This window comes from Pseudarthrobacter sp. GQ63 (assembly GCF_059758765.1).
In genome coordinates this window covers 339540-384720 of record NZ_JCAXEF010000003.1, presented here as the reverse complement: position 1 = coordinate 384720, position 45181 = coordinate 339540, and the positions used below count along the sequence as shown (strand labels likewise).

The following is a 45181-nucleotide window of genomic DNA, read 5'->3' as shown; positions in this document are numbered from 1 at the left end:
CGTGTTGAACACCGGGTGCTGCAGGTAGGTGGAGGTGCGCAGCACCGATTCGGGCAGCTCAAAGCCCTGGCCGGACACCACCGGACCGGCGCCGAAGGCGACGGCCACCGCGGAGAGGACCTCCGGCGTCGTGGTTTCATCGACGGACACGCCAACCGTGTCCGCGTCGATGAGGCGCAGGTTGATGCCGCGGGCTTCGGCGGCGGTGATCACCTTGGCGGCCTTGCCGGGCACGCGGACGGTGATCGTGTCAAAGAAGGTCTCGGACGCCAGCTCGCGGCCCGCATGCTTCAGCGTGGCGGCCAGGGCGCGGACGTTGTTGTGGACGGTTTCGGCGATCGCCTTCAGCCCGTCGGGGCCGTGGTACACGGCGTAGAAGGATGAGACGATGGCCAGCAGTGCCTGCGCGGTGCAGATGTTGGACGTGGCCTTCTCGCGGCGGATGTGCTGCTCGCGGGTCTGCAGGGCAAGGCGGTAGGCGGGGACGCCGGCGTTGTCCTTGGAGACGCCAACGATGCGGCCGGGGAGGGTGCGTTCCATGCCGTCGCGGACGGCCATGTAGGCGGCGTGCGGTCCCCCAAAGAACAACGGCACGCCAAAGCGCTGGGTGGAGCCGACGGCGATGTCCGCACCCTGCTCGCCGGGAGGGGTGATGAGGGTGAGGGCCAGCAGGTCGGCGGCGACCGTGACCAGCGCACCGCGTTCCTTGGCCTCGGCGATGACGGCGGACTGGTCCCAGACCCGGCCGGAGACGCCGGGCTGCTGAAGGACCACGCCGTTGATGTCGCCGTCCGGCAGGCCGCTGGTGAGGTCGGCGACCTCCACCTCGAAGCCGAGGGCCTCGGCGCGGCCCAGCACGATGGCGATGGTCTGCGGGAGGAGGTCGGCGTCCAGGACAGTCTTGCCGTCCTTCACGGTCTTGTTCTTATTGGCGCGGCGCATCAGCAGCACGGCCTCGGCCACGGCCGTGGCTTCATCGAGGAGGGAGGCGTTGGCCACCGGGAGCGCGGTGAGGTCCTGGACCATGGTCTGGAAGTTGAGCAGCGCCTCAAGCCGGCCCTGGGAAATCTCGGGCTGGTACGGGGTGTAGGCGGTGTACCAGGCGGGCGCTTCAAGGATGTTGCGGCGGATCACCGGCGGGGTCACGGTGTCGTAGTAGCCCTGGCCGATCATCTGCACGGCCATCTTGTTCTTGCCGGCCAGCTTGCGGAGCTCGGCGAGGACCTGGACTTCGCTCAGGGCGCCCTCAAGGGTGAGCGGCTTGTCCTGTCGGATCGAGTCCGGGACCGCGCTGTCCACCAGGCCATCGAGGCTGTCGTAACCGACGGCCTTGAGCATGGTGTCAATGTCCGACTGGCGGCGAGCGCCGATATGGCGGTCTGCGAAGGTGGTTGGGGACGAGTGAACCGTCATGAGGGGAACTCCATAATTCAGGTGGCGCCTTAGCACCACGTTGATTCGGGTTCCTCCCCGCTCTGTATTGGACCTGAGAGTTTTGCGTTGCCCTGCTGTTCAGCGGGACGCCACTTGCACCGTCGGTGAGCCCGGTTGCCCGGACTGCTTTCCAGAGTTGCCTTGCCGCGGCGGTACGTGGGCCTGAGAGATTCCTGGGGAGGATTTGCTCCTACGGCGCCTGCTGAACGTACCGGCAGGACTCTCCCGCCGCAGATCATAAGCATGTGCCACTGGTGGGTGACACGACTCACAGGATACCAAGATGCGCGCCGGGATCCAAACTTCGGGACCCGCAGAGGCGGGACGACGACGGCGGGAGGCGCCGCCGTCGTCCGCTTGGGCTTAGAACTGGCCAGGAGTTTTTGGTGCAGCTTTCCTGCCGGTTCGGTAGCCCGCCCAAAAGGCGAGCAGCAGCAGGCCAACGACGGCGATTGCCAGGCCCGCCTGCGTCCCAGGGCTGAGGAACGCCATCCCGGTGCCTGAGAAAGGCTGGTTGCTCAGCGGCGCGTAGGCGAACCAGCCGATATAGGTGTTCCTGTTGAGCCAGGCCACCACGCACCCCACCAGCAGGACCACGAGCCCTGCGATCGGCAGGACCACACCCGGCAGCCGGGCCGATTTCCGCGATTCGTGTTCATCAGGTGCGCCTTCGCGCTCGTCAGGTGTGCTGTTGTCCCCCATGCAGGCGAGTCTAGCCGGGCGGCCGGCCAGCAGGCCCTCACTTCAGGTGGGCGCCGCCTGAAGCAGGCGAACGACGGCGGAACCTCCCGCCGTCGTCCGCTTCCGTTTTATCCTCAGCGCCCCAACAGCTTGGCGATCCATCCAAACCCGGCGCCCGACTGGGTGGCCGATGGCCGAGCCGGCGCGGTGGAACAGGTACAGCGGCGGGACTCCGGGACGTTCTTCATAACCTGGTCCACGTGGTTGCCGCAGCCTGCCCACGTGGCCTTGGAACATTTTTGGCAGGTGGCCACACGGCACATAACAGGTCCTTCGTTGCAGGTTCGTTGACTGACGCCCCGATGCGTCATGAGTCCACTATACAATACCCCTAGGGGTATGGGAGGCCGTCCCGGCCACCGGGGTACCGGCACCGGGCGCCCGGGGGTAACGTGGCGATCAGGCTGACACCCGTTCAAGGAGGAACCCGGCATGGAAGTCATCACGATCGAAACGCCGCAGCTGGGCGACCGAACCTACCTGGTGCACGACGGCGCGGTGGGCGTGGTCATCGATCCCCAGCGGGACACAGACCGGGTGGAAAAGGCGGTCTCGGACGCCGGCGTAAGGATCACGCACGTGGCCGAGACACACATCCACAACGACTACGTCACCGGCGGGCTGCAGCTCGCCCAGGACCACAACGCGGCCTACCTGGTCAACGCAGCGGACGACGTCCCGTACAGCCGCCAGCCGATCTCGGACGGGGACACGGTGCAGGTGGGACGGATGGTCCTCAAGGCCGTGGCCACGCCGGGGCACACCCATCACCACCTCTCCTACATCGTGACGGACGGTGACCGCCAGGCGGTGTTCTCCGGTGGGAGCCTGCTCTACGGCTCCGTGGGCCGCACCGACCTGGTCAGCCCGGAAGATACCGTGCCGCTCACCCACCACCAGTACAGGTCGGTCCGGCGGCTGGTGGATGAAGCGGGTAAGGACGCCGGGCTCTACCCCACCCACGGCTTCGGCTCCTTCTGCTCGTCGGGCCCGGCCAGCGGGGCGGAATCCTCCACCATCGGCGAGCAGCTGAGCGGGAACCATGCCCTGACGGACCCGGACGAGGACCACTTTGTCCGCGAGCTGATCCACAACCTCACGGCCTATCCGTCCTACTACGCCCACATGGCCCCCATCAACATGGCGGGCCCCACCGCGCCGGATCTGGACCTGCCCGACTCGCTGGACCAGGATGAGCTGGTGTCCCGGCTGGGGCGGGGCGAGTGGGTGGTGGACCTGCGGAACCGGGTGGCCTTCGCCAACACCCACCTGAGCGGCAGCGTCAGCTTCGAGTACGGCGACGGCACGCAGTTCACCGCCTTCCTGGGGTGGGTCCTGCCCTGGGACGAACAGCTGACGCTCGTGGGCGCGCGCCAGGACGTGGAGAACGCCATCCGTGACCTGTCCCGCATCGGCATCGACAAACCGGATGCGGCCATCGGCGCCGGACCTGCGGACCTTGCGCCCGGGGCGGCAACCTCCTCCTACGACAGTGTCGGCTGGCAGGAGGTGCTGCAGAGGCCCAAGGACGATCCCATCCTCGATGTCCGCCGCACCGACGAGTTCGCAAAATCCCATATCCGGGACGCAGTGAACATCCCGCTCCATGAGCTGCTCCGGCGCCTGGACGAGGTCCCCGCCGGACGGCTGTGGGTGCACTGCGGCTCCGGCTACCGCTCCGCCGTGGCTGCGAGCCTCCTTCAGCGCGCCGGCCGCGACGTGGTCCACATCGAGGCCAGCTTCCGCGACGTGAAGAAAGCCGGCCTAACGCTGGCGTGATCCGGCGAGGGTGGGCGGACGACGGCGGCACGTCCCGCCGTCGTCCGCTTGCCTTATGCCCCGCCTACAGGCTTGCGGCCTACAGGGTTGCGGCTTCCTCCTCCGCCAGCCTGATCATGCGGAGTTCATCCTCCACCGCGCGGGACGGCCAGTAGTCCTTGGCCAGCTCGCTGGCCCGGACCCGGTCCGCCTCCGGGAAGAGCTTGCCGAGCAGCCCGGCCGCCTGCATCAGGGCGATCAGCGCTATGGTCCTGGCCTCGGGCGCCGTGGTTCCGGGCCTCGTGGTTCCGGGCTTCGCGGCCCCCGGCCTTGCGGCGTCCGGCCCTGTGCCCTCCGCCGCTCCGCCAACAGCGGCGGCTTCCGGTCCTGTGCCCGCAGCCGCCGCGTCCTCGGCCGCGCCGGTGTCCGGCGGCTGGAGGCCGGACGGCGCAGCCCTGAGTGCCGCCCGGATCTTTTCAAGCAGCGCGGCCTCGGGGGCATGGTCTTTTTCCGGATACCGCGCGGCCCGGAACCGGCCCAGGTGCTTCTCGCCGACGTGTTCCACGATGCCCGCTGACGCCATCTGCTCGTAGATGCGCTGCGTCTGGGCACGGCCTTCCAGCATGGAGACCCAGCGCCTGGCGCTGTGCGGCCGTGACTTGCCGCGGATGAGCTCCAGCTCGTGCTGGAGCTCCGTGTCAGGTGTGGCGCCGGTAGCCCGGACGTGCTTGCCCTGCAGCTCGATGGCGCCGACGAGGTCCAGCTCGGCCAGGATTGCCCCTGCCACTGTGGTTCTGAGTGCGAACACCGGAACTTCGGGTTTGCCGTCTTTGTCATCGGTGGCCAGGAGGAGGAAGGCCTGGGGAAGGCTCAGTTCAACCGTTTGGGGTGTTTCCGCGTTCATGGCACCATGGTGCGCCCGCACAGCGGCACCCGCTACGGCCGAAATACCTGTTTTCTCGCGGATCTGCGGGCTTAAGCTGGTACCGCAACGTCCCTTCCAGCGCCGCGGAGGCCGCCGTGGACACCGAAACCGCCGGGGTGGTTGGCCATGACGTCACCACCATCACCTGCGTCTGCGGGAACACCGTCAGCACGGACGGTCTTATTCAGGCCAACGCGCAGGGCATCCCCGTCCACTCGGGAGATGCCCCTGCCCCGCCGGAGCTGGCGGAGTGGCCCGCGGACGAGGACCTTTACACCCTGTGTCCCTCCTGCGGCCGCGTCTACCGTGACGCCGTCATCGAGGAAACAGGCACCGCGCCCGTCGCTTTCCGGGTCGACGTGAAGGAGGCACCCATTGCGGAGGCCATCCGGGTCCACTGGAACCTCAGCGCTTAAGTGGAGCGAACAAGATAGCCAAGGGGGAAGCGGACGACGGCGGAACCTCCCGCCGTCGTCCGCTTGCGTGTCGCACCCGGAGGGGGTGCCCGCGCCCCGCGATGCTGGCACACTAAGCCAATGAACGAGGCACTCTCCCCCTCCCGCCGTCCCGGCATCCGGGCTGCGATGTTTGTTGATTTCGACAATGTGTTCACAGGCCTGCAGGCCCTGGATCCGCTGGCAGCCAAGCGGTTTGCCGAGGACCCCAAGCATTGGGCGGACGCCTTGTCAGCCGGAGGAGCCGGGGAGGGCACCCGCCGGTTCCTGATCCGCAACTGCTACCTGAACCCGATGGTGTACTCGAAGTACCGGACCTACTGGACCCGGGCCGGTTTCCGCGTGATCGACTGCCCGTCGCTGACCCAGCGGGGCAAGAGCAGCACGGACATCAACCTGGTGCTGGACGCGATGGACGCACTGTCCGGCAGCGGCGGGATCGAGGAGTTCTTCATCGCCTCGGCCGATGCCGACTTCACGTCCCTGATCCAGCGGTTCCGGGCCGCCGACCGGATGACCACCGTGATCGCTGCCGGCGCCGTGGCCTTCGCCTACCGGGAGATGGCGGACCATGTGGTGGAGTCGCACGACTTCGTGGCCATCCTCAACGGCACCACCGTTGAACCCATCCACGCCGTGGCGTCCCCGAAGCAGCCGCAGGCCCCAGCCGCTGCCAAGGCGAAAACCAGGGCCAGCTCCCCTGGCATCCGCGAGGTGCTGGACTTCGTCCGGTCCGCGCCGGGACCGGTGGTGGGCGCGATGGTGGCCCACCGGGCGCTCACGGCCGACCCCTCGCTCAAGACGGACTGGGGCGGCTTCGGGAAGTTCGGGACGTGGGTCTCGCAGATCGGCAAGGACGTGGAGTATTCGGCAGCGCAGGGCGGCTGGGTGTGGGACGCGAAGCGGTTCTCCAGCGAGGACCTTCCCGTGCCGGCGGACCTCCAGCCGGGCGTCGAGGAGCAGGTCACCCGGGTGACGGACGTCCCGGCGCTTTCCGCCGCGCAGTTCCGGCAGATCTTCACGGCCATGGCAGCCCGGCTCCGGGACCAGCCGGCGCTCAACCGCACCGAACTCTCCCGGCAGGTGCGGGACGATTGCGTCAGCGCCGGCCAGCCGGTTTCCCGCAACGCGGTCAGTTTTGTCCTGCAGGGCCTCGCCTACGCCAATTTCCAGCTCAGTGACAAGGCGACGGCGGCGGAACTGGCGGCAGCGTGGACGGCCAACGTGGAGGAACTCTGCCGGGTGGCGCTGCTGGAGTTCGACGCCGGCGAAAAGGCTGCGGTGCGGCGCTGGGCGAGCGGCGGGCTGCTGGAGAACGGACAGGCTTAAGCGGACGACGGCGGGGTTTCGGCTTCTGGTGGGCTGGGCACCGCGCGTGTTGGGTACCGCGCGTGTTGGGTACCGCGTATGTTCAGCACAGGGACGTTCGGCTCTGGGGCAGTCCCCAGCATGTTGAAAGACTGGCGTGCATGAAGTTCCTCCACAACCCGCCGCGCTTCCTGTTCTTTACCGGCAAAGGCGGGGTGGGCAAGACCTCCGTGGCGTGCGCGTCCGCGCTCTCGCTTGCCCGGGCCGGCCGGAAGGTGCTGCTGGTCAGCACTGACCCCGCGTCCAACATCGGGCAGGTCTTCGGCCTGGCCGTTGGAAACACCGTCACCGCAATTCCGGAGGTGCCGGGCCTCTCTGCCCTGGAAATCGACCCGGAGCAGGCAGCGGAGGCTTACCGGGAGCGGATCCTCGCCCCCGTCCGGGGAGTCCTGCCGGAGACCGAACTGGCCGGCGTGGCGGAGAGCCTCTCGGGTTCCTGCACCACGGAGGTGGCCTCCTTCGACGAGTTCACCAGCTTGCTCGGGGACGATGCGTCCTATGCGGAGTACGCCCACATCATCTTTGATACGGCCCCGACGGGCCACACCATCCGCCTGCTGCAGCTGCCCGGCTCGTGGACGGATTTCCTTGCCACGGGTGCAGGGGAACCGTCCTGCCTGGGCCCGCTGTCCGGGCTGGACAAGCACAAGGAGGTGTATGCCAGGGCGGTCCAGGCCCTCGCTGACCCCCAGCGCACCCGCCTTGTCCTGGTCACCCGGGCGCAGCCGTCGTCGCTGAAGGAGGTGGAGCGGACCTACCTTGAGCTCAACCAGATCGGCATCCGCGGCGGGTACCTCGTGGTGAACGGCGTCCTGCCCAAGGCCGCCGGCGACGAGGAGCTGGCGAAAGCCCTGCGTGCCCGGGAGGCCGCGGCGATGGCGGCCATTCCCGGCGTGGTCGCGGGGCTCCCCCGCGATGTCCTCGAGCTCAAGCCCGGCAACATGGTGGGGATTACGGCGCTCGAATCCCTGGTGGATCCCGCGTCCGGCCCGGATGCCGAGGAGGGCCCGTCGTCGGCCATTGACATCGAGGACGCACCGCTCGCTGCGCTGGTGGACGGCATTGAGGCCGACGGACACGGGCTGGTGATGTGCATGGGCAAGGGCGGCGTGGGAAAGACGACGGTGGCTGCGGCCATCGCGGTTGCCTTGGCCAGGAGGGGGCACGCGGTCCACCTCACCACCACCGATCCGGCGGCGCACCTGTCCGAAACGCTGCACGGTTCTGTCGCGGGGCTGGCCGTCTCCCGCATCGACCCGGCGGCGGCCATCCAGGAATACCGGGCCCACGTGATGGACACCAAGGGCCGGAGCCTGGACGATGAGGGCCGGGCAGCCCTGGCGGAGGACCTGATGTCGCCCTGCACGGATGAGGTTGCCGTGTTCCGGCAGTTCTCCCGGGTGGTCCAGGAGTCCCGGCGGCATTTCGTGGTGATGGACACCGCACCCACCGGGCACACGCTGCTGCTCCTGGATGCCACGGGTTCGTACCACCGGGAGATTTCCCGGCAGGTGGGGAACTCCCTGGGGTTCGTGACGCCGCTGATGCGGCTGCAGGATCCGGTGGGAACGAAGGTCATCCTCGTGACGCTGGCCGAGACCACGCCCGTGCTGGAGGCGGAGGAACTCAAGGCCGATCTGGAACGGGCCGGCATCCATCCGTGGGCCTGGGTCATCAACAACTCCATCGCCGCCGCCCACCCGCGCTCGCCCTTCCTCCGGGCGCGCGCTGCCCACGAGGCGGACCAGATCACTAAGGTGCGGGCCATGGCGGAGCGGGTTGCCCTGATTCCCCTGCTGCCCGAAGAGCCCATCGGAGAGGCGAAACTGACGGCGCTGACGGCTTTCACCACCCAGCGCGTATAGCAAGAGGTGGGAGAGGACGACGGCGGGTCCTCCCGCCGTCGCGCCTTCCCTCCTGCAACGCTTACGCAGCCAGCGGCATGTCGAACAGTTGCTCAGCGAGGCTGATGAGGTGGTGGGGCGCGTCCGTCTCTTCGCCCGGGTCCACGTAGCCCAGGAAGAGCGCCGTTCCGTGGATGGTGTCATCCGGCTCGACGCCGGCTTCGCGGATGAGGACTTCCGCCCGCAGGTTGGGAAAGGACCGGCTTCCGTCATTGTTCAGGTAGGCACGCCAACCGCGGCCGGCGATGTACCCGATGTCTCCGGCAGCCACTCGCTGAAGTGCTGTGGCGTCCAGGTCCAGGGTTCTGATGTGCACTGGGTGGGTGAGGCGGGCCGGAACCACCAGGGCGTTGCAGGAGAAGTTCATGGCGTGTCCTTGGAACTGAGCACGGGGGTTTGCAGACGGGGTGGAGCGCGGGCAGCCGGGCGGGCTAGGAGTTCCGGTCCCGGCTGCCCGCGGGCTTGTTAGCGCTGGTTCTTGCGCGGCTTTGCGAAATTCAGTTCGCTGTTCTCGTTTTTGGCCCTTTTATCGGCACGCTTTTCGAGAATTGTCTTGCCGGCCTTTTTTACTGCGCCGCTTTTGGGGGATTTTCCGGACATCGGAATCACGCCTTTCTATGCTTTGCGATACCCAGTACCATACCTACTTATATTTTTTAAGCCAGTCGGCGAGAATCCCGCGATTCCGGGGGCAGCAGGCCCGTAGGCACACCTCAAGACCTTGACCCAAACAGTTACTGCACTTTCCACCCTTTCGAACCAAACCCCTTTTCCAGTAATTTCTTGTCATCGCAGCCCAAAGAAAACAAATAGGCATCAGCTTTCCGCTCTTCAGCGCTTCCGCATCTCTGAACGAGCCCCGCAAAAGAGGGTCCCGGCTCATTCCATGGCGGGGGTTGGAACCAGCCGTTATGCTAAGCGAACCTATCTCAGGGGATGGGTTTGGGGGCACAAGGGGGCAGCCGGTGGTACCGGATTTCGGCAAGAAGGACTTCTCAGGCACGCCTGTCGGCGGCCGCGATATCCCGGGCGTCCGGCGTTCGCCGAGCGGGCGTATCCCGCAGTGGGCGATCGATGAAGCCCTCGGCAAGCTGCAGGATCCCGAGCCCTGGCGTACAGTCCATGGACCAAAGGCGGGGAAGAGACGCGGCTACCGCAGGATCAAACAAGCAAGGCCCCGTAAATGGAGGGCGCGGTCAGCCACAGTCCTGGGCCTCGCGCTTGTCCTCGGACTTTACTTCACTCCCACACTCTTCGAGAGGTTCGTCCTGTCCGCCGCGCTGCCGCACCTGCCCGGATCCGAGGTGCCGCCCCCTGGTTTTGAAGCCGCTTCGTCTCCGCTCGGCGTCCCTCCTGCCACCACCGGGTCCACCGCGTTCGTTCTGCAGGAGTCCCCCGACCCTGGCCAGCCATTTGTGGCCTACGACCCGTGCCGCCCGGTCCATTACGTGGTCCGCCCGGATTTGGCGCCACCGGGCACGGAGCAGCTCATCCGGGAGTCCATAGCCGCGGTTTCCACTGCTACCGGACTTCAGTTCGTCTATGACGGGCCCACCTCCGAGGCGCCGTCAATAGACCGCGAGGCTTACCAGCCCGACCGGTACGGCAAGAAGTGGGCGCCGATCCTGATTGCGTGGTCCACGCCGGGGGAAGCGCCGGAACTGGAAGGGAGGGTTGCAGGGACCGGCGGCAGTTCGTCGATCCAGGTGCCAGGCGAGCCCTATGTCTATGTCAGCGGCCAGGTCCTCCTCGACGCACCGGGCCTCACTGAAACGCTGGCCTATCCCGACGGGCCGGCGTTGGTTCGAGCCGTCATCATGCATGAGCTGGCGCATGTCGTCGGGCTGGACCACGTCAACGATCCCACCCAGCTGATGTACGAGGAGAACAGCGGGCAGTTGGACTTCGCGGCCGGCGACCGCGCTGGCCTGGCAATGTTGGGGACCGGCGAGTGCGTCCCGCGGATCTGACAGCGGGCTGATGCGCCGGTCCCCCAACAACCTTCAGCGGGTGGTTGGTTCCGGCTTCTCGCTAACCGCTGCTTGGCCCACCAGATGGTGCAGCTGTTCGGCGTGGCCGCGCGGGGCATGCGCCTTGTCTTCACCATTTTCATAGGCGTTCTCGGCGTGGAGACTGATGTCGAGTCCCTTCGCCTCCACCGGCCCCGCAACCCGGATGCCCATGGTCAGGTCAAGGACCTTTGCAATCACCCACGTGACCGTGAAGGTGTAGGCGAAGACTGCCAGGATGGCCAGAGCCTGGCGGCCGAGGAGCTCGAAGCCACCTCCGTAGAGCAGCCCTGTTGCGCCGCTGGGCGCCTCCGGAGTGGAGAGGATGCCGATCAGGAGGCCGCCCACCACACCGCCAATGAAGTGCAGCGCTGTGACGTCGAGGGCATCGTCGAAGCCGAGCTTGTACTTGAGTGCGACGGCGAAGTAGCAGACCGCGCCGGCAGCTCCGCCAATGGCCAGGGCCGCGAGCGGAGTGACGGCACCGCACGACGGCGTGATGGCCACGAGGGCGGCGATGGCGCCTGAGGAGGCACCAAGGGTGGTGGGGTGGCCGTCCCGAATCTTCTCTACAAGGAGCCAGACGACGACGCCTGCACAGGTGGCGGCGACGGTGTTGAAGACTGCGACGGCGGCATTGTTGTCCGCAGCGCCCAGCCCGCTGCCGTCGAATCCGATCCATCCAGCGAAGAGGAGCCCGACGCCCAGGAGGGTCAGCGGCAGGCTGTGGGCCTTGGGCTGCACGGGCCACGTGCGGCGCTTGCCGAGCACAAGAGCCAGGGCCAGCGCGGCCACACCTGAGTTGACGTGGATGGCTGTGCTGCCGGCGTAGTCAATGGCGCCCAAAGTGTTGGCGATCCAGCCGCCCCGGACCGAGCCGTCCGCCGAGTCGAACGCGAACACCCAGTGCGCAACCGGGAAATAGACCAGGCTCGCCCAGATCCCGGCGAAGGCCAGCCAGGCGCCAAACTTCATCCGGTCTGCCGCAGCACCTGCCACGATGCCGGCCGTCAGCCCCGCGAACATCAGGTGCAGTGCCGCCAGCGCGAGAGGCGGCAGGGCGGCGTCGCCAGGGGCGGTCAAAAGCTGGCCCAGCCCGGCAAACTCCAGCGGGTTGCCCAGCAGGCCCAGCCCGCCGAGGGTATTGCCGAAGACGGCGGAGTAGCCGAAAACGATCCAGAGAACGCCCACGACGCAGAAGGAGCCGAACACCATGAGCATCATGTTCATGGCAGTTTTGCGGCTGACCATTCCGCCGTAGAAGAGCGCTAGGCCGGGCAACATCAACGCGACTGCAATGACGGCGGTGAGCACCCACGCCGTATTGCCCGCGATAGTGGCAGTGTCCATACGAATCTCCAAGGGCTAGGTGAGGGCACGCCGCCCGAGGAGCGGGGAGCCAGCGTTTCGATACGCTATCTAAATTCTTGGAGACGACGTTTTCGATGCCATATCGAATTCGTTTCGGGTGAGTTAACTTTCGGCGGCCGCGTTCCACCCGGCAGTAATATCCGCAGCCTCCGCCCGGACAGCGGCCAAATTGCCAGGGGCCGCCAGCAGCCGGGCGAGGGTGGTGTCTGCGCTGAGCTGGGAGACCTGTTCTGCGGAATACGGCCGCAGTCCAGGCAACGGCTGGCGATAATGCCGCTGGAGGCCCTCGTTCAGACCCAGCGCAGCCGTGGCGGCATCTTCGGAGTCAACAGCCTGGAACTCGCCCGTCTCGATACCCTGCCGGACAGTTGATGCCGTCAGCCTGTGCAGCGCGGCATAGTCGTCAAAGAAGGCCCCGAAATTCTGGGGCTGGGACCGCGCCACCCGCTCGAACTCGTAAAAGTCCAGGGGCGCCGAGCATAACTGCATGGCATCGGCGTGCAGGACGGCGTACAGCCTGGGCGAAGCCGGACCGGACTGGACCTCCAGCGCCGCGGCCAGGGCCAGGGAGCTGCGGTTTTCCTCGAGCAGGGCCTGGAGGATGTGCTCCTTGCGGGCAAACCAGTAGTAGAGCGAGGACTGCCGCAGCCCGGCACTGCGGGCGATTTCACTCATGGTGGTTTCCGCGTACCCCTTTGCGACGAACAGCGCGGTGGCCTCGCGGATAATGTCCTGCCGCGGGGAACCCGTGGGGGCACCGCTCAGCCGCGGCCGGCCCGCAGCCGATGGTGCAGAATCCTTTGTCATCTCATACCCCTGCTTCCGCTTTTCCTGAACCTACCCCAGAGCCTATCCGCGAATGATTTACGGGCCTGAAACAATTTCGACACCCTATCGAAATTGCCGCTGGACAGACTTTCAATAACTTATCGAAAAGGCGTCGTCCCGATGCCGGAACGAACCCGAACAAGGAGACACCATGAGTGTTGAAACAGCACAGGCCGCGGTTGAGACAGTGCAGCAGAAGCTCCGCGAAGCTGGGGTCAAATACGCAATGTCGAGCTTCGTCGACCTGCACGGCAACATCAAGACGAAATTCGTTCCGCTGTCCCACCTGCCGCAGATGGCCGCCGGCTCCGAACTGTTCACCGGCGCCGCGCTGGATGGCCTCCCCCAGGACATCAGCGACGAGGAGCTCTCAGCCCGCCCCGACCTGGACAGCGCCGTGCAGCTGCCCTGGCGCAAGGAGGTGGCCTACTTCGCCAGCGACCTCTACACCGCCGGCAAACCCTTCGAGGCGGCCTCGCGGAATATCCTGAAGCGGCAGCTTGAAGCCGCCAAGGAGCTGGGGTTCACCTTCAACCTGGGCATCGAGACGGAATTCTTCGTCCTCAAGGACACCCCTGACGGTCCTGCGGAGGTCAGCGACCGGGACAACCTCAGCAAGCCCTGCTACACCGCACCGGCAGCCCTGGACAACTTCGACTGGCTCACGGAAATGGTCGAGGCCATGAACGACATGGGCTGGGGCGTCTACTCCTTCGACCATGAGGACGCCCAGGGCCAGTTCGAGATCGACTTCAAGTACTCGGACGCCCTCACCATGGCGGACCGCGCAGTATTCTTCCGGCTCATGGCCAACGAGATGGTCCGCAAGCACGGCTACTTCGCCACGTTCATGCCGAAGCCCTTCGCCGACCGGAGCGGCTCGGGCGCCCACTTCAACATGTCCCTCGCCGACGCCGAAACCGGCGTCAACCTTTTCGAGACTGACGACGACCCCCGCGGCTGCGGCATCTCGGAACTGGGCTACAAGTTCATCGCAGGCGTCCTGAAGCACGCACCCGCCATCTGCGCCGTCATCGCCCCCACCGTCAACAGCTACAAGCGACTGGTCCGTAAGGGCAGCATGTCAGGCTCCACGTGGGCGCCCGTGTTCGTCAGCTATGGCAACAACAACCGCACCAACATGATCCGTGTGCCGCTGGCGGGCGGCCGGGTGGAGTGCCGCGCAGCGGACATCAGCTGCAACCCCTACCTGGGGGCGGCCATCATCCTGGCGGCAGGGCTGGAAGGCATCCGCGAGAACCTCGATCCCGGAGCGCCGCACACCGAGAACATGTACAACTACACGGAAGCCGAGATCCTGAAAAACGGCCTGGGCCTGCTCCCACGCAGCCTGGGCGAGGCCGTCGAGGAGTTCGCCGCGGACAGCCTGTCCCGCGATGTGTTCGGCGAGGCGATGTACAACGCCTACATCGATTACAAGGGGCAGGAATGGGATGAATACCAGGCCCACGTCTCCGAATGGGAGACCAAGCGGTACCTGAAGTTCTTCTAGGCAGTCCCGTGCACCAGGAATTCGCACTCGGCAGGTTCGGGCTGGTTTCCGGCCTGGACCTGCCGGACGCCACGCTCGCCTACCGGACCTACGGCAAACTCAACGAGGCAGGGGACAACTGCGTGCTCCTGCCGTCCTACTACACCGGCACGCACGCAAGCTACGAACCCTGGATCGGCCCGGGCAGGATGCTGGACCCGGAGCGCTGGTTCGTTGTCGCCGTCAACATGTTCGGCAACGGACTCTCCACTTCCCCTTCCAACGCCTCCCCCGGGATCAGGGGTGCGGATTTTCCGGATGTCGACATCGCGGACAACGTCATCGCACAACATCGCCTGCTCACTGCTCTTGGGGTCCGCCACATCCGCATGGTCGCGGGCTGGTCCATGGGTGCCCTGCAGGCGTACGAATGGGCTGTCCGGTACCCAGGGATGGTCTACGGCATCCTTCCTATTGCCGGGGCAGCCCGGTGCTCACCGCACAACTTCGTGTTCCTGGAGGGTGTGAAAGCGGCACTGGCCGCTGACCAGGCGTACGACGGCGGCCGGTACAGTTCCCCGCCTGTCCGCGGCCTGCGGGCATTTGGGACGGTGTATGCCGGCTGGGCGTACTCCCAGGAGTTCTTCCGGGACGGAATTTACCGGGAACTCGGCTACCGCGACGTTGACCATGTGCTGGACGACTGGGCGGACGACCACGAACACATGGATGCCAATAACCTGCTGACGGTACTGGGCACGTGGCAGCGGGCCGACGTCGGGTCGCCGGCACGCGGCGGGTTCGAGACGGCACTGGGGAGGATCCGGGCGCGCTGCATCGTTATGCCGGGCACCTCCGACCTCTACTTTCCTGCGGCGGACAGCAGGGTCGAAGCCGATTTGATCCCCGGCGCCGACTTCCGCCCGCTCCAATCCAACCTTGGGCACGTCGCCGGACGGCCCGGAATCCGCGCGGCGGAATCGGAACAGATCGCGGACGCGATGCGCGCTTTACTCGGCGGCTGACCAAAGAGCCAGAACTAGCTCTCATCGGCGAGGAAGTCCGAAAGCTGGGATATCAGCCCACCAGGGGCCCGATCCAGGGCGCCGTGATCTGCTCCAGCAACAGCTGTGCACCGGCCGTGAAGCAGCTGGGCGGAGAGGGCCTTGGCTATCACCGAATAAAACTCGTCGCTGCCGGAGCCGTAGAGCACAAGGACGGGAACGGAAATTCCGGCGTAGCGCTCTGCGGGAGGCCGGTGGCCGTCAAGGAATGCCAGTTCATGGACGGCACTGTGCACTGTGCCTTTCCACGCGCGGCCCTTGCGTGTGGCAATCGCCAAGGCACGGACCACCGCTTGGAAGGCAGGGTCCGGAAGCGGGCTCTTGCTGAGTTTGGCGGAGATGCCCTTGCCCAGGATCGACACCGCACTGTGCACGTCACCTCGCTGCACCGCCGATTCAAACTCGGGCAGAAAGTGGGTTGGCACTGCGCCGCCAATATTGGGAACGGCGTCGTAGACAGCGATCCGCCGGACAGGCAGCTGGAGGCCGGCTTCGAGGGCAACCGCCCCTCCAAAGCTGTGGCCAAAAACCATGCTGCTGTCCGTGGCATCCAGGACGCGCGCAAGATCGGCGACCTCGGTATGCATGGAGTAGCCGTGCGGCTGGGGGCTGGAGCCGGGCCGGCCCCGCCGGTCGTAGACGTGGACGGGCAGGTTCTTGCTGAGCCGCCTCGCGGTTCTGAAGTAGGTTGGCGCAACGGTATTTGTCCCGCACACCAGCACCACACCCGGCCCGTCCCCAAAGCTGAAAACGCCAAGGTGGCCGCCGTCGGCTGTTTCCACTGTGTGCTGTCGCATGGCTGGCTGCGACGGCGGGAGGCACCCGCCGTCGTCCGCTTTCTGTTTCTTAGAGCTGCCCGGTGGGGCCGCTGTCCTTGACTTCACCTCGCCAGGCGCCGGTTTCGGTGCCGCGCGATTCGATGAATTCCTTGAACTTCCGCAGGTCGGCCTTAACCTGCATCTCGTCGATCTGCAATGCGGCGCCGGCTTTTTCAGTGGCGGTTTCCGGCGCCCATTCGAAGTGGACTTTGACCTTCGTATGGTTGGCATCCAGCGGCGTGAACCTGATGATGCCGGCATGGGACTTGCCGTCGGTGCTGCGCCAGGCGATCCGGTCGTCAGGCTCCTGGTCAACTATTTCGGTATCAAACTCCCGCTGTATGCCACTAACCTTGGTGACCCAGTGGTTGGTGGCGTCAGTCAGCTGGGTCACGGATTCCACCCCGGACATGAACTGCGGAAAGGATTCGAACTGGGTCCACTGGTTGTATGCGGTCCGCACCGGTACTGCTACTTCAACGGTCGCTTCTACGTGTTCCATCTGCTGCCTCCTCATGACGGACGGCCGCAACAGCGGACCGGCAGAACTTGCCCTCCTGCCAGCCAGGCAGCCGCCACTCCTGCACGATAAGTCCGGCGGCCACCGGTGTCCAGACCCTCGCAATTCCCCGGCGGACGACGGCGGGAGGCGCCCGCCGTCGTCTGCTTACGTTTGGTGCCTACGAGCTGAAGGGGACCTTCTCCCAGCCCAGGACGTCCGCGTCGGCGGCGCTGTTGCCGGCGACCGTGAACCGGACGTAGTTCGTGGCGTTGGCGGAGCCGTCCACGGTGATGCGCTGCAGGTTGTCCGCAGCGGGCTGCCCGTAGATTTCCAGCCAGGGTGAGCCGGCGGCGAGCGGCTGGTTCTCGGCGAAGACGTGGCTGTCGCCGTTGATCAGGTACACCGGCGCATCGAAGCTGTTGGTCTCCTCGATGATGGCCGCCACGATCTCGCGGAACCCGGACATGATCTCCGAGTTCACGGTGGCCGCGGCGAGCAGCGAGGGGTCGAACATGTCGGCCTGCGTCATGAGCACCACGGCGCGGTCGTTGCGGCGCCCGGCATCCGCGAACGTGCTGCGTATCTGGTCCAGTGCGGCGTCCGTCCGGGCCTCCACTTCGGCGAGTTGCTCCGGCGTGGCCGTGGTTTCGCCGAGGCCCGTCCATGGCTGCAGGGAGTTATTGCTGCCCTGGATGTTCAACACGGAGAAGGCCACCCGGTTCTGGGTGAAGCGGACGTTTTCGGGCAACCCACGCTCCTCCTGGGTCTTGACCGGCATGGTGGCGCCAAGGGTCTTGCCGGGTTCGTTGAAGAAGACCTCCCGGAGCTTGTCCAGCCGTTCCAGCGGGTTGTAGGCGCCGTTGTTGGTGCGGTGGCAGTCCACCCATTCGTTGTCGCCCGGGGTGAAGACCAGCGGGTGCTCGAACGTGTCGAACTGGGTGCGGATGTTGGCGAAGTACTCGTCCGAGCAGACCGAGGAGCCGTTCTTGATGTCGCCAACGTGCGTGACGAACTTCAGGTTCTCGTCAGCGTTGATGTCCTGGATGCGGGCAGGGAACTTGGCGATTTCAGCGTCGCCGTAGGGGATGTCGCCGATGACGCCGAAGGTGAACGCCTCGCCGTTGGAGGAGTTGCTGACCGCGTGGGCGGGCTGGGACGCAAGGAGGCCGAACGCCAGGACGGCTGCCGCCGTCGTCGTTTTCAATGTCTTTGGAGGCATGGGTGTGTTCCTGATTCTGTTGGAAAGGGCCTAGGCGGCGCGGGCGGTGAGGAACTGCTGCAGCGCGGCGAGGTGGTCGGTGTTGATGTGGTCCACGCCGGCCTCGGCGAGTTCGGTCCAGACGGCGTCGCGTGCGGCGCCGGGCTGGTCCGGGGTGGCCCAGAAGCGGACGCGGTAGCCGTTGGCGTGGGCCTCGGCCACGTAGGCCGTCAGCTTGGTGCGCTCGGCTTCCGGCATGGGGCCGACGCCCTGCCAGGTGAAGAGTTTGGTCCAGTTGTCGCTGACCAGCGGCATGAGGGCAGCGGCTTTGCCGGTGGTGAGGTCGGCTGAGCGGCCGTCGTAGAAGCTGAACCGCTTCTCCTGTGCCTGCATGGTAGCGAGCGGACGGTTGCCGCTGATCACGGCGGTGACGGGGCCGGTCTTGGCGGTGCCGTTGGTGTAGCGGCTCATGATGTCGCGGTGCTCGGCCAGTTCCTGCTCGATGGCGGCGTAGGTGGCTTCGCCTTCGCTCTTGATATCGATCAGCAGCTGCAGGCTGCCGTCCCAGTGCGGGTAAACGCCGTGGCCGGGCTGGCTGCGGACCAGGTCCTGGAGCGGATCAAGGTAGAGGCTTTCGAGCGTGGCACCGGGCTGGACGTCCTCCAGGTCATGGGCCACCAGCAGCTCGCCGTCCACCAGCCACACGTCCGCTTCGACGCTGGTGAAGCCGTGCTCGAGCGCGTCGAACAGGGGACGTTCATGCTCGTAGTCGTTGTGCGCATGGGCCTGGGCGAGGGGCTGGCCGACGACGACGGGAGCCGGCTTGGCTGCCTCGGCTTGGGCCGGAGCTGCCGCTGTTCCCGCCAGGGAGGCGAGGACAACGACAGCGGCGAGGGTGCTTTTCACGAACACGGAGTACTCCTACGTACAGCTGGAATGTCCGCCCGGCTGTATCAGTGCCGGGCAAAAGGGGGCGTGAAAAGACTGCTGGTTGCGGGAGAACGCTTCGGGACCGGCGGGTTGCTGCGGGGTGAACTGCGAAGAACATCGACAGGGGTTGCGGTTCGCGGTGGCACATCCGCACCTGGACTACTGCAGGGTCAGGTCCACGCTGAGGATGCGGTCGTCATCAGGACCGGGCCTGCCCCGGCCGTCGGTGTTGTTGGTGACGAACCAGAGCTTCCCGTCCGGAGCCTCTGTGACATCGCGGATGCGGCCGAATTCGCCGTCGTAGTACGTGGTTGACGTGGACGGGTTGGCCACGGAAACCGCCCGGAGCACCTGTCCGCGCAGGTTGGCGATGAACAGGGTCCCGTCAATGTGGGCCAGGCCGCTGGGGCTGGCCTCGGTGGGTTCCCACTGCTGAACGGGGTCGGTGAAGTCCCCTGTGGTGGCTATTCCTTCAACGGCCGGCCAGCCGTAGTTCGCTCCCGCGGTGATGATGTTCAACTCGTCCCACGTGTTCTGCCCGAACTCGGTGGCGAACATGGTGCCATCCTCCGCCCAGGCAAGGCCCTGTGGATTGCGGTGTCCGTAACTGTAGACGAGCGAGTCCGGGAAGGGATTGTCGGCCGGGACGCCGCCGTCGGGGGTCATTCTCAGGATCTTCCCATTCAGGGATTCGAGGTCCTGTGAACTGTCGCGCCGGCCCGCATCGCCAATCGCCACGTAGAGCATGCCATCGGGCCCAAAGGCGATCCGGCCGCCGTCGTGATAACTCGCGGAGGCAATCCCGTCGAGGAGCGTTTCGGGCTGCCCCAGCGCCAGGGACCCCGGTTCTCCGGTGACGCCGAAGCGCTGCAGCCTGTTTCCGTCCGTCCCGGTGGAGTACACGTACAGGCGGCCCTGGCTGTCCACGGCCAGGCCCAGCAGCCCGCCTTCCCCCACAGCCGCCACGCCGGGAATGTCTCCAACGGTGCGCGTGGTGCCGTCAGGGCTGAGCTCGAGGATGCGCCCGCTGTCCCGCTCGCTGACCAGCGGGGTGCCGTTGCGGAACACCACGGACCAGGGAGCCTCCAGCCCGGTGGCCACGGCCTGCGGCGTGCCCGTTGGGGTGGCATTTCCCGCCGTCGCCGATGTCCCTGCTGGGGAGGGGGACGGGGACGGAACCGCCGACGTCACCGGCGGAGAAACCGGCGTTGGGGATGCTGCCGGCGGTGTGGTGGTGCAGGACGAGAGCAGCAGGCTGGCTCCAATGGTGACTGCCAACAGGGTGGGGCGGCGGATGGGAATGGCGTTCATTGGTCTCTCCTCGTTCGTTGCAGTGTGCTGTTTGTGGGCGCTGCGTTGCTGGCTACCGGGGAAATGCCGTGCGGCGCCCGGCAACGGATATGGCGAGCGCGACGGCGGCAAGTCCCACCAGGGCGGCCGGCAGGACCATCCCGTCGAAGGCGCTGATCACCACCGCACCGGCCACACCCGCGGCGAAGATCGCCAGGTTGAACGCAACGCCGAGCATCGAGTTGGCGACGTCGGCATTTTCCCCGCTTGCAGCGCTGATGGCCGTCTGCAGCTGTGCCGCCGCGCCGCCGAAGGCGATCCCCCACAGGACAATGGCTGCAAGGACTGCCACCACGGACGCGTGGCCAACGATGAAGATCGCACCGGCCACCATGAAGCTCCCGAGGCTGAGCAGGACCAGGCGTCGAAGGCCCTTGTCGATCACGGCGCCGGTGATGGCGATCCCCACTATGGCGGCCGCACCGAACGTTACGAGCGCGATTTCCACCGAGAGATCGAGGCTTGCCCCGCGGAGGTAGGAGCCAATGTAGGTGTACATGATGTTGTGTCCAAGCATCCAGCTGACGATGACGCCGAGGACAACCGCCACGCCTGGGATGGCGAAGACCCGTGCGAGGGGTACCCGTGTTCCGGCCCGTTGGCCGGGCGCGTCCGGGACCAGGGAGAACGCCAGCAGCAAGGTGGCAACCGTGAGAAGCGAAAGTACGCCGAAGGACCAGCGCCAGTCGAGAGCCGTGCCCAGCCAGGAGCCCAAGGGCGTTCCCACTGCCAGGCCCACGGGGGTTCCAACCGACGCAACGGACAAGGCGCGGCCGGCATGGTGCGGCGCCGTGATACGCCGGGCGTAGCCGGCAGTCATCCCCCACAGCAGGCCGGAGAATGCACCGGCCAGGAGCCGCGCCCCCAGGGAGAGGACGATGTCCGTGGAGAATGCCGTGATGAGGTTCGCGGCCAGGAAGCCGAGGATCCCGACGAGGAAAACAGGCTTCCGGCGCAGGCCCCGCGTCAACGCGATGGCGGGCATGGCCGCAAGGACTGTTCCAAGGGCGTAGGCGCTGACAAACTGTCCCGCGGTCCCCTCGGTGACGTCCAGTCCCGAGGCAATCTGCGGCAGCAGTCCGGCGGGCATGGTCTCGGTGGAAATCAGGAGGAATCCCATCAAGGCCATGACCAGCAGGGCCGCCCAAGGAAAGCGCCCGGCCGGCACGGAAGGATCGCTTGCCGGGGCGGAACTCTTGGTTTCTTCAATAGTGCTGATGTTCTCGTGGTGCAGGGCATCGATGGGCGCTTCGCGGGCGCCATCCTCAAGGGTTGCTCGAGTCAAAACGGTTCCGTTCTTTTGTGGAGAATGTTTGGAGGAGCCGTGTCATCCCGCTCAGTTAGCGGGAGCCAGCCTGGCGGTAAAACCGCTTGTTTGGTCCCGGATGGCCGCGAGGTCATCGAACGATCCGATCCGCACAATTCCGCGGGAGTACCCGACGCTCTCGTAATAAAGGACGAGGGCCTGATCGGGCGCGTAGTAGCCGATGGTCAGTGGTTCTGCGCTGTCGCCGGCGGGCACGCCGTCGAGCGAAAGCGCCTCCGGCAGGTCGGCGATCTTTTCCTGGCCGCCGTAGTCCCTGAAGGAGAGCGTCAAGGGAAGCTGCTGGATCAGGGAGCGTGCAGTTGCGTTGCTGGAAAGGGTACCTGTCACGGTCCCGCCATCAATGTCGATGGTGATCGGTGTGCCGTCTGCCGCTGTCGCGGCGGACGGGACAGGTGAAGGCTGCGACGAGGACCCGTCGGCCGCCGTCGAAGATGTTTCCGGCGGTGAGGACGGCGGCTCAGTGATGGGGGCCGGTCCGTTTGGCGAAGTGTTGCACCCGGCCAGGGGCAACGCGAGCGCGATGATCGCAGCCAGGGCCAATGTCTTCAGGTGCATGGGAGCTGATCCGTTCCAGTCAGAAAAGTTCGGTCCATTCCAGCAAAGCAGTTGGAGAAGAAGTGTAGGAGCCCCTGTTGTGAGGGGTACTGGCAGGGACCCCTCGGTGCCCCCGGCGGTGATGCCCGGCGTCGGCCGTTTTTTCGTAGCTGGTGGCCGGCACCGTCAGCCGTCCGTCCGGGTCTTAGCGGGTGCAGCCTGGAAGGCATTCCCATACTCGCTGGCCGCCCACGAGGCGAGCAGCTGCATGCGCTCAGCCGACGGCGATCCGGGCTCTGCTGTGTAGATGGTGAGCGTCAGTCCCGGCTCGGCGGCCATCTCCAACCCCTCGAAAGCGAGAGTCATTTCGCCCACGATGGGGTGGTTGAACGTCTTGAATCCAGTGCCGTGGTGGCGGACGTTGTGCGCACCCCAGCGTCGGCGGAACTCCTCGCTGCGGGTTCCCAGCTCACCAATAAGGTCATGGAGGTCTTTGTTGCGCGGATCCCGGCCAGCCTCAGTCCGCAGGATGGAAACGGTCACCTCCGCGAAGGCGTCCCAGTCCGGGTAGAACTGGTGGGCACGTTCGTCCAGGAACGTGAACCGGGCGATGTTCGGTGACTGGCCGGGCATCTCGTAGCAGTCCTTGTAGAACGCGCGTGCCAACGGATTGACCGCGAGCAGATCCATCCGGCCGTTGCGGACGAACGCGGGACCGGCCGTGATCGCATCAAGCGCCCATTGCAGGCTCTGGTGCGGCACATAGGACTTCGACGTTCGGCGCCGCGGCCGCCGGGCAGCCGGGCTGGACGCGTTAGCGAGGTTGAGCAGGTGCGCCCGCTCGGCGTCGTCCAGGCACAAAGCCCTGGCGATGCTCTCGAGCACCTGGCCAGAGGCGCCGCTGATCGCGCCGCGCTCCAGGCGGGTGTAGTACTCAACGCTCAAACCGGCAAGGATTGCTACTTCGCTTCGCCGTAGACCCTTGACACGCCGGTTCGCCCCCGCAGGCAAGCCAACCTGCTCCGGGGAAACCTGGGCCCGCCGCGAGACAAGGAAGTCGCGTACTTCAGCTCGGTTGTCCATGCCATTCACGCTAGGCCAAGTCTTGCGGCGGAGGGAGTCCCTTTCAGGACCCCCTCCCCGATGCCCCCTTCCTTCCTAGAGCTGTGAACGGAAGAAGTCCGTGAGCTTGTCAAAGGGGATGAGGCCGGTGCGGTCGTAGAGGTCCACGTGGCCGGCACCGGGAACCCAGAAGAGTTCCTTGGGCCCGGTGGCCAGCCGGTAGGCCTCTTCGCTGAACTCCCGTGAGTGTGCCTGGTCACCGGTGATGAACAGCAGCGGCCGCGGGGCGATCAGGTCCAGATCGTTGAACGGGTGGAAGTTCATGAACTTGGTGTTGGTGGCCAGGGCCGGGTGCGTGGTGGTGTTGGGGTGGTAGCCGCGCGCAGTCCGGTAGAAGTCGTAGAACTCCCGGTCCACCGCAGTGGAGTCTGCCGTGAGCTCTTCCGGTGTGCCGCCGGTGTACTCAATCGCTCCGCCGGCGTACTCGACGTCACGCTGGGCAGCGGCCGTGGCGATGAACGCCTTGCGCTGTTCCAGGGATACCGATTTGTTCAGCCCGTCGCGGTTGGCGGCGCCCATGTCGTACATGCTCACCGTGGCGATCGCCTTGATCCGGGGATCGATCTTTGCCGCGCTGATCACGAAGCTGCCGCTGCCGCAGATCCCGATGGCCCCCACGCGTTCCTTGGCAACGAAAGCCTGCGCCCGCAGGTAGTCTACGGCGGCGCTGAAGTCCTCGGCGTAGATGTCCGGTGAAACGGAGTTGCCGGGTTTGCCTGCGCTCTCACCCCAGAACGAGAGGTCGAAGGAGAGCGTGACGTAGCCCTGTTCCGCCATCTTGGTGGCGTAGAGGTTGGCGCTCTGTTCCTTCACCGCGCCCATGGGGTGGCCCACCACCAGCGCCGGGTGGGTGGTCCCCCGGTCCAGGTTGTTGGGGACGAAGAGGTTGCCGACGACCTTCATTTCGTACTTGTTCTTGAACGAGATCTTCTTCACCGTGACCTGGTCGCTGGTGTAGAAGTTGTCGGCACCGTTGGAAGTGTCGCCTGGTTCCAGGTCCTTCCGGGAGGCGGGGGCGGCGAAAGCCGGCCCGGCTCCTGCCAGCCCTGCCGCGCTGGAGAGCCCGATTGCAGCCGCGCCTGCACCTGTCAGTTTGATGATGTTGCGGCGTGACACGCCGGCCTGGATTCCTTGAGAAGTGGTGTTATTTGCGTTGCAGTCCGTGCTCATCGTCTTCATCCTCGTGATTCGTCGGTTACGTATGCGGTTGGACGTCATCGTCCTTTCGAGCAGACCACGACCGGGATGGACGGCGGGAGTCCCTGCTGAGGCTGGTTCTGCCAGAGCCCCCATGGGATACGACGCGAAAGGGTCCCTGCGGCGAACCGGCCTCGGTTAGTGGCGTATGGAGTCCGCGGCATCAGCCGGTAAATTTGGCTCGGTGATTTCCATTGACCGGGACGACCCCTCACGCGGCGACGTCCATCAGCTCCTCAGCGAACACCTGGCGGACATGTTCGCCACCTCGCCGGCCGAAAGCGTCCACGCCCTGGACCATTCCGCGCTGTCCGCGCCGTCGATCACGTTTTGGACCGCCCGCGAAGACGGCGGGCTGCTGGGATGCGGCGCACTCAAGCTCCTTGGTTCCCCTCCCTGCTCGCCGTTGCAGGGCGAGATCAAGTCGATGCGCACTGCGGCAAGCGCACGGGGACGCGGCGTAGCCACCCTGATGCTCCGCCATATCCTCGACGACGCCCGCGCCCGGAAGCTTGAGCGCGTCTACCTTGAGACCGGTACTGAGGATTATTTCGCCCCCGCGCGCCGGCTGTACGCCCGCAACGGCTTCACGGAGTGCCCGCCGTTCGTCGGCTACACCCTTGATCCCAACAGCGTTTTCATGGAGCTCCGCCTGTAGGACCTGCTCCAGCGGACACGGCGGACACCGCAGAACAGCGCGGGGTGCCAGGCGGCGCTGCGTCACGCAGCAAAGCGCGTCGGGCAGCTCTGCGCGCCGGGCGGAAAAGCTCGTCGGGCGTCGGACAGAGCGGCGCGTCGGGCAGCGAGGCGCGGCGGGCGGAAAAGCTCGTCGGGCGTCGGGGCACGAAAGAGCGGTCAGGCAGCGAGCCGCGTCAGCAACACCTGCTCGAGGGGGCTAACAACAGGCAGGCAGTCGGGTGGGATGAGCGGAGGTTCCCGGTCCGGGTGCTCGGCCGGATAGTGCCGGCCGGCCGGTGAAATCCAGCCGGGAGGCTGATCCTTCGTTGCCGGCGTTGGTGTCCATTCCCGCCAATGTTTGAGCCGGTGATGTTTGGGGCATGCCTGCCCAAGGTTGCTGATCCCGGTAACTCCGCCGTGTTGCCAGGCGGTGAGATGGTCCGCCTCATTGTCCAGGCTGTGGTTGCTGCAGCCCGGGAAGGTGCATCGGCCATCCCGCATCCTGAGCCAGCGCTTCAGCGCTTCCGGGAGCCGGTAACTGGTGCGCCCGATTTCCAGCGGCGCGCCATCCCTGGGGTCCACCAGGACGCGGTACAGCGAGCTGGCACTGTCGGCAACCAGCCTGCGTGCCATCGACGGCGGGACTGGCCCCAGCCCATCGACCTCGGCGGGTTCGTCGGTCAGGCCGAGAAGGGAGAAGACCGGCACCGTGACCAGCACATCAGCTTTGAGAGGAGGCACGTCTCCAACGTCCTGGTTCGCGCTGCCCAGCAGCAGCCCTGCCGCGATGTCGGCGCGCAACTGGCTGAGATTGCGGGGTTCCCGCGGGCCCTGCAGGCCGCGGGCCAGTGCCGTCGACGTGTTCCAGACGGCTAAGGCCGTGTCGCCGGGAAGATAGAGCGACAACCAGGCCATGCCGTCCCGGTCCGGACTGAACTCCACTCGGCGGTCCGCCACGCTCTTCGCATGGCGTTCCTCGAGGGACTCAGGGTGGTGGCGTTCACGCCAGGCCCGGAGCTTCCGCCGGAACCGGGCGGGCACCAGCTCTCCGGGCGCGGCGCCGCGGCCCGCGTCCGGGCCGAAGAAGTGGGCCTCCAGGGCGGAGACTGCTGCGGGAGTGAGTCCGGCTGTCTCATCCACCACGGTGCGTGCATGCAGCCAGCTGATGGTACCGGCCTGCAGCGCATCGAGTGCCGCCGGCAGCGAGGTGGTCAGCGCGTGGGATTCTCCCACAAGGGCGGCTGCGGCGCGTTCGCCAATGGTGAGCGCGCAGGCGACCTCTGCCACCTTGCTCACCTCCCGCGCCGTTGACTCATAAGCGCTGGCTGCCGGGCCTTCCATCGCGTCTGTGGCCTCCGCGTAGGCGGCCACCAGCCGGACCTTAAAAGCCGCCGTCGCGGCTTCAAGACGCGCCACCACTCCCAACCCGTCCAGGCACGCCGAAGAAAATTCCTGCAGCGGATCAGCATCAGAGCCGGGAAGGCGGCTGGGCCCATCCGGGGCGGCCGGAGGGAAGGCAACAACAGCGGCAAGCTCATCAACCAGCCCGGCCATCGAGCCGACGGCAGCCGCCAATTCGGCCCTGCCCCCTGCCTCAACCACCACACCGGTTTCCATAACCACAGCATGGCAGGAGGGTGTGACATTGTGGCCCACACCGGCGGGAACGCGTCCCCAAGGAGGCAAAAGGACGACGGCGGCACCTCCCGCCGTCGTCCGCTGGCGTCAAGAGGTGCACCTGCCAGCCTGCCTGAAGCCCAACGTCACAAAACGCGACCGCCTCCGGATCCGGCCAGGCAACGCCCTACCCTTAACAGGTGACTTTGACTAAGATGCGCACCGCCGCCGCGAGCTCCCTCGCCGCCGCCGGTCTCCTGTTCTCCCTCGCCGCCTGTTCCGCGCCGGCCACCACCCAGCCAACCACGTCCGCACCGTCGCCCTCGGCCGCGGCGTCATCCACCGCCGCCGACGCTCCCTGCGACGGCGTGAAGGTCATCGTCGACTCGGGGGCCCTGAAGCAGGAAGCCGCAGACACCACCGTGTGCGTGCCCGTGGACGGGCCCACGGTTGCTGCCGAGATCCTCGAAGAGGCAGACGTGGAGACCGAGGGCACCACGCAGTACCCCAACGAGCTGGTGTGCCGGGTGAATGGCGTGCCCGCAGCGGACTTCGACATCACGCACAAGGAGGGCTCGTACCGCGAAGAATGCCAGGGCATGCCCGCCGCCTTCGCCTACTGGGCACTCTGGGTCAAGCCGGCCTCCGGTGACTGGGCCTACGCCCAGGAGGGCCTCGCCACCCTGAAGGTGAGCCCGGGCGAGAGCCTGGAACTGCTCTTCACGGTCGACGGCGAACCGGCCGCCCCCGCGGCATGACCTTCCGGCCCGCGCCATTACGCGCCGCGGCGGCCCTCGCCGTCGTCTTCATCGTGGCGCGGGTCGTCTACCGCATCCTGTTCAACGGGGCGGGCATCGGCGAGCCGGTCCTGCTCGACCTGCCGGCCATGCGACTGCCTGCCCCGTACGCCCACGTGGTTTTCCTCGGCCCGGTCAGCGGACCTGGGCTCTGGGCAGCGGCCCTGTCCGCCCTGCCGATTGCCGCGATGTTCCTCGGATTCGGCCTGCTCAACGCGTTTGTGGACGTGGCCCGCGGCTTCGTCCACCTGGCCCGCCGCGGCCCCATGCAGGGCATCGGGCGGATGCTCGTGGTGGCCTGGGCGGCGCTCCCCGCACTGTCCGACGCCGTCACCTCCGTGCGCCTGGCGTTCCGGCTGCGGGGCGAACGCTTCAGCCCCCGCGCCCTGGTGCCCGTCCTTGAGCGCACCCTTGAGCACGCGGGCAGGGTTGCCGCGGCCCTGGAGCTGCGCGGCTTCGGGAGCCGGGCAGGGCACCGTCCCGGGAACGACGACGGCGGCCCGCTTCAGGTGCTCGACGCCCAGTTCCGCATTGGTGACGCGCAGGTCAATGTCCCTGACTTCACACCGCGGAGCGGGTCCATCACGGTGATCACCGGGCCCACGGGTTCCGGTAAATCCACCATCCTGCGGGGCATCGCCGGGCTCCTCTCCCACGTGGACGGCGGAGACATCTCCGGCACCGTGCGCGTTTCCGGATTGGACCGCGCCGCCACGCCGCCGCGCGATACCGCCCAAGCTGTGGGAGTCGTCCTGCAGAATCCCCGCGCCGCCTTCGCCACCACCAAGGTCCGCGACGAAATCTCGCTGGCACTTGAGCTGCGCGGTGTACATTCCGGGGCCGCCAAGGCCCGGGTGCTGGAGGTGGCGGAGCGCATCGGAGTTTCGGAGCTGCTGGACCGGAACGTCAGCACCCTCTCCGCGGGCGAGGCAACACTCGTGGCCATCGCCGCCGCGGTGGTGGAAAATCCGGCCCTGCTCCTGGTGGACGAGCCCCTGGCCGACCTCGACACCACAGCCCGCAGGCACGTCATCGCCGTGCTCAACACCCTGGCCCGCGACGCCGGCGTCTGCGTCATCGTGGCGGAGCACCGGGCGTCAGCGCTCGTCCCGGTGGCCGACTCCTGGTGGACCATCGACGGCGGCACCTTGATCCCAACGGCCGGGGCTCCGGCTGCCGCAACGTCAACTTCGCAGCCTGTCGAGGCCCGCCAGATCCTTTCTCCGCCCGCCGACCCCGCACCGGTGCTGACGGCGACCAACCTCGCCGTGCACCGCAAGGGCACCCCGCTGGTGCGCGACGCATCCCTGACCCTGCACCGCGGTGAGGTGGTGGCGCTGGTGGGGCCGAATGGTGCCGGGAAGTCGTCCCTCCTGGTGGCGCTGGCACTGCGTGAGGGCAGCGGCAGTAAAGGCACTGGGGGCGAAGACGGAGGCGTTGTAACAAGGCTCGACGGCGGCCAGGTCGCCCTGGTGCCGGACGCCTCGGACGACCTCTTCACCCGGGATACGGTTGCTGGCGAGCTGCGTGCGGCCGAGCGGCGGCTTGCGCGCCGAAAGAACGGCCGGCAGCCCGCGCCCGGCTTTGCGGCGTCGCGCCTTGCCCGGCTGCGGGGCCACGTCACGATCCCCATCGGACACGAGCATCCGCGGGACCTCTCTGCCGGAGAGCGCAGGATCCTGGCCATCGCGCTGCAGACCATGGACGATCCCCAGGTCCTCCTGATCGATGAGCCCACCCGCGGACTCGATCCTGCGGCACGGACGGCCGTCGCGGAGGCGCTCCAGGCGGCAGCGGACTCCGGCGCGGCGGTCCTGATCGCCACCCATGACCACGACTTTGCCCACAGCCTCGGCGCCCGGACCCTGCCGATGCGTGACGGCGTCGCACCTTCGTCCGAAGCGGCACCCGCCGAAGAACCCGAGCCGCTCCTCCCGCTCCCCCGGCACGCAGCCACCGGACCGGAACCGAGGGGCAGCGAACCAGAAACCCACAGCGCAGAACGAAAGCGCCGCCTCCGGATGCCGCGCGGTGTCGAAATCGCCGTCCTCGCCGCCGCAAACCTCCTGGCCCTCGCCGCCTTCTGCTGGCCGCTGCTCGCTGCGGCGCTTCCCCAGGACGCAGCTGCCGCCCTCCCCTACGCTGCGTTGGCAATCGCGCCGCTCGCCGTCGTCGCCATCATTGTGTCTTTGGACGGCTCGGTCCGCTCCGCTCACACGGTGGCGCTGCTCGGCGTCCTGGCAGCGGTCGGTTCGGCGGTGCGGCTGGCGAGCACCGGCGTCGGGGGCGTGGAAGCTGTGTTTATCCTGCTGATCCTGGCCGGCCGGGCGTTCGGTGCGCGTTTCGGCATGCTGCTCGGCGCCGCCACCATTGCCCTTTCAAGTGCGTTGTGGGGCGGGATCGGGCCGTGGACACCTTTCCAGATCTTCGCCTGTGCGTGGGTGGGCGCCGGTGCCGGACTGCTCCCCCGCCGTGTGCGGGGCAAGGCGGAATTGTGGATGCTGTGCGGCTACGGCATTGTGGCGTCCTACCTGTTCGGCCTGCTGACCAACCTGTGGTTCTGGCCTTTCGCGGTGGGCGCCGGCACCGGCATCTCCTACGTGCCCGGCGCGCCGCTGGGTACCAACCTGAGCAGCTTCCTGCTGTATTCGCTGGTGACGTCGACGGCGGGCTGGGACACGCTGCGCGCCGTCACCACCATCATTGGCATCGCCGTAGTGGGGCGCGCGACCCTCGCGGCGCTAAGGCGGGTGAAGCCGGTCTCCAGCGCGGGCGGAGGTGCCGGCGGGCACGCCGCGCGGGCTTCATCCGACCAGGACAGGGACCGGCTACGCATTGGAGTTTGAGGACACCCGACACCCTGGTCCCTGTCAGGGAGTCGCGCAATCCGCGTCGCATGCAATGGGGCTGAACGGACGTCGCCTTGAAGGTCATAGTGGGAGGATCCCTAGGATTCGCTATTTCCCGTGGATAGTCTGGGACAGGACGCCACCCGACGGAGGGTCAGTGAGAACGTGATGGAAGCAGTTGCTGCCGTAATCGGCCGGAACAACGTCACCATATCCGGCCGGGATGATGGGCCTGTCATGATGTTTGCCCACGGTTTCGGCTGCGATCAGGCTATGTGGCGGAAGCTGCTGCCCTATTTCGTTAATGATTACCGGCTGGTGCTTTTTGACCATGTAGGTGCAGGACACTCCGACATCAGCGCCTATGACTGGGAGAAGTACGGGTCCCTGAATGGGTACGCGGCGGACCTGCTGGAGATTTGCGCCGCCCTTGAACTTGAGGACGTCATCCTGGTGGGCCATAGTGTCAGCACGATGATCGCCGTGATCGCCGCAGTGCAGGACCCCAACCGTTTCTCCCACCTGGTGCTGCTTGCTCCTTCACCCCGTCACACGGATGACCCGTACGACGGCTACGTGGGCGGCTTTTCGCGGGAAGACATCGAGGGCATGCTGGCATCCCTGGACAGCGACTATTTCGCCTGGGCCGCGGCCTTGGCGCCCCTGGTGATGGGCAACCCGCAGGAGCCGGAATTAGCGGAGGACCTGCGCGTCAGCTTCTGCCAGACAAATCCGTCTATTGCCCGGCACTTCGCCGGGGTAACCTTTTTCTCCGACACCCGCCCTGAACTGAAAAAGTTACACACCAACTGCCTGATCCTGCAGTGCTCCAACGATCGGCTTGCCCCGCCGGAAGTGGGCGCCTACCTGCACAAGAATCTGGAACACAGCACCCTGATGCAGCTCCAGGCCACCGGGCACTGCCCCCACGTCAGCGCCCCGGAGGAAACGGCCCGGGCGATTCTGCACTACCTCGACACCCACTCCTGACAGGTGACCTGCAGGATCCGGGTTCAGGCGAGTTTGGTTACCTGGTACGTGTGGCCGGCCGCGCGGAGTCGCTCTATGAGCACGTTGCCGAGTGCGGTGGCCGGTGTCAGCGACCCTTTCGCGGGCGGCAGCCGGTCACCGTCGAGGGCAAGAGCGAGTGCAGTCTCTCTCCTGCCATCACGGCGGTGGCGGCATAACCGGGATCACCTGGGCCAGCAGCAATCGCCTGGTAACGCCGGCCGTGCTCGGTGCGGGCGCTCACCTGGGAGCGGAACCAGCCCGCGCGCTGCGTGCTGGTGCTCGGACCCGTCCCCGGGGCCGGAAGAAAGCGGTCGAGCACCCTGCGGGTCGGCGGGAAGGCCATCGCGCCCGTGAATGCCCGGAGCCCGAGTGCCATCGCCCTGGCGATGACCGCCCCTGCCGGCCCGGGGGCCACCCCTATCACCTCGCCGTACTGAAGGGAGCGGCCGTAGGCCCAGCCCTGCAATGCGTTGCTGCGGCGCACTATCCGGGTGTTGAACGGGGCCATGACGAAAGGCGCGGTCCAGGTGCCGTCAGCGGAACGGCGCACAGGACCGGCGTCAGGAGGCTGTGGTGTTGTCGGCTCCCGTGTGCGGTCGGGGCTCAGGGCGTAGGGGTCAGCTACTAATGACCGCAGGGCGGTGCTCGATCGCAGGGCGGTGCTCGATCGCATCGCGTCGAGCTGCCCGCGCATCGATTCGAGCGTGCCGCCGCTGATGCCAGCCTTGGCCTTAGCAACGAGCTGGACCTCGACCAAACCGCCAGCGCCATCGGCTACTGCCGCCTGATGAAGCAGCAGTACGGCGAGGTCGGACGGCACGGAGTCGTAGCCGCAGGAGTGCACGATCCGTGCCCCGCTCGTCCTGGCCAGGGCGTCGTAGCGATCGATCGCCTCCCGGATGAAGGACACCTCACCGGCGAGGTCGGCGTAATGGGTACCGGCCCGGGCACAGGCCTCGACGACGGGCAATCCGTGTTTCGCGTAGGGACCGACGGTGGTGAAGAGCACGCCTGTGCTCGCAGCCAGGGCGGCGATTGAGTCCGCATCCCCCGAGTCGGCTTCGATGAGGGCCCATCCGTGCGCCGCGGCCGGCAACTGCGACCGAACCGCCTTGAGCCTGGACGTGGACCGGCCCGCGAGCCCGACCCGGAGACCGGCCGGTGCATGCTCGGCGATGTAGGCGGCGATCAGTCTGCCAACGAAACCCGTCGCTCCGTAGAGAACGAGGTCATATTCCCGAGATGAGGTGTCCATAACTGCAGCCTTTCACAGCGGCAACTGCACTCACACCTTGAAGTACTTCGCCTCCGGGTGGTGGAACACGAACGCGTCCGTGGACTGCTCAGGGTGCAGCATCAGCTCGTCGCTGAGGATCACGCCCATCCGCTCCGGCTTCAGAAGCTCCGTTACCTTGCGGCGGTCCTCCATGTCCGGGCAGGCGGGGTAGCCGAGCGAGAACCGGGCACCGCGGTAGTCGAGCTTGAAATACCCTGCCGTGTCCTTCGGCTCCTCGGCCGCGAAGCCCAGCTCCTTGCGGATGCGGGCGTGCCAGAACTCGGCCAGCGCCTCGGTGAGCTGCATGACCAGGCCGTTGAGCTCGTAGTAGTCGCGGTACTGGTTGGCGGCGAACATTTTGGAGGTGAACTCCTCGATCTTCGAGCCGGCGGTGACCAGCTGGACCGGCAGCACGTCGATCTGCCCGGATTCGCGGGACTTCACAAAGTCGGCAAGGCACAGGTGCCGGTCTCGGCGCTGGCGCGGGAAATCGAAGCTCAGCCGGTCGGTGCCGATCGGACCGCCTGAACCACCGTCCGGGGCGAGGAGCCCCGCAGTGCCCAGGACGCCGTCGCGATCCTCCCCGTGGTGCAGCACCACCACCTGCTCCCCCTCGGAGACGACGGGGAAGTAGCCGTAGGCGACGGACGCGTCCAGCATGCCCTCACCGAGGATGCGGTCCAGCCAGTAGCGCAGGCGCGGCCGGCCCTCGCGTTCCACCAGTTCCTCGTAGGAGGCGCCGTCCTCGCCGCGCCCGGGCTTGAGCCCCCACTGCCCCATGAACGTGGCGCGCTCGTCGAGGAATGCTGAGTAGTCGTGGAGCGAGACGCCGCGCACAATGCGTGTGCCCCAGAACGGCGGGGCGGGCACGGGATTGTCGGTGGCGACGTCGGACCGGCCGGGCATCGCTTCCGGCTCGGTCACCGTGAACTTCGCGCCGCCTTTGTGGATGCGCTTCTTCAAAGGCGGCAGGCCGACGTCGTCCGGCGATTCGCCGCGGGCCACGCGGACCAGCGGCTCCATGAGGGAAAGGCCCTCGAAGGCGTCCTTGGCGTACCGGACCACGCCGTCAAACTGCTCGGCCAGGTCCTGCTCCACGTAGGCCCGGGTGAGGGCTGCGCCGCCGAGGATGATGGGCCACTTCTTGGCCAGGCCGCGGGACTGCAGCTCGGCGAGGTTTTCCTTCATCACCACGGTGGATTTCACCAGCAGGCCGGACATGCCGATCACGTCCGCGTTGTGTTCCTCAGCTGCGGCCATGATCTCCGCTATGCCCTGCTTGATGCCGATGTTGACCACTTTGTAGCCGTTGTTGGTGAGGATGATGTCCACCAGGTTCTTGCCGATGTCGTGCACGTCGCCGCGCACGGTGGCGATCACCATGGTGCCCTTGCCGGAGGAATCCGACTTCTCCATGTGCGGCTCGAGCAGGGCGACGGCGTTCTTCATCACCTCGGCGGACTGCAGCACGAACGGCAGCTGCATCTCGCCGGCGCCGAAGCGCTCGCCCACCACCTTCATGCCCTCGAGCAGGTGGTCGTTGATGATGCCGAGCGGGGTCATGCCCTCGCTGCGCGCCAGGTCCAGGTCCTCTTCAAGGCCCTTGCCCTCGCCGTCGATGATGCGCCGTTCCAGGCGGGCGCCCGTGGGCAGCGCCGCGAGTTCGGCGGCGCGCTGGTCCTTGAGCGCTGCGGTGTCGACGCCGGCGAACATGTCCAGCATGATGGCCAGCGGATCGTAGGTGGTGTTGCCGTCGGCATCGTATTCGCGGCGGTCCCAGACAAGGTCCAGGGCCACCTTGCGCTGTTCTTCCGGCAGGGAGGCGAGCGGCACGATCTTGGCGGCGTCGATGATGCCGCTGGTCAGGCCAGCCTGCACGGCCTCGTGCAGGAACACGGAGTTCAGGACGACGCGCGCTGCGGGGTTCAGGCCGAAGGACACGTTGGAGACGCCGAGCGTGGTGTTGATGCCGGGGTACTTCGCGGTGATCTGGCGGATGGCCTCGATGGTTTCGATGCCGTCCCGGCGGGTTTCTTCCTGGCCGGTGGCGACGGGGAAGGTCAGGCAGTCGACGATGATGTCCTCGACGCGCATCCCCCATTCGCCCACCAGGGCGTCAACGAGGCGGGAGGCGATGGCCACCTTGCCCTCAGTGGTGCGTGCCTGGCCCTCTTCGTTGATGGTCAGGGCGATCACGGCGGTGCCGTGTTCCTTCACGAGCGGCATGATGCGCGCGAAGCGGCTGTCCGGGCCGTCGCCGTCCTCGTAGTTGACGGAGTTGACCACCGGGCGCCCGCCGATGTGCTCGAGCCCGGCCTGAAGTACAGCCGGCTCGGTGGAGTCCATGACCAGAGGGAGCGTCGACGCCGACGCGAAACGCGAGACGATCTCCTTCATGTCGGCCACGCCGTTGCGCCCCACGTAGTCGATGCAGACGTCCAGCAGGTGCGCGCCGACGCGGATCTGCTCGCGGGCGATGTCCACGCAGTCGTCCCAGCGCTCCTCGAGCATGGCCTGGCGGAACGCCTTCGAGCCGTTCGCGTTGGTGCGTTCGCCGATGGCGAGGTAGGAGGCGTCCTGGTCGAAATTCACGTGCTGGTAGAGGGAGGCGACGCCGGCTTCCCGCTCGGTGGGGACGCGGGCGGGCTGTGTCTTGCCGTCCCCGGCGGCGGCCGTGTTGGTGCCTCTGGCGGCGTTGCGGAAGGGCGCAAGACGTTCGACGACGGCGGCCATGTGCTCCGGCGTCGTACCGCAGCAGCCGCCCACCAGTCCCAGGCCGAACTCGCGCACGAACTGTTCGTGGGCGGTGGCGAGTTCAGTGGGTGAGAGCGGGTAGTGCGCGCCGTTGGGGCCAAGGACCGGCAGGCCGGCGTTGGGCATGCAGGCGATGGCGACCGAGGACTGCTTGGAGAGGTGGCGGAGGTGCTCGCTCATCTCGTCCGGGCCGGTGGCGCAGTTCAGGCCGATGGCGTCGACGCCGAGCGGTTCCAGGGCGGTGAGAGCGGCGCCGATTTCGGAGCCCATGAGCATGGTTCCGGTGGTTTCGACCGTCACCTCAACGAAGATGGGGAGCCGGATGCCGCGGGTGACGATGGCCTGCTTGCAGCCGTTGACGGCGGCTTTGGTCTGCAGGAGGTCCTGGCTGGTTTCGATGAGGAAGGCGTCCGCGCCGCCGTCGATGAGGCCCTCGGCCTGGAGCGCGAAGGTCTGCTTGAGGTAGTCGTAGCTGGTGTGGCCGAGGCTGGGGAGTTTGGTGCCCGGCCCCATCGAGCCGAGGACCCAGCGCATCCGTCCGTCCGTTTTTTCTGCCGCTTCTGCGCGTTCCCGGGCAATTTTCGCGCCCTTGAGGGCGAGCTCTGCGATGCGGTCGTCGATGCCGTAGTCGGAGAGGTTGGACCAGTTGGCGCCGAAGGTGTTCGTTTCGACGGCGTCGATACCTGTGGCGAAGTAGGCGTCGTGGATGTCCGCGAGGACATCGGGGCGCGTGTCGTTGAGGATCTCGTTGCAGCCTTCGAGCCCCAGGAAGTCTGTTTCCAGGGATAGGTCCCGGCCCTGCAGCATGGTGCCCATCGCGCCGTCGGCAATGACGACGCGGTGGTTCACGGCGTCCAGGAGTTCCTGCGCACGGGCAGGACGGGGCACGGACTCAATATCAAGCGTAAAACGAGGCATCTAAACAGGTTACGTGTGGGGGCCGGAACGTTGCGCTGTGTGTCCGTGTACTACGACGGCGGGTGGGTGGGCTTCCTAGTCGCGTTCCCAGGCGCTTGGGTCAGCGGCTGGTCGACGACGACGGGCCAACATGGGAGCCTCGGTTTGCAGTTGTAGCTGTTGCACAAGCCGGAGGGGTTGTTCTGCCCTCTTTTCGACATGGACTCATAGCTGCAAGCAGATGAGTGTCATTCAGGACAATCACATGTAGTTTGTTGCTTCATCAGCTTGGATCTTTGCTGCGCTTCGTTGTGCAGCATTGACGGTCTTGTAGGGGGACAATATGGAGTTCGCAGAGAAGCTCTCAGCTTTGGCAGCAAAGGTGCGCCAGCAGCGCGGTGTTATCCAGACGGAAGAGGCGACGAAGAACGCATTCGTGATGCCGTTCATTTCGACGATTCTTGGCTACGACGTCTTCAATCCCATGGAAGTCGTTCCGGAATTCATCGCAGACGTGGGACTCAAAAAGGGCGAGAAAATCGACTACGCGATCGTCAAGGACGGCGAAGTCCAGATCCTGATCGAGTGTAAGAAGTCCAGTGAACCCGTCAAGATCGAGCATGCGTCGCAGCTTTTCCGGTACTTCGCCGTAACCAATGCACGGATTGCGATCCTAACTAACGGTGAGGTTTACCAGTTCTTCACCGACCTCGACGCTCCTAACCGCATGGATGCAAAGCCGTTCCTCGTGCTCGACTTGAATGACATCGACCAAATGCTAATCCCCGAACTTCAGAAGCTGTCCAAGGATGTTTTCGATCTCGACTCGATCATCAGTGCGGCTGGCGAGTTGAAGTACATCGGCGAGCTGAAGCGAACCCTGGCCGCGCAGTTCAAGGAGCCTGAAGATGAATGGGTCAAGTTCCTGACCGGGCGCGTGTATTCGGGCCCGTACACCCAGAAGGTGCGGGAACAGTTCACTGCTTTGGTAGCCAAGGCATCGAAGCAGTTCTTGAATGACCAGGTGAATGAGCGTCTGAAGAAGGCCCTCGGCAACCCGGGCTTCCCCCAGAGCGAGGAAGCTACAGTGGCGGTTAGTCTCACCAGCGCTCCAGTAGCCGAAGCGGACCTGGTCGAAGCTGATGGGCTGGAGACGACGCTGGAAGAGATTGAGGGTTACCAGATTGTGCGGGCCATTGTTTGCAGCGAGGTGAAGCCAACCCGAGTAGTTCAGAGGGATGCCAAGTCTTACTTCGCAGTGCTGCTGGACGATAACAACCGCAAGCCCATCGCACGCCTGCACTTCAACCGGACGCAGAAGTACATCGGGATCTTTGACGACAACAAGGAAGAGACTCGAGTTCCCATTAGCTCGCTCGAGGAGATCTACGAGCACACCGAAGCGCTGCGGGCGAGCGTCAGGGCCTACCTGCAGCCACTGACCTGAGCTGGCCTAAGCCCGCCTCCAGAGTTCCAAGCGACAAAGGGACAATGGCGGAAAATCCCGCTGTGTCCATACTATTACTAATGACGACAAAATGGGGAAGCATGAATATTACCAAAATGCCACTGAACGAGTTCATAGAAGCTTTATTGCCTCCGCTGCAGGATAAGTTGGAGGAGAAACAACCAGTCCTGGGCGTGACAATTTCAACTCCCATGCCGAGCGCCTATGTTACCCCGACAATCTCCGTTGAACAGAACGGCACGCCAAACGCGGCCCCGCTATTGCTAATTTCAGCTGCAGGAGCAATGGGAAAGTCGATGGCTAGCATGGCCATCGCAAGCCAACTGAAGAGCCCGCGACTGGACCTGTCTCAGACTATCGTGGGCCAAAACTCTCACTCAGGAATTTTGGCGAGCGCACTGAAGATTAGCTCTTTTGCGCGATATACCGAACTACTGAATAACGGAGAAGCGTCATTAGTCATCGATGCCCTGGACGAAGCGCCCCTACGAAGTGGTGATCGTGCATTTTTCGCTTTCATGGAATCGCTTGCTGTGGAGGCAAATTCTTTGGCTGTCAAGGCGCACCAAATAGTCGTTCTCGGTCGTCCGCAAAATATCGAACTTTTCAGTGATCTCTGTGAGGACCTAGGTGTCCCTACCACCGTTGCCCGTATCGATTCTCTTGCTCTTCCATCGGCACTTGAACTGATTGACCAAATCCTCCTCGCGACATCACCCAGCAATGCGAGTCATCGAACGCATCCCGTTCCGGCGCGTGAGTACTGGGAGGCTTACCTCGTAGGACTTGGGGAACAACTCTCCAGCGATCCAGATTTTTCTGCAAAAGATTGGGACCTAGTTTCCGACTTCCTTGGATATCCTCCTGTTCTGGCCGCTCTAGCTCCTATACTCGAACAAGCAAACTATATTTCGGCTTTGCAAAACCATCACACTGAACACCAGGGCTCCGGCGAACGTTCAGGTATCCTCCTCCGAATCGTTGACAACCTTTTGGCGCGCGAATCTAATAAAGTACAGTCCGCCTTGCGCCAAGAGCTCGACCAACTGGATGAGCGCACAATTCATGCCCTATATACCCATGATGAACAAATATCACGGATACTTAGTCATCTAGGCGTACCGACCTCCATTCCACTTCCGGCAAGTCTTCCTGAAGAACTTCGGCCGGCTTACGAAGATAGAATTGGCGCTTTCGTCTCGGATCATCCCTTTTTGGATGGTGGGTCCAGTTCGAAGGCAAGGAACATAGTCTTTTCGGACTATCTTCGTGCACTAGTTGATTCCAAGGTTTCTTACGTGAACGTAGTCTCCGAAAATAGACTAAACGGCCGCGGCCTTTGGAATGTTGGCCCCTTCTACGCTTACTTCATGCATGCAATCGCGCTGCAAGCGAATGATCACGCGACTTCCGCTTCGCTTCTCAATGAAGATTATGTTAATGAAATCGTCAGATCGTGGGTTGCCTCCGCTGCCCCAAATACTCGCGGAAGTGCCTCCTACCACCACGAGAACGACGATGCGCCGACGTTGCTCCTAACACTTGAGGACCAATCTGGGCATCACATTGATGGCCTTGACTTCACAGTTTCCGAGCCTACTGGCGTCCTTACCCTCAACTCCCCCATATACGACTTTGCCGTAATCAGCGATTACGGTCTGCATATTGCAGCTTCCGCAGGCTCCGTAACCTTTGGGCCTAGGGCTAGCATCGTTGTTCGTCACATTGAGACGGATAAGGTCGAGGAAGTGATGTTTCGGGGTCAGGCAGTAAATAACAGCACCGACCGCCTCGCTGCGATCGTGGTCGCTGAAAGCCTGCGCATCACGGGCGACTATCGAATAGTCCATAATCCCCCGGGAAGCCATGCCCTGGTTATGGCACGGGGTATGGATAACCGTTGGAAAGCGATGCGCCCTGATCTTGGTCCCATAGGGGACTTGAATCCGGAGTTGGCCCTACAGTCGGTAATAAACATACGTCGTATCCTTTTGAGCTTTCGAGGTTCCGTCCAAGGTGTTCCAGCAGTCCACCCGGATAAGTTCAGTCGCCATGTAGTGGGCAGAAGCTCGCAAATTCGCTTGATTGCGGACTCTCTGCGCCGTGCCGACTTCATTCGTGATGGCCATGGAGGCATGGTTATCCTGAACCAGGAGCGCCTCACCGAACTCGGCGTAAGTTACGACCTACACCAAAGCCCTGACTGGCAAAAGATGATATATCCCGTATTGCTAGAGTGCATGAAGCACGACAAGGAGTTGGCTTCTTATCTGTCAGGCCCGTAGATCCAGCTCTTAGCTCCGGCAGTATGAGGACTATTCTCCGGGTACATCGGATACTTTTGACCCCACAGTGCTTTTGAGCTATCGGCGTTTTCAAGAACGGCACTTCCATCTTCTGCGGTTGCATCGAGCAAAAGATGGAAGTGCCCGCTCTCGCCGTTCCATTCGCTTGCACGACAATCATGTGCAGGGCCGCCCTCCAAAGAACTCAACTTGACCAGAGGTACTGACTTGGTGTTTCAAACCTCCGCCACAGGAGCTGCGAACTGGGCCTCATATAGCCGCGCGTAAGCCCCGCCGGCGGCCAGCAGTGAAGCGTGCGTCCCCTGCTCCACGATCTGCCCGGCCTCCATCACCAGGATGAGGCCGGCGTCGCGGATGGTGGACAGGCGGTGCGCGATCACGAAGGAAGTCCGGTCGGACCGCAAAGCACTCATCGCCTTCTGCACCAGCACCTCGGTCCGAGTGTCCACTGAAGAAGTTGCCTCGTCCAGGATCAGCACCGAAGGCCGAGCCAGGAATGCCCGCGCAATCGTCAGCAGCTGCTTCTCCCCCGCGGACACGTTGGCGCCCTCGTCGTCCAGTACCGTGTCATACCCGTCAGGCAGCGACCGCACGAAGCGGTCCACGTACGTCGCCCGAGCAGCCTCAAGAATCTCAGCTTCAGTAGCCGAAGGCCGCCCGTACGCGATGTTGTCCCGAATGGTCCCGCCGAACAGCCACGTATCCTGCAGCACCATGCCCAGCCGCGAGCGCAGCTCGCGCCGTGGCACCGAGGTGACGTCCACGCCGTCGAGCGTTATCCGCCCTGCGTCCAGCTCGTAGAACCGCATCATCAGGTTCACCAGCGTGGTCTTCCCAGCTCCGGTGGGCCCCACGATCGCCACCGTCTGCCCCGGCTCCGCCACCAGGGAAAGCCCGGAAATCAGCGGCTTGTCCGGCGAATACGAGAACGAAACGTCCTCAAACACCAGCCGCCCCCGCCCAAACACAGGATCAGTAGAAGGCGCAGGCTCTACAGATTCCTCGTCCTCATCCAGCAACGAGAACACCCGCTCCGCCGACGCCACCCCGGACTGCAGCACGTTGGCCATGGACCCCAGCTGCGCCAGCGGCATGGTGAACTGCCGCGAGTACTGGATGAACGCCTGCACATCGCCCAGCTGCATCGCCCCGGACGCCACCTGCAGCCCGCCCACCACGGCGATCCCCACGTACACCAGGTTCCCGATGAACGTCATGGCCGGCATGATCAGCCCGGAAATGAACTGCGCCCCGAAACTGGCGTCGTACAGCTCCGCGTTCTTCTGCCGGAACCGCTCCTCCACCTCGCGCTGCCGGCCGAACACCTTCACCAGCGCATGCCCGGTGTACGTCTCCTCGATCTGCCCATTTAACTCACCTGTGTTCTTCCACTGCGCCACAAACAGCTTCTGCGAGCGCTTGGCGATCAGCGCTGTGATGCCCAGCGTCAGCGGAATGGTCACCAGCGCGATCAGCGCCAGCGTCGGCGAAAGGACAAACATCATCACCAGCACACCCAGCACCGTCAGCACCGACGTGACCGCCTGGCTGATGGTCTGCTGCAGGCTCTGGGAAACGTTGTCCACGTCGTTGGTCACCCGGCTGAGCAGCTCACCGCGCTGGATCGAGTCGAAATACCGCAGCGGCAGCCGGTGGATCTTCGCCTCGATCTCCCCGCGCAGCCCGAACACCGTCCGCTGCACCACCCCGTTCAGCACATACGCCTGCACCCACATAAACGCCGACGACAGCACATACAGCACCAGCGCCCACGTCAGCACGTTCCCCAGCGCGGCGAAGTCGATCCCCTGCCCCGGCACCAGGTCCATGGCGCTGAGCATGTCCGCGCGCTGCCCCTCCCCGGCGGCGCGCAGCTGCGCGATCACCTGCTCCTTGGTCACCCCCGCAGGCATTTCCCGGGACACCACCCCGGCGAAGATCAGGTTGGTGCCCTCCCCCAGCAGCCGCGGCCCGATCACCGAGAGCGCCACGCCGGCCACCGCCGTCACGAACACCAGCAGCAGCCACGCCCGCTCCGGCCGCAGCTTCCCCAGCAGCCGCTTGGCCGACGGCCAGAAGTTCATCGCCTTCTCCGCCGGGACGTTCATCCCCGCGAACGGCCCGCCCCTTCCGGGTCCGCCTGCCGGACGGGGAATGCGTACGACGCCGGCGCCTCCAGGTGTGGAGGCGGGTGCGGCTTTGGCGCCGGTTCCGGGAGAGGGCTGGCGGCTCATACCGTCTCCTCCGCCGCGAGCTGGGAGGAGACGATCTCGCGGTACGTCTCAGACGTCCCCAGCAGCTCACTGTGCGTTCCACGCCCCACGATCCTGCCGTCGTCGAGCACTAGGATCTGGTCCGCTTCCACAATGCTGGAGACGCGCTGGGCGATGATCACCAGCGTGGCGCCGGCGGTGCTGCGCTTGAGGGCCTGGCGGAGGCGGGCGTCGGTGCCGGTGTCCAGCGAGGAGAACGAATCGTCGAAGATGTACAGCTCGGGCCGCTTCACCAGGGCCCGGGCAATAGCCAGCCGCTGCCGCTGCCCGCCGGAGACGTTGGTGCCGCCCTGGCTGATGGGCGCGTCCAGTCCCTCGTCCATGCGCTCCACGAAGTCCTTGGCCTGGGCGATTTCCAGGGCGGTCCAGAGCTCGTCCTCGGTGGCGTCCGGCTTGCCGTAGAGCAGGTTGCTGCGCACGGTGCCGCTGAACAGGTAGGGCCGCTGCGGGACCAGGCCGATGTGCCCCCAGAGCAGGTCCGGGTGCAGCTCGCGCACGTCCACGCCGTCCATCCGTACAGAGCCGCTGGTGGCGTCGAACAGCCGGGGCATGAGGTTCACCAGGGTGGTCTTGCCGGACCCTGTGCTGCCGATGATCGCCGTCGTCTGCCCCGCTTTTGCGGTGAAACTGATGCCGGAGAGGACGGGCTGGTCGGCACCCGGGTAGGCGAATCCGACGTCGCGCATCTCCAGCTCGCCGCGACGGACCTCGCTGCTCAGGGGGTTCTTCGGGGGCCGGACGCTCGACTCGGTGCGCAGCACCTCGCCGATCCGGTCGGCCGAGACGGCGGCGCGCGGGATCATCACTGCCATGAACGTGGCCATCATGACGGACATCAGGATCTGCAGCAGGTAACTCAGGAAGGCGATGAGCGTGCCCACCTGCATGGAGCCGTCCTGGATGCGGAACGAGCCGAACCAGATCACCGCCACGCTGGAGACGTTCAGGACCAGCATCACCATGGGGAACGCGAGCGCCATCAGCCGGCCGGCGCGGAGTGCGGTGTCCGTGACATCCTCGTTGGCGCGGGCGAAGCGTTCCGTCTCGATGTCCTCGCGGACGAAGGCGCGGACCACGCGGATGCCGGTGAGCTGCTCGCGGAGGACCCGGTTCACGGTGTCGATCCGCTTCTGCATCTTGCGGAACAGCGGCACCATCCGGGCGGTGATCAGGCCGACGGCGATGAGCAGCACCGGGACGGCGACGGCGATCAGCCAGGACAGCTGCACGTCCTGCCTGATGGCCATGATCACCCCGCCGATGCTGAGCATGGGCGCGGTGACCAGCATGGTGGCGGACATGAGGACCAGCTGCTGGACCTGTTGGACGTCGTTGGTGGACCTGGTGATGAGGCTGGGTGCGCCGAATTTGGTGACTTCCTGTTCGGAGAACTCCCCCACGCGTTTGAAGATCGCGCCGCGCAGGTCACGGCCCACGCCCATGGCCGCCTTCGCCGCGAAGTACACCGCGATCACCGCGCACACGATCTGCAGCAGGGTAATTCCCAGCATCACGCCGCCCAGGCTCAGGATGTAGCCGATGTTCGCCTTGGCCACGCCCTCGTCGATGATGTCCGCGTTGAGGGTGGGCAGATACAGGGACGCGATGGACTGCGCCAGCTGGAAAATGACGACGGCGAGCAGCAGCGTGCGGTGCGGCCGCAGGTATTCAACAAGCAGCTTCCAGAGCATGGGCGGCTCCTGACACAGTGTCCACAAGTGGTGGTGCGAAGGTCAGTTTACGTCCGGAGGCTGGGAAGTTCTCTAGAGCACCAAGCCCAATGCGAAGGGGCCAATGAGCACCGTGAAGATGGTGATCAGGAGGACGCCCACCACGTTGAGCACGATACCCCCGCGGACCATCTCGCTGATCTTGACGTTGCCGGTTGCGAAGACGATGGCGTTGGGAGGTGTTCCCACCGGCAGCATGAACGCGCAGGTTGCCGCCAGTGCCGCCGGGATCAGGAGCGCCATGGGGTCGATTCCGATGCCGATGGCCACCCCGCCCAGGATGGGGATGAAGGTGGCCGCTGTGGCGGTGTTGCTGGTGATCTCGGTGAGGAACAAGACAATCAGGACAACCGTGGCCAGCAACAGAATGATCGGCAGGGCCCCGAGGCCGCTGACCCGTTCACCGAACCAGGCGTCCAGGCCGGTGCCCGCCACCGCGGCAGCCAGCGACAGGCCGCCGCCGAACAGCAGGAGGACACCCCAGGGCAGACCCTCTTCTGCGTCCTTCCAGTTGAGGGTCATGTTCCCCTGCTTGTCGCCGGGAATAATGAACAGCAGCGCACCGGCCGCGATGGCTACCACGGTGTCGTCGAAGATGTCCAGGAAGGGCAGTTGGTCACCCAGGTCGCCGATGTTGGACAGCAGGCCTGGCACGATCCAGAAAAATGCGGCGCCAACGAACACCGCACGCACAATCTTCTCGCCCTGGCTCATGGGTCCCAGGGCAGCAATTTCGTCATTAATGAGCTGTTTGCCGCCGGGCACCTCGTCCAGGTGGAAACGGAAGATGAACCGTGTGAGGAGCAGCCACGCCAGTCCGATGAACACCACAACGATGGGGACCCCGAGCATCATCCACTGGGCGAAACCGACGGTCTTTCCAAGTTCGTCACTGATGTAGCCGGCCACAATGGCGTTGGGAGGGCTGCCGAGGAGGGTTCCCAGCCCGCCGATGGTGGCGGACCATGCCACCGCGAGGACCAGGGCGACGCCGAAGACGCGCACTTCGCGGTTCTCGATGAGGTCACTGACGGCCCCGCCGGCCCGGAGTTCCTCGCCAATGTCTCTTCCACCAGTGCCGACGGCGGCTTCCGCGCCATGTTTGCTGTTCTCCACCACGAGGGTCAGCACGCTCAGGGCAATCGGCAGCATCATCAGCGTGGTGGCGGTGTTGGACACCCACATCGACAGGAAGGCG

Annotated in this window: 35 protein-coding genes, 1 pseudogene and 2 riboswitches (1 of these 38 running past the window's edge); of the genes and pseudogenes, 13 read left to right on the top strand and 23 right to left on the bottom strand. The window is 65.5% G+C overall.

Annotation, left to right across the window (positions count from 1 at the left end):
- The 3 genes from AC6CHP_RS08980 to AC6CHP_RS08970 all read right to left on the bottom strand — a co-directional run.
- Positions 1-1413, bottom strand: a 1413-nt coding sequence (locus AC6CHP_RS08980; RefSeq protein ID WP_498229285.1) for a glycine dehydrogenase, incomplete at its 3' end; no start/stop codon positions are given.
- A 52-nt stretch (positions 1414-1465) separates the two neighbouring features.
- A riboswitch (glycine riboswitch) is annotated at positions 1466-1573 on the bottom strand.
- A gap of 1 nt (position 1574) precedes the next feature.
- A riboswitch (glycine riboswitch) is annotated at positions 1575-1672 on the bottom strand.
- Positions 1673-1797: 125 nt separating this feature from the next.
- Positions 1798-2136, bottom strand: coding sequence for a hypothetical protein (locus AC6CHP_RS08975; RefSeq protein WP_188731534.1), 339 nt, complete (start codon positions 2134-2136; stop codon positions 1798-1800).
- Between the two features lie 113 nt (positions 2137-2249).
- A complete protein-coding gene (locus AC6CHP_RS08970; protein ID WP_229675406.1) occupies positions 2250-2438 on the bottom strand; it encodes a DUF8730 family Cys-rich protein in 189 nt (62 codons plus the stop codon).
- A 169-nt stretch (positions 2439-2607) separates the two neighbouring features.
- Between AC6CHP_RS08970 and AC6CHP_RS08965 the strand changes: the two genes are divergently transcribed.
- A complete protein-coding gene (locus AC6CHP_RS08965) occupies positions 2608-3954 on the top strand; it encodes an MBL fold metallo-hydrolase (RefSeq protein WP_498229282.1) in 1347 nt (448 codons plus the stop codon).
- A 79-nt stretch (positions 3955-4033) separates the two neighbouring features.
- Here the strand turns inward: AC6CHP_RS08965 and AC6CHP_RS08960 are convergent, their stop codons facing one another.
- The gene (locus AC6CHP_RS08960) at positions 4034-4837 is read right to left on the bottom strand and encodes a GOLPH3/VPS74 family protein (protein ID WP_188731530.1); all 804 of its coding nucleotides are present in this window, start codon (positions 4835-4837) and stop codon (positions 4034-4036) included.
- Between the two features lie 116 nt (positions 4838-4953).
- On the opposite strand from AC6CHP_RS08960, the gene AC6CHP_RS08955 reads away from it, so the two are divergent.
- The 3 genes from AC6CHP_RS08955 to arsA all read left to right on the top strand — a co-directional run bounded on the left by AC6CHP_RS08955 (position 4954) and on the right by arsA (position 8546).
- Entirely contained in the window at positions 4954-5274 is a 321-nt protein-coding gene (locus AC6CHP_RS08955) for a hypothetical protein (RefSeq protein WP_188731529.1), read from the top strand.
- Between the two features lie 120 nt (positions 5275-5394).
- Complete coding sequence (locus AC6CHP_RS08950) at positions 5395-6642, top strand: NYN domain-containing protein (protein ID WP_188731526.1); 1248 nt, start codon at positions 5395-5397, stop codon at positions 6640-6642.
- Positions 6643-6782: 140 nt separating this feature from the next.
- Entirely contained in the window at positions 6783-8546 is a 1764-nt protein-coding gene (arsA, locus tag AC6CHP_RS08945) for an arsenical pump-driving ATPase (RefSeq protein WP_498229279.1), read from the top strand.
- A 61-nt stretch (positions 8547-8607) separates the two neighbouring features.
- Here arsA and AC6CHP_RS08940 read toward each other — a convergent pair whose 3' ends face one another.
- Positions 8608-8952, bottom strand: coding sequence for a DUF3846 domain-containing protein (locus AC6CHP_RS08940; protein ID WP_498229277.1), 345 nt, complete (start codon positions 8950-8952; stop codon positions 8608-8610).
- Between the two features lie 98 nt (positions 8953-9050).
- On the bottom strand, positions 9051-9194 hold the full coding sequence (locus AC6CHP_RS08935; protein WP_188731771.1) for a hypothetical protein: 144 nt from the start codon (positions 9192-9194) through the stop codon (positions 9051-9053).
- Between the two features lie 356 nt (positions 9195-9550).
- On the opposite strand from AC6CHP_RS08935, the gene AC6CHP_RS08930 reads away from it, so the two are divergent.
- On the top strand, positions 9551-10555 hold the full coding sequence (locus AC6CHP_RS08930; RefSeq protein ID WP_498229275.1) for a zinc metalloprotease: 1005 nt from the start codon (positions 9551-9553) through the stop codon (positions 10553-10555).
- Between the two features lie 33 nt (positions 10556-10588).
- On the opposite strand, the gene AC6CHP_RS08925 is transcribed toward AC6CHP_RS08930, so the two are convergent.
- Together AC6CHP_RS08925 and AC6CHP_RS08920 are read right to left on the bottom strand one after the other, a co-directional pair.
- Entirely contained in the window at positions 10589-11944 is a 1356-nt protein-coding gene (locus AC6CHP_RS08925; protein WP_498229273.1) for an ammonium transporter, read from the bottom strand.
- A 123-nt stretch (positions 11945-12067) separates the two neighbouring features.
- Positions 12068-12772: a TetR/AcrR family transcriptional regulator gene (locus tag AC6CHP_RS08920; RefSeq protein WP_498229271.1), complete on the bottom strand. Its 705-nt coding sequence runs from the start codon at positions 12770-12772 to the stop codon at positions 12068-12070.
- 172 nt (positions 12773-12944) lie between these two features.
- Between AC6CHP_RS08920 and glnT the strand changes: the two genes are divergently transcribed.
- Together glnT and AC6CHP_RS08910 are read left to right on the top strand one after the other, a co-directional pair.
- Complete coding sequence (gene glnT / locus AC6CHP_RS08915) at positions 12945-14306, top strand: type III glutamate--ammonia ligase (RefSeq protein WP_377195192.1); 1362 nt, start codon at positions 12945-12947, stop codon at positions 14304-14306.
- 8 nt (positions 14307-14314) lie between these two features.
- Positions 14315-15310, top strand: coding sequence for an alpha/beta fold hydrolase (locus AC6CHP_RS08910; protein WP_498229268.1), 996 nt, complete (start codon positions 14315-14317; stop codon positions 15308-15310).
- A gap of 14 nt (positions 15311-15324) precedes the next feature.
- Here AC6CHP_RS08910 and AC6CHP_RS08905 read toward each other — a convergent pair whose 3' ends face one another.
- The 9 genes from AC6CHP_RS08905 to AC6CHP_RS08865 form a co-directional block, all read right to left on the bottom strand.
- Positions 15325-16146 (bottom strand): alpha/beta fold hydrolase, encoded by an 822-nt coding sequence (locus AC6CHP_RS08905; protein WP_498229266.1) that lies wholly within the window; start codon positions 16144-16146, stop codon positions 15325-15327.
- 49 nt (positions 16147-16195) lie between these two features.
- The gene (locus AC6CHP_RS08900) at positions 16196-16669 is read right to left on the bottom strand and encodes an SRPBCC family protein (RefSeq protein WP_498229264.1); all 474 of its coding nucleotides are present in this window, start codon (positions 16667-16669) and stop codon (positions 16196-16198) included.
- Positions 16670-16847: 178 nt separating this feature from the next.
- Complete coding sequence (locus tag AC6CHP_RS08895; protein WP_498229262.1) at positions 16848-17888, bottom strand: metallophosphoesterase; 1041 nt, start codon at positions 17886-17888, stop codon at positions 16848-16850.
- Positions 17889-17918: 30 nt separating this feature from the next.
- Positions 17919-18779 (bottom strand): phosphatidylinositol-specific phospholipase C/glycerophosphodiester phosphodiesterase family protein, encoded by an 861-nt coding sequence (locus AC6CHP_RS08890; protein ID WP_188731503.1) that lies wholly within the window; start codon positions 18777-18779, stop codon positions 17919-17921.
- 177 nt (positions 18780-18956) lie between these two features.
- A complete protein-coding gene (locus AC6CHP_RS08885; protein WP_498229259.1) occupies positions 18957-20108 on the bottom strand; it encodes a PQQ-dependent sugar dehydrogenase in 1152 nt (383 codons plus the stop codon).
- 52 nt (positions 20109-20160) lie between these two features.
- Positions 20161-21432 carry an MFS transporter gene (locus AC6CHP_RS08880; protein ID WP_498229257.1) on the bottom strand — a complete coding sequence of 424 codons (1272 nt, stop codon included), beginning with the start codon at positions 21430-21432 and terminating at the stop codon, positions 20161-20163.
- Between the two features lie 51 nt (positions 21433-21483).
- Positions 21484-22029 carry a cyclophilin-like fold protein gene (locus tag AC6CHP_RS08875; RefSeq protein ID WP_188731499.1) on the bottom strand — a complete coding sequence of 182 codons (546 nt, stop codon included), beginning with the start codon at positions 22027-22029 and terminating at the stop codon, positions 21484-21486.
- Between the two features lie 165 nt (positions 22030-22194).
- Entirely contained in the window at positions 22195-23091 is an 897-nt protein-coding gene (locus tag AC6CHP_RS08870; protein ID WP_498229255.1) for a helix-turn-helix transcriptional regulator, read from the bottom strand.
- A gap of 75 nt (positions 23092-23166) precedes the next feature.
- Entirely contained in the window at positions 23167-24246 is a 1080-nt protein-coding gene (locus AC6CHP_RS08865) for an alpha/beta hydrolase (protein WP_498229253.1), read from the bottom strand.
- A 265-nt stretch (positions 24247-24511) separates the two neighbouring features.
- Between AC6CHP_RS08865 and AC6CHP_RS08860 the strand changes: the two genes are divergently transcribed.
- Complete coding sequence (locus tag AC6CHP_RS08860; protein WP_498229251.1) at positions 24512-24985, top strand: GNAT family N-acetyltransferase; 474 nt, start codon at positions 24512-24514, stop codon at positions 24983-24985.
- Between the two features lie 197 nt (positions 24986-25182).
- Here the strand turns inward: AC6CHP_RS08860 and AC6CHP_RS08855 are convergent, their stop codons facing one another.
- On the bottom strand, positions 25183-26622 hold the full coding sequence (locus tag AC6CHP_RS08855; protein WP_498229249.1) for an HNH endonuclease signature motif containing protein: 1440 nt from the start codon (positions 26620-26622) through the stop codon (positions 25183-25185).
- Between the two features lie 200 nt (positions 26623-26822).
- Here AC6CHP_RS08855 and AC6CHP_RS08850 point away from each other — a divergent pair, with 200 nt between their 5' ends.
- From AC6CHP_RS08850 to AC6CHP_RS08840, 3 genes are all read left to right on the top strand, one after another.
- On the top strand, positions 26823-27380 hold the full coding sequence (locus AC6CHP_RS08850) for a hypothetical protein (protein WP_498229247.1): 558 nt from the start codon (positions 26823-26825) through the stop codon (positions 27378-27380).
- On the top strand, positions 27377-30265 hold the full coding sequence (locus tag AC6CHP_RS08845; RefSeq protein WP_498229245.1) for an ATP-binding cassette domain-containing protein: 2889 nt from the start codon (positions 27377-27379) through the stop codon (positions 30263-30265). The genes AC6CHP_RS08850 and AC6CHP_RS08845 overlap by 4 nt, the downstream gene beginning before the upstream one ends.
- Positions 30266-30433: 168 nt before the next feature.
- A complete protein-coding gene (locus AC6CHP_RS08840) occupies positions 30434-31258 on the top strand; it encodes an alpha/beta fold hydrolase (protein WP_498229305.1) in 825 nt (274 codons plus the stop codon).
- Positions 31259-31281: 23 nt separating this feature from the next.
- Here AC6CHP_RS08840 and AC6CHP_RS08835 read toward each other — a convergent pair.
- Both AC6CHP_RS08835 and metH read right to left on the bottom strand, forming a co-directional pair.
- A pseudogene (locus AC6CHP_RS08835) lies at positions 31282-32534 on the bottom strand (saccharopine dehydrogenase family protein).
- A 30-nt stretch (positions 32535-32564) separates the two neighbouring features.
- Positions 32565-36227 (bottom strand): methionine synthase, encoded by a 3663-nt coding sequence (gene metH, locus AC6CHP_RS08830; protein ID WP_498229243.1) that lies wholly within the window; start codon positions 36225-36227, stop codon positions 32565-32567.
- A gap of 322 nt (positions 36228-36549) precedes the next feature.
- Between metH and AC6CHP_RS08825 the strand changes: the two genes are divergently transcribed.
- A complete protein-coding gene (locus AC6CHP_RS08825; RefSeq protein ID WP_498229241.1) occupies positions 36550-37653 on the top strand; it encodes a type I restriction endonuclease in 1104 nt (367 codons plus the stop codon).
- 80 nt (positions 37654-37733) lie between these two features.
- Positions 37734-39959, top strand: coding sequence for a hypothetical protein (locus AC6CHP_RS08820; protein WP_498229239.1), 2226 nt, complete (start codon positions 37734-37736; stop codon positions 39957-39959).
- 236 nt (positions 39960-40195) lie between these two features.
- Here AC6CHP_RS08820 and AC6CHP_RS08815 read toward each other — a convergent pair whose 3' ends face one another.
- From AC6CHP_RS08815 to AC6CHP_RS08805, 3 genes are all read right to left on the bottom strand, one after another.
- Positions 40196-42214, bottom strand: coding sequence for an ABC transporter ATP-binding protein (locus tag AC6CHP_RS08815; RefSeq protein ID WP_498229237.1), 2019 nt, complete (start codon positions 42212-42214; stop codon positions 40196-40198).
- Positions 42211-43944 carry an ABC transporter ATP-binding protein gene (locus AC6CHP_RS08810; protein ID WP_498229235.1) on the bottom strand — a complete coding sequence of 578 codons (1734 nt, stop codon included), beginning with the start codon at positions 43942-43944 and terminating at the stop codon, positions 42211-42213. Before AC6CHP_RS08810 ends, AC6CHP_RS08815 begins: the two co-directional genes overlap by 4 nt.
- Before the next feature lie 72 nt (positions 43945-44016).
- A protein-coding gene (locus AC6CHP_RS08805; protein WP_427115903.1) for an SLC13 family permease crosses the window boundary here: on the bottom strand, positions 44017-45181 show its 3' portion. Its footprint extends 464 nt past the window's final position; only the last 1165 of its 1629 coding nucleotides appear in the window; its start codon lies beyond the right edge, outside the window; the stop codon is at positions 44017-44019.

Coding starts and splice junctions, on each gene's coding strand:
- AC6CHP_RS08975 (WP_188731534.1), bottom strand. CDS start 2,136: ATGGGGGACAACAGCACACCTGACGAGCGCGAAGGCGCACCTGATGAA.
- AC6CHP_RS08970 (WP_229675406.1), bottom strand. CDS start 2,438: ATGTGCCGTGTGGCCACCTGCCAAAAATGTTCCAAGGCCACGTGGGCA.
- AC6CHP_RS08965 (WP_498229282.1), top strand. CDS start 2,608: ATGGAAGTCATCACGATCGAAACGCCGCAGCTGGGCGACCGAACCTAC.
- AC6CHP_RS08960 (WP_188731530.1), bottom strand. CDS start 4,837: ATGAACGCGGAAACACCCCAAACGGTTGAACTGAGCCTTCCCCAGGCC.
- AC6CHP_RS08950 (WP_188731526.1), top strand. CDS start 5,395: ATGAACGAGGCACTCTCCCCCTCCCGCCGTCCCGGCATCCGGGCTGCG.
- arsA (WP_498229279.1), top strand. CDS start 6,783: ATGAAGTTCCTCCACAACCCGCCGCGCTTCCTGTTCTTTACCGGCAAA.
- AC6CHP_RS08940 (WP_498229277.1), bottom strand. CDS start 8,952: ATGAACTTCTCCTGCAACGCCCTGGTGGTTCCGGCCCGCCTCACCCAC.
- AC6CHP_RS08925 (WP_498229273.1), bottom strand. CDS start 11,944: ATGGACACTGCCACTATCGCGGGCAATACGGCGTGGGTGCTCACCGCC.
- AC6CHP_RS08920 (WP_498229271.1), bottom strand. CDS start 12,772: ATGACAAAGGATTCTGCACCATCGGCTGCGGGCCGGCCGCGGCTGAGC.
- glnT (WP_377195192.1), top strand. CDS start 12,945: ATGAGTGTTGAAACAGCACAGGCCGCGGTTGAGACAGTGCAGCAGAAG.
- AC6CHP_RS08905 (WP_498229266.1), bottom strand. CDS start 16,146: ATGCGACAGCACACAGTGGAAACAGCCGACGGCGGCCACCTTGGCGTT.
- AC6CHP_RS08900 (WP_498229264.1), bottom strand. CDS start 16,669: ATGGAACACGTAGAAGCGACCGTTGAAGTAGCAGTACCGGTGCGGACC.
- AC6CHP_RS08895 (WP_498229262.1), bottom strand. CDS start 17,888: ATGCCTCCAAAGACATTGAAAACGACGACGGCGGCAGCCGTCCTGGCG.
- AC6CHP_RS08885 (WP_498229259.1), bottom strand. CDS start 20,108: ATGAACGCCATTCCCATCCGCCGCCCCACCCTGTTGGCAGTCACCATT.
- AC6CHP_RS08875 (WP_188731499.1), bottom strand. CDS start 22,029: ATGCACCTGAAGACATTGGCCCTGGCTGCGATCATCGCGCTCGCGTTG.
- AC6CHP_RS08870 (WP_498229255.1), bottom strand. CDS start 23,091: ATGGACAACCGAGCTGAAGTACGCGACTTCCTTGTCTCGCGGCGGGCC.
- AC6CHP_RS08855 (WP_498229249.1), bottom strand. CDS start 26,622: ATGGAAACCGGTGTGGTGGTTGAGGCAGGGGGCAGGGCCGAATTGGCG.
- AC6CHP_RS08845 (WP_498229245.1), top strand. CDS start 27,377: ATGACCTTCCGGCCCGCGCCATTACGCGCCGCGGCGGCCCTCGCCGTC.
- metH (WP_498229243.1), bottom strand. CDS start 36,227: ATGCCTCGTTTTACGCTTGATATTGAGTCCGTGCCCCGTCCTGCCCGT.
- AC6CHP_RS08825 (WP_498229241.1), top strand. CDS start 36,550: ATGGAGTTCGCAGAGAAGCTCTCAGCTTTGGCAGCAAAGGTGCGCCAG.
- AC6CHP_RS08820 (WP_498229239.1), top strand. CDS start 37,734: ATGACGACAAAATGGGGAAGCATGAATATTACCAAAATGCCACTGAAC.
- AC6CHP_RS08815 (WP_498229237.1), bottom strand. CDS start 42,214: ATGAGCCGCCAGCCCTCTCCCGGAACCGGCGCCAAAGCCGCACCCGCC.
- AC6CHP_RS08810 (WP_498229235.1), bottom strand. CDS start 43,944: ATGCTCTGGAAGCTGCTTGTTGAATACCTGCGGCCGCACCGCACGCTG.